This is a genomic window from Clostridium minihomine (genome assembly GCF_900240385.1).
Lineage (GTDB): Bacteria > Bacillota > Clostridia > Oscillospirales > Acutalibacteraceae > Faecalispora > Faecalispora minihomine.
On the sequence record NZ_OEQH01000006.1, the window covers coordinates 1 to 56,293 of the forward strand.

The 56,293-nt window shown below is 43.9% G+C and carries 53 protein-coding genes, 2 tRNA genes, 1 pseudogene and 1 CRISPR repeat array; of the genes and pseudogenes, 31 read left to right on the forward strand and 25 right to left on the reverse strand.

All coding sequences use genetic code 11. The annotated features are described in order from the left end of the window. Positions 1–390: 390 nt before the first annotated feature. From eutM to C1A02_RS12740, 7 genes are all read left to right on the forward strand, one after another. Entirely contained in the window at positions 391–669 is a 279-nt protein-coding gene (gene eutM, locus C1A02_RS12710; RefSeq protein ID WP_101698622.1) for an ethanolamine utilization microcompartment protein EutM, read from the forward strand. Between the two features lie 56 nt (positions 670–725). Then, positions 726–995, forward strand: coding sequence for a EutN/CcmL family microcompartment protein (locus tag C1A02_RS12715; RefSeq protein WP_101698623.1), 270 nt, complete (start codon positions 726–728; stop codon positions 993–995). A 49-nt stretch (positions 996–1,044) separates the two neighbouring features. Continuing rightward, the gene (locus tag C1A02_RS12720) at positions 1,045–2,148 is read left to right on the forward strand and encodes an ethanolamine utilization protein EutH (RefSeq protein WP_101698624.1); all 1,104 of its coding nucleotides are present in this window, start codon (positions 1,045–1,047) and stop codon (positions 2,146–2,148) included. Positions 2,149–2,169: 21 nt separating this feature from the next. Continuing rightward, entirely contained in the window at positions 2,170–2,613 is a 444-nt protein-coding gene (locus tag C1A02_RS12725) for a EutQ-related cupin domain-containing protein (protein ID WP_101698625.1), read from the forward strand. Between the two features lie 31 nt (positions 2,614–2,644). Further along, positions 2,645–3,802, forward strand: a complete 1,158-nt coding sequence (locus tag C1A02_RS12730) for a 1-propanol dehydrogenase PduQ (RefSeq protein ID WP_164997222.1) — start codon at positions 2,645–2,647, stop codon at positions 3,800–3,802. Positions 3,803–3,882: 80 nt separating this feature from the next. Continuing rightward, positions 3,883–4,164, forward strand: coding sequence for a BMC domain-containing protein (locus C1A02_RS12735; protein ID WP_101698627.1), 282 nt, complete (start codon positions 3,883–3,885; stop codon positions 4,162–4,164). Between the two features lie 83 nt (positions 4,165–4,247). Next, positions 4,248–5,033: a hypothetical protein gene (locus C1A02_RS12740; protein ID WP_101698628.1), complete on the forward strand. Its 786-nt coding sequence runs from the start codon at positions 4,248–4,250 to the stop codon at positions 5,031–5,033. Between the two features lie 173 nt (positions 5,034–5,206). On the opposite strand, the gene C1A02_RS12745 is transcribed toward C1A02_RS12740, so the two are convergent. From C1A02_RS12745 to C1A02_RS12800, 13 genes are all read right to left on the reverse strand, one after another. Beyond that, positions 5,207–5,644: a metal-dependent transcriptional regulator gene (locus C1A02_RS12745; RefSeq protein ID WP_164997223.1), complete on the reverse strand. Its 438-nt coding sequence runs from the start codon at positions 5,642–5,644 to the stop codon at positions 5,207–5,209. 208 nt (positions 5,645–5,852) lie between these two features. Continuing rightward, entirely contained in the window at positions 5,853–7,586 is a 1,734-nt protein-coding gene (locus C1A02_RS12750; RefSeq protein WP_101698630.1) for an ABC transporter ATP-binding protein, read from the reverse strand. A 15-nt stretch (positions 7,587–7,601) separates the two neighbouring features. Next, complete coding sequence (locus C1A02_RS12755) at positions 7,602–9,353, reverse strand: ABC transporter ATP-binding protein (RefSeq protein ID WP_101698631.1); 1,752 nt, start codon at positions 9,351–9,353, stop codon at positions 7,602–7,604. A gap of 346 nt (positions 9,354–9,699) precedes the next feature. Continuing rightward, positions 9,700–10,677 carry a helix-turn-helix domain-containing protein gene (locus tag C1A02_RS12760; RefSeq protein WP_243578016.1) on the reverse strand — a complete coding sequence of 326 codons (978 nt, stop codon included), beginning with the start codon at positions 10,675–10,677 and terminating at the stop codon, positions 9,700–9,702. Between the two features lie 240 nt (positions 10,678–10,917). After that, positions 10,918–11,073 carry a hypothetical protein gene (locus C1A02_RS13580; RefSeq protein ID WP_164997224.1) on the reverse strand — a complete coding sequence of 52 codons (156 nt, stop codon included), beginning with the start codon at positions 11,071–11,073 and terminating at the stop codon, positions 10,918–10,920. Between the two features lie 215 nt (positions 11,074–11,288). Continuing rightward, positions 11,289–13,520: direct repeats of the CRISPR family, unit length 33 nt; unit sequence ATTTCAATCCACGTCCCTCGTGTGAGGGACGAC. 158 nt (positions 13,521–13,678) lie between these two features. Next, positions 13,679–13,969 (reverse strand): CRISPR-associated endonuclease Cas2, encoded by a 291-nt coding sequence (cas2, locus tag C1A02_RS12765; RefSeq protein WP_101698632.1) that lies wholly within the window; start codon positions 13,967–13,969, stop codon positions 13,679–13,681. A 3-nt stretch (positions 13,970–13,972) separates the two neighbouring features. Next, positions 13,973–15,004: a type I-C CRISPR-associated endonuclease Cas1c gene (gene cas1c, locus C1A02_RS12770; protein ID WP_101698633.1), complete on the reverse strand. Its 1,032-nt coding sequence runs from the start codon at positions 15,002–15,004 to the stop codon at positions 13,973–13,975. After that, positions 15,001–15,672: a CRISPR-associated protein Cas4 gene (gene cas4, locus C1A02_RS12775; protein WP_101698634.1), complete on the reverse strand. Its 672-nt coding sequence runs from the start codon at positions 15,670–15,672 to the stop codon at positions 15,001–15,003. The genes cas1c and cas4 overlap by 4 nt, the downstream gene beginning before the upstream one ends. Beyond that, a complete protein-coding gene (gene cas7c, locus C1A02_RS12780) occupies positions 15,662–16,522 on the reverse strand; it encodes a type I-C CRISPR-associated protein Cas7/Csd2 (RefSeq protein ID WP_101698635.1) in 861 nt (286 codons plus the stop codon). Before cas7c ends, cas4 begins: the two co-directional genes overlap by 11 nt. Further along, the gene (gene cas8c, locus C1A02_RS12785; protein ID WP_101698636.1) at positions 16,509–18,389 is read right to left on the reverse strand and encodes a type I-C CRISPR-associated protein Cas8c/Csd1; all 1,881 of its coding nucleotides are present in this window, start codon (positions 18,387–18,389) and stop codon (positions 16,509–16,511) included. Before cas8c ends, cas7c begins: the two co-directional genes overlap by 14 nt. Continuing rightward, positions 18,355–19,122 (reverse strand): type I-C CRISPR-associated protein Cas5c, encoded by a 768-nt coding sequence (gene cas5c / locus C1A02_RS12790; RefSeq protein WP_101698637.1) that lies wholly within the window; start codon positions 19,120–19,122, stop codon positions 18,355–18,357. Before cas5c ends, cas8c begins: the two co-directional genes overlap by 35 nt. 14 nt (positions 19,123–19,136) lie before the next feature. Then, positions 19,137–21,548, reverse strand: coding sequence for a CRISPR-associated helicase/endonuclease Cas3 (locus tag C1A02_RS12795; protein ID WP_101698638.1), 2,412 nt, complete (start codon positions 21,546–21,548; stop codon positions 19,137–19,139). Between the two features lie 497 nt (positions 21,549–22,045). After that, complete coding sequence (locus tag C1A02_RS12800; RefSeq protein ID WP_101698639.1) at positions 22,046–23,791, reverse strand: leucine-rich repeat domain-containing protein; 1,746 nt, start codon at positions 23,789–23,791, stop codon at positions 22,046–22,048. A gap of 440 nt (positions 23,792–24,231) precedes the next feature. Here C1A02_RS12800 and uppS point away from each other — a divergent pair, with 440 nt between their 5' ends. The 5 genes from uppS (at position 24,232) to C1A02_RS13350 (ending at position 28,553) form a co-directional block, all read left to right on the forward strand. After that, complete coding sequence (uppS, locus tag C1A02_RS12805; RefSeq protein ID WP_101698640.1) at positions 24,232–24,888, forward strand: polyprenyl diphosphate synthase; 657 nt, start codon at positions 24,232–24,234, stop codon at positions 24,886–24,888. Between the two features lie 622 nt (positions 24,889–25,510). Continuing rightward, a complete protein-coding gene (locus tag C1A02_RS12810) occupies positions 25,511–26,269 on the forward strand; it encodes an ABC transporter ATP-binding protein (protein WP_101698641.1) in 759 nt (252 codons plus the stop codon). Beyond that, on the forward strand, positions 26,262–27,077 hold the full coding sequence (locus C1A02_RS12815) for an ABC transporter permease (protein WP_101698642.1): 816 nt from the start codon (positions 26,262–26,264) through the stop codon (positions 27,075–27,077). The genes C1A02_RS12810 and C1A02_RS12815 overlap by 8 nt, the downstream gene beginning before the upstream one ends. Then, complete coding sequence (locus C1A02_RS12820) at positions 27,074–28,063, forward strand: ABC transporter substrate-binding protein (RefSeq protein WP_101698643.1); 990 nt, start codon at positions 27,074–27,076, stop codon at positions 28,061–28,063. Before C1A02_RS12815 ends, C1A02_RS12820 begins: the two co-directional genes overlap by 4 nt. Before the next feature lie 208 nt (positions 28,064–28,271). After that, entirely contained in the window at positions 28,272–28,553 is a 282-nt protein-coding gene (locus tag C1A02_RS13350; protein ID WP_129588173.1) for a hypothetical protein, read from the forward strand. 106 nt (positions 28,554–28,659) lie between these two features. Here C1A02_RS13350 and C1A02_RS12825 read toward each other — a convergent pair whose 3' ends face one another. Next, positions 28,660–30,117, reverse strand: coding sequence for a leucine-rich repeat domain-containing protein (locus C1A02_RS12825; protein ID WP_164997225.1), 1,458 nt, complete (start codon positions 30,115–30,117; stop codon positions 28,660–28,662). Between the two features lie 860 nt (positions 30,118–30,977). Here C1A02_RS12825 and C1A02_RS13585 point away from each other — a divergent pair. Beyond that, positions 30,978–31,154 carry a hypothetical protein gene (locus C1A02_RS13585; protein ID WP_164997226.1) on the forward strand — a complete coding sequence of 59 codons (177 nt, stop codon included), beginning with the start codon at positions 30,978–30,980 and terminating at the stop codon, positions 31,152–31,154. Between the two features lie 550 nt (positions 31,155–31,704). Here C1A02_RS13585 and C1A02_RS12830 read toward each other — a convergent pair. Beyond that, positions 31,705–32,280, reverse strand: a complete 576-nt coding sequence (locus C1A02_RS12830; protein WP_101698645.1) for a TetR/AcrR family transcriptional regulator — start codon at positions 32,278–32,280, stop codon at positions 31,705–31,707. A 167-nt stretch (positions 32,281–32,447) separates the two neighbouring features. Between C1A02_RS12830 and C1A02_RS12835 the strand changes: the two genes are divergently transcribed. From C1A02_RS12835 to C1A02_RS12855, 5 genes are all read left to right on the forward strand, one after another. Next, positions 32,448–33,149 (forward strand): ABC transporter ATP-binding protein, encoded by a 702-nt coding sequence (locus tag C1A02_RS12835; RefSeq protein WP_101698646.1) that lies wholly within the window; start codon positions 32,448–32,450, stop codon positions 33,147–33,149. Continuing rightward, positions 33,143–35,455 (forward strand): ABC transporter permease, encoded by a 2,313-nt coding sequence (locus C1A02_RS12840; RefSeq protein WP_101698647.1) that lies wholly within the window; start codon positions 33,143–33,145, stop codon positions 35,453–35,455. Before C1A02_RS12835 ends, C1A02_RS12840 begins: the two co-directional genes overlap by 7 nt. Positions 35,456–35,471: 16 nt before the next feature. Then, positions 35,472–36,620 carry an HlyD family secretion protein gene (locus C1A02_RS12845; RefSeq protein WP_101698648.1) on the forward strand — a complete coding sequence of 383 codons (1,149 nt, stop codon included), beginning with the start codon at positions 35,472–35,474 and terminating at the stop codon, positions 36,618–36,620. A gap of 16 nt (positions 36,621–36,636) precedes the next feature. Next, positions 36,637–37,797 (forward strand): hypothetical protein, encoded by a 1,161-nt coding sequence (locus C1A02_RS12850; RefSeq protein WP_101698649.1) that lies wholly within the window; start codon positions 36,637–36,639, stop codon positions 37,795–37,797. Positions 37,798–37,974: 177 nt separating this feature from the next. Beyond that, a complete protein-coding gene (locus C1A02_RS12855) occupies positions 37,975–38,364 on the forward strand; it encodes a hypothetical protein (RefSeq protein ID WP_129588174.1) in 390 nt (129 codons plus the stop codon). A 54-nt stretch (positions 38,365–38,418) separates the two neighbouring features. On the opposite strand, the gene C1A02_RS12860 is transcribed toward C1A02_RS12855, so the two are convergent. Both C1A02_RS12860 and pyk read right to left on the reverse strand, forming a co-directional pair. Beyond that, positions 38,419–38,505 (reverse strand) — tRNA-Leu (locus C1A02_RS12860). A gap of 131 nt (positions 38,506–38,636) precedes the next feature. Next, on the reverse strand, positions 38,637–40,394 hold the full coding sequence (gene pyk / locus C1A02_RS12865) for a pyruvate kinase (protein ID WP_101698651.1): 1,758 nt from the start codon (positions 40,392–40,394) through the stop codon (positions 38,637–38,639). 256 nt (positions 40,395–40,650) lie between these two features. On the opposite strand from pyk, the gene C1A02_RS12870 reads away from it, so the two are divergent. The 7 genes from C1A02_RS12870 to C1A02_RS12900 all read left to right on the forward strand — a co-directional run bounded on the left by C1A02_RS12870 (position 40,651) and on the right by C1A02_RS12900 (position 46,907). Next, complete coding sequence (locus C1A02_RS12870) at positions 40,651–41,460, forward strand: M15 family metallopeptidase (RefSeq protein ID WP_370737807.1); 810 nt, start codon at positions 40,651–40,653, stop codon at positions 41,458–41,460. A 104-nt stretch (positions 41,461–41,564) separates the two neighbouring features. Further along, on the forward strand, positions 41,565–41,771 hold the full coding sequence (gene rpmE, locus C1A02_RS12875) for a 50S ribosomal protein L31 (protein ID WP_101698652.1): 207 nt from the start codon (positions 41,565–41,567) through the stop codon (positions 41,769–41,771). Between the two features lie 98 nt (positions 41,772–41,869). After that, positions 41,870–42,502: a YigZ family protein gene (locus C1A02_RS12880; RefSeq protein ID WP_101698670.1), complete on the forward strand. Its 633-nt coding sequence runs from the start codon at positions 41,870–41,872 to the stop codon at positions 42,500–42,502. Positions 42,503–42,547: 45 nt separating this feature from the next. Continuing rightward, entirely contained in the window at positions 42,548–43,543 is a 996-nt protein-coding gene (locus C1A02_RS12885) for a deoxyguanosinetriphosphate triphosphohydrolase (protein WP_101698671.1), read from the forward strand. Between the two features lie 26 nt (positions 43,544–43,569). After that, a complete protein-coding gene (dnaG, locus tag C1A02_RS12890) occupies positions 43,570–45,336 on the forward strand; it encodes a DNA primase (RefSeq protein WP_101698653.1) in 1,767 nt (588 codons plus the stop codon). Positions 45,337–45,351: 15 nt separating this feature from the next. After that, entirely contained in the window at positions 45,352–46,440 is a 1,089-nt protein-coding gene (gene rpoD / locus C1A02_RS12895; protein ID WP_101698672.1) for an RNA polymerase sigma factor RpoD, read from the forward strand. A gap of 23 nt (positions 46,441–46,463) precedes the next feature. Beyond that, the gene (locus tag C1A02_RS12900) at positions 46,464–46,907 is read left to right on the forward strand and encodes an RrF2 family transcriptional regulator (protein WP_243578018.1); all 444 of its coding nucleotides are present in this window, start codon (positions 46,464–46,466) and stop codon (positions 46,905–46,907) included. Positions 46,908–47,020: 113 nt separating this feature from the next. On the opposite strand, the gene C1A02_RS12905 is transcribed toward C1A02_RS12900, so the two are convergent. Next, a complete protein-coding gene (locus C1A02_RS12905) occupies positions 47,021–47,506 on the reverse strand; it encodes a GNAT family N-acetyltransferase (protein ID WP_101698655.1) in 486 nt (161 codons plus the stop codon). A gap of 191 nt (positions 47,507–47,697) precedes the next feature. Here C1A02_RS12905 and C1A02_RS12910 point away from each other — a divergent pair. Continuing rightward, a tRNA-Met gene (locus C1A02_RS12910) sits at positions 47,698–47,774 on the forward strand. Positions 47,775–48,095: 321 nt separating this feature from the next. Next, positions 48,096–48,341, forward strand: a complete 246-nt coding sequence (locus C1A02_RS12915) for a hypothetical protein (RefSeq protein ID WP_101698656.1) — start codon at positions 48,096–48,098, stop codon at positions 48,339–48,341. A gap of 668 nt (positions 48,342–49,009) precedes the next feature. Here C1A02_RS12915 and C1A02_RS13935 read toward each other — a convergent pair. Both C1A02_RS13935 and C1A02_RS13940 read right to left on the reverse strand, forming a co-directional pair. Further along, positions 49,010–49,324: a tyrosine-type recombinase/integrase gene (locus C1A02_RS13935; protein WP_164997227.1), complete on the reverse strand. Its 315-nt coding sequence runs from the start codon at positions 49,322–49,324 to the stop codon at positions 49,010–49,012. Between the two features lie 128 nt (positions 49,325–49,452). Beyond that, positions 49,453–49,680 (reverse strand): annotated as a pseudogene (locus tag C1A02_RS13940) (tyrosine-type recombinase/integrase); the annotation flags it as partial. A gap of 518 nt (positions 49,681–50,198) precedes the next feature. Between C1A02_RS13940 and C1A02_RS12930 the strand changes: the two are divergent. Next, the gene (locus tag C1A02_RS12930; protein WP_101698659.1) at positions 50,199–50,966 is read left to right on the forward strand and encodes an RNA polymerase sigma factor; all 768 of its coding nucleotides are present in this window, start codon (positions 50,199–50,201) and stop codon (positions 50,964–50,966) included. Positions 50,967–51,265: 299 nt separating this feature from the next. Here the strand turns inward: C1A02_RS12930 and C1A02_RS12935 are convergent, their stop codons facing one another. The 3 genes from C1A02_RS12935 to C1A02_RS12945 are packed head-to-tail and all read right to left on the reverse strand — an operon-like array spanning position 51,266 to position 52,507. Beyond that, positions 51,266–52,000 (reverse strand): Fic family protein, encoded by a 735-nt coding sequence (locus C1A02_RS12935; RefSeq protein WP_101698660.1) that lies wholly within the window; start codon positions 51,998–52,000, stop codon positions 51,266–51,268. A 2-nt stretch (positions 52,001–52,002) separates the two neighbouring features. After that, positions 52,003–52,296: a hypothetical protein gene (locus C1A02_RS12940; RefSeq protein WP_101698661.1), complete on the reverse strand. Its 294-nt coding sequence runs from the start codon at positions 52,294–52,296 to the stop codon at positions 52,003–52,005. After that, a complete protein-coding gene (locus tag C1A02_RS12945; RefSeq protein ID WP_306437209.1) occupies positions 52,289–52,507 on the reverse strand; it encodes a helix-turn-helix domain-containing protein in 219 nt (72 codons plus the stop codon). Before C1A02_RS12945 ends, C1A02_RS12940 begins: the two co-directional genes overlap by 8 nt. Before the next feature lie 157 nt (positions 52,508–52,664). Here C1A02_RS12945 and C1A02_RS12950 point away from each other — a divergent pair, with 157 nt between their 5' ends. The 3 genes from C1A02_RS12950 (at position 52,665) to C1A02_RS12960 (ending at position 54,097) form a co-directional block, all read left to right on the forward strand. After that, a complete protein-coding gene (locus C1A02_RS12950; RefSeq protein ID WP_243578019.1) occupies positions 52,665–53,084 on the forward strand; it encodes an HIRAN domain-containing protein in 420 nt (139 codons plus the stop codon). Positions 53,085–53,201: 117 nt separating this feature from the next. Continuing rightward, positions 53,202–53,567 (forward strand): hypothetical protein, encoded by a 366-nt coding sequence (locus tag C1A02_RS12955; protein ID WP_101698663.1) that lies wholly within the window; start codon positions 53,202–53,204, stop codon positions 53,565–53,567. 77 nt (positions 53,568–53,644) lie between these two features. Continuing rightward, on the forward strand, positions 53,645–54,097 hold the full coding sequence (locus tag C1A02_RS12960; RefSeq protein ID WP_101698664.1) for a hypothetical protein: 453 nt from the start codon (positions 53,645–53,647) through the stop codon (positions 54,095–54,097). A 197-nt stretch (positions 54,098–54,294) separates the two neighbouring features. Here C1A02_RS12960 and C1A02_RS12965 read toward each other — a convergent pair whose 3' ends face one another. Together C1A02_RS12965 and C1A02_RS12970 are read right to left on the reverse strand one after the other, a co-directional pair. Further along, positions 54,295–54,540, reverse strand: a complete 246-nt coding sequence (locus C1A02_RS12965) for a hypothetical protein (RefSeq protein WP_101698665.1) — start codon at positions 54,538–54,540, stop codon at positions 54,295–54,297. A 316-nt stretch (positions 54,541–54,856) separates the two neighbouring features. Then, on the reverse strand, positions 54,857–55,066 hold the full coding sequence (locus C1A02_RS12970; protein ID WP_101698666.1) for a helix-turn-helix domain-containing protein: 210 nt from the start codon (positions 55,064–55,066) through the stop codon (positions 54,857–54,859). Positions 55,067–56,293 lie beyond the last annotated feature (1,227 nt).

The window sequence follows — 56,293 nt, forward strand, 5'->3', positions numbered from 1 at the left end:
TTTTTACATACGATCATCCGGCAAAATAAAAAGTTTGCTATGCAACGGAGCATAACAAATTCTGTTTTTGAGGCAAAGAAGCCCAAAAATTCCTGATTTCAGGGGATTTTTGGGCTTCTTTCTATTTCTCAAAAGAATAAGCACATAGAAGATGCACAAACGGGTGTTCCTGTTTTTTCTGGTGTTTTCAAGGCTTTTGAGAGAGTAAATGACGGCATCGAATCCTTATGAATCGCTCTCTGTTTTAAAACCGGGAACATTCTTTGGTTTTAGAAGAAAATATGCAGACTGGAACAGAGCGTTCAGAGAATTTATTTCAGGCACAGCGAAAGCAATGGATTCTGATGTCAAGTAAAGCAAGAGCCAAAGAAAAGAAGGAGGATTTCAGCAATGAATCAAAACGCTTTAGGTATGATTGAAACAAAAGGTTTGGTAGGGGCAATTGAAGCATCTGACGCGATGGTAAAAGCGGCCAATGTGACTTTAATCGGCAAAGAGCATGTGGGCGGCGGTTTGGTAACCGTTCTGATTCGTGGGGATGTCGGTGCAGTAAAGGCGGCAACAGACGCAGGTGCTGCCGCAGCACAGCGGGTGGGAGAACTGATTTCTGTTCATGTAATTCCCCGTCCCCACAGTGAAGTGGAGGCTATTTTACCCAAGACGAAATAAGCATTTGGCTAATTGAGCGGAGCACGGCTTGGCCGGCGGAATAAGGAGGTTGCACTATGCTGGTAGGAACGGTAATCGGCAATGTTTGGGCAACAAGAAAAAATGATGGCTTAAATGGATGTAAGCTGATGGTGGTAGAGCCGTATGAATACAAGAACCATGCCTCTACCTATCCGGTTGTTGCAGTGGATACAATTGGGGCCGGAATAGGGGAGACGGTTTTGGTTGTGTCGGGCAGTTCGGCCCGGTTGACGATTGGCGATGGCCAAAGTCCGATTGATCATGTCATCGTGGGAATCGTGGACAAAATTGATCTTCCCGAATGAATTGAGCGTGTGTTCCCATAAAACTAAATTGGCAAAGGAAGATTCTTCTATGAGTATTAACACAATCATTCTCTATATTATTTTGCTTTTTATGGTAATCGGTATCGCAGACAAACTGTTATTTAACAATAAATTTGGATACGGCGCCCAGTTTGAAGAGGGCATTATCGCAATGGGCCCGCTGGCGCTGGCCATGCTTGGAATTATGTGTTTTGCGCCGATTCTGGGCAATCTTTTGGCGCCCGTGGTTTCTCCTCTTTACAATTTAATCGGCGGTGACCCGGCCATGATAGCCGGCTCTGTTTTGTCGATTGATATGGGCGGTTATCCGCTGGCGAAAGTGATGACAGACAATGTTCAGATCCAGCACTTGTCCGGCATTTATGTGGGCGCTATGATGGGAACGACCATTGTGTTTTCTATTCCGGTTTCTTTGGGAATTATTCAGGAAGCCGACAAACCTGCCCTTGCGAAAGGTGTTTTGGCCGGCTTTATTGCCATTCCGTTCGGAGCCATGGTTTCTGGTTTGATTGCGGGAATTCCATTTTTGTATATTCTGATTAATTTAATTCCTTCCATTGGCTTGGCCATTCTGTTTGCCATCGGTTTGGCTGTGATTCCCGACGGAATGCTGAAAGGGTTCAATGTATTTGCCAAATTTATTACAGCTTTAATCACCGTTTGCCTGGGGGCTGCGATTGTGGAAGAATTGGCCGGGATCACCGTGATTCCCGGAATGGATCCCATTGCACCGCAGATTGAAACAGTGGGCATCATTGCACTGACTTTGGCCGGTGCTTACCCCATGGTTCACTTTATTACAACCGTGTTTTCCAAGCCTTTGATGGCGCTGGGCAAATTGATTGGAATTAACAACATTGCCGCAGCCGGAATGATAGCCTGCCTTGCCAATGTTCTTCCCATGTTTGGAATGATGAAAGACATGGACGAAAAAGGTAAGGTTCTGTCTGTGGCTTTTGCAGTTTGCGCTTCGTTTACCTTTGGGGATCACCTTGGGTATGCATCTGCTCAGGATCAATCTGTGGTATTCCCGATGATCATTGGAAAACTGCTGGGCGGCATTATTGGCATTATCATTGCAAGTCTTTTGGTGGTTCGCAAAACAGACGATAAAAAGATTGCGGCAGCTTAATTATGTTGAGGAGATAACAAGATGGAATTGGACCAAATATTTATCGAAAAAATGATTCGCCAAATCATTCGAGAGGATATGGGGAAAGGAAACGGTGACTCAAAACAGGTTGACCCTTCCGGGGTGATTTCTGTGGATCCCAAAGCTTATACTCTTGAAAAATTTCCGTTTCCCATTGAAAGTGATCGGGTTTTCTTAAAAGATATTTTTTCTCAGGAAGAAAGCCCCCGTATGGGCTGCGGAATTATGGAGCTGGAAGACACCAGCTTTGAATGGACACTTCAGTACGATGAAATTGACTATATCATGGACGGTACTCTGGAAGTTATCATGGATGGAAGAACGGTTTCTTCCAAAGCCGGAAGCCTTCTTTTGATTCCCAAGGGAACTAAGGTTACATTTTCTGCAAAAGGGAAAGTGCGCTTTTTATATGTGGTCTCTCCCGCCAATTGGACAGAGCAATAAACGAAATAATTCCTGGATAGGAAGTGACACGATGAATCGATTTGATGCATGCCCGAAGATCTTTTTCGGTGAGAATTCTTTGGACTATTTGTTGCGGCTGCCCCAGAAAAAGGCGGTCATCATCACCGATCCTTATATGGTGAGCTCCGGCACCGTAAAAGTTTTGACCGATCGTCTGGAGCAAAATCAGATGGAATATGTTGTTTTTTCTAAAATTGAGCCGGATCCGTCTATTGAAACAGTAGCGGCCGGGCTTCAGGTTATTTTTCGGGAAAAACCTCAGGTAGTGATTGCGCTTGGCGGCGGTTCAGCTATTGACGCCGCCAAGGCAATGCTTTATTTCTGTGTCCGCTTTAAAAGCGGACTGATGGAACAGCAATATATTTATCAGCCCATGTTTATCGCAATCCCGACCACCAGCGGAACCGGGTCTGAAGTTACGTCTTACGCGGTTGTTAGCGATCGGCAGCAGGGTGTAAAAGTTCCCTTGAGTCACCGCAGCATGATTCCGGCAGTCGCCATTTTGGATCCGGAGTTCACCAAAACATTGCCGGCAAACATGATAGCCTATACCGGAATGGATGTGCTGACGCACGCCATAGAGGCCTATGTTTCGCCCCAGCGCAATGATTTTACCAATATGTTTGCGCTGGAAGCGGCCAGCCTGACCATTCAGTGCCTGCCCCCTTTTTATCGGGATGTAAACCAGACCCGGATGCGCGAAAAAATGTACAGCGCTTCTACCATGGCGGGGCTGGCCTTTACCAATTCCGGTTTGGGGCTGTGCCATGGAATTGCCCACACGATGGGCGCGCAGTATCATGTTCCCCATGGCAAGGCAAATGCCGTTATATTGCCCTATGTCATACGCTTTAACGCGGGCATTGGCAAGTACAAAAGGCCGGGGGTAAAGCATCACTATGCGGAATTGGCCAAAAAGTTGGGTCTGACCGCAAACAGCGAAGAAGAGTTGTGCTGGCAGCTGGCAATGACCGCCAAGGTTTTGTGCGAGCAATTTGAAATTCCCACTTCGCTGTCCGGCTGCGGCATTTCAGAACAGGACTTCTTCGGGAATATGGATCAAAACATCACAAAGATTTTAGAAGATGCCTGCACAAAGGCTAATCCGGTGAATGTGAGTCGAGAAGAGCTGTACTCTTTACTCAGTGACATCTATCGGGGAGAATAAAAGGTGCTTTTCGGCAAATGAGTTGCTGAAATAATCAAGTGAAAAAACAAATATCAGGGAAGGAATCGGAGGTTATTCAAATGACAAACAGCAATGCGCTTGGAATGATTGAAACAAAGGGATTAGTAGGATCAGTAGAAGCCGCAGATGCAATGGTGAAAGCGGCCAATGTTACCCTGATTGGCAAAGAACACGTTGGAGGCGGTCTGGTGACTGTTATGGTTCGCGGCGATGTGGGGGCCGTGAAAGCAGCCACCGATGCCGGGGCTGCCGCTGCCGCAAATGTGGGGGAATTGGTGTCTGTTCATGTAATCCCCCGCCCCCATGGCGAAGTGGAGCAGATTCTTCCCAGACTGAAATAATTGATTTATTGCATCGACGTATGAAGCCGAATGACAAAGTTCGGTTTCACACCGGAATGAAATGAGAAGGGATGTGATAAACAATGAGTCTTCTCACAGAATCGCAGCTTCGTTTTGAATTAAAAAGTACAGATTTGGATGCGATGAAGGAATTTTGGGTTGAAAACGGCACAGTTGTTACTCCGGCTGCCCGGGATTTTCTTCGGGAGCACAGAATTGCTTTGCGTTACGGCGAAGTTCCGGCGTATAAGACAGAGCACTCAAGCATTTCTCGTCAGGATTTTTTTTGTAACGTGGACCACAGGGAAGAAAAAGACGCTGGTGCTGATTTGCAAATGTCTGTGCCAGCCCAAAGGGAGAAAGCAATCGCCGAAATTAATGGGGAACCGGAACAGGAAAACAAGACTCTTTCTATGCTGCGGCTTCATTCCAAACTGGAAAGTCTGGAAGCGCGCATACTGGAAGTGCAGCTGATTTTCCAAAAGCGGGGGATGCATCAGGCGGTGGAGCAATTGGGAAGCACTTTGGAATATACCCGGGAAATTGTGCGGTGCTTGGTGCAAAGCAAAGAACTGGAAGAACCGGCCATTTTGGGGATGAGCAGTGAGGAAATTTCTCAGCGTTCTCAAAATCCGCAACAGTATTATGGCATCCCTCACTTTTCTGTTCGTCTGGAGCACGGGGAAGGGGTCATTTTGCTCAACACACTGCGGGCACAGGCACGCGAAACGGCGCTGGATGCATACAAGATTTTTCAAGATGACTGCGGCGCGGCACAGCAAGAGGATATTTTGCGGGGACTGAACCGGCTGGCATCCTTTTTCTATGTTATGATGTTTCAAATGCTGACTCGAAAGGATCTGGAATAAACGGAATCAGGAAAAAATATAATAACCCTTAACCGTAATTTTTGCTTATGACTCCCTGTTTTAAAATAGATATCGAAGAACCCCCGTCTCAGCTGTGCAGTGAAATGCATGGCTGGGGCGGGGGTTCTTTGTGAGTAAAATATGCCGGTCTATCTTTTAAATTCCATCTTTTCTCAGTGCCTTTTGCTGACATCTTTTTTTGGAATCCGGCAATGGCTGGCACAGGATGTTTTATGGTCTGATGATTTGTGATAACGGCACAAAGCGCAAAGTGTGTCTGTACTGACAATATGTTCCATGGCACAGGCGTCTGCTGCGGCAGTTTGTTGGTCTACTTTTAAAACCTCGGTTAAAAAATCCCGGATCACCATACATTTGTCCAACAAAGAGATGGCGTGCCGTTCCCCGGCAGGGGTGAGATGAACTTGCCGATGCTGATCTTTTCGCACCAGCTTTTCTTTTTCCAGTTTGCTCATGCCGACGCTGACACTGGCTTTGCTGAGCCCGAGATTTTCGGCAATGTCACTGATGCGCACACCCTCATTTGTTCCGAAGGAAAGCTCATAAAGGGCTTTGATATAGTGCGCCTGAGAAGGGGTAAGAGAATGCATGAGGCTGTTCCTCCTTTTCAAACGGTTGTTCATCCTTTTAAAAAGCCGGGGTTTCAGATGCGTTTTTTTAAAGAATTCTCGTGCAGCGATACTCAGATTCTTTAAAAAATGAAGAAGAATAAGAGGAAGCCTTTGATGGGTTTGTACCCTGTTATCGCTCCAATAAATTAGTACCCGGCGGCCACTCAAAATAAAATATTTCTAAAAATCATTCATGAAGCTTCCAACCGATGGCTTTTTTGCGCACCCCCACAAAATCGGAGTAAATTCCTGGCTGCTGAATCAGTTCTTCGTGGGTGCCGCGCTGAGCAATGCCGCCGTCTGCCACCACAATAATCTGATCGGCATGGCGAACCGTTTTCAGGCGATGGGCAATCATGAGAATCGTTTTATCTTTTGTCAGCTCTTCAATTGCCTTTTGAAGCTGGCTCTCATTTTCCGGATCTACACTGGAAGTGGCTTCATCCAAAATGATGATGGGGGCATCCTTTAAAATAGCCCGGGCAATGGAAATTCGCTGTTTTTCTCCGCCAGAAAGGGTAGCTCCGTTTTCACCGATCACCGTGTGATAGCCGTTGGGCAAAGCCGAAATAAAATCATGGCAGCAGGCTTTTTTTGCCGCTGCAATCACTTCTTCCCGTGTTGCATCGGGGTTTCCGAATTTAATGTTATTTTCAATGGTATCTGCAAACAAATAAACATTCTGGAATACAATGCTGATGTTCGAAAGAAGGCTGTCCAGCTTATACTCCCGCACGTCATAGCCGCCGATTCGGATGCTGCCTGTATCCACATCCCAAAAGCGGGCGATCAGGCTGCACAGGGTGCTTTTTCCGCTGCCCGACGGGCCGACAATGGCCGTGGTGCTTTTTTCGGGAATGAAAAGATTGATATCAGACAAAATTTTGCGCTGGGCAAAAGAAAAATCAACATGATAAAATTCAATATCAAAATATTCTGGATGCAGTTCTTTTCCCTCGCTATCCATTACCGGAACTTCATCAATTTCATTTACGTTGTCCATAGAGGAATCCAGAATTTGCAGCGCAAAGGATTTTTCTCCGGCTTTTTCCAGCTGGTTGTAAATCAGGAAGGATGCAACGATCATCAGCAAACAGACCACAAGGGTCATCGTGCCGGACAGATAAAAATAGATAGAAGAAAGAATCACAACAATGCTCATCATCCGCAGAATGACAGACTGCAAAATTCCATAAGGGAGAAACACGTGTTCCAGATTTAAATTTTTCTCTTTGCTGTCCCGGATGGTGCTCTTGATTTTCTGGTTGGATTGGCTGTCCAGATTATAGGCTTTGACCACCAGAAGCCCCTGAATGTATTCCAGCACGGCGCCCACCAGATTTTCTTGCGCTTGTTGCCGGAGCGGCGAAATTTCTTTGGATTTTTTTTGCATCTGGGCGTTGCACCACAGAAACAGAACTGCCCCTAGCAGCACCAAAAGCCCAATCCGCCAGTCCACAAACAGCAAAACAATCGAAAGAATAAACGTGTAAAGAAAGCCGTTGAGCAATTCGGACAAAACAGAAGAAGCGTTGTTTTCAATTTCACCCATGGTGGTGGTTACCGTAGAAGTCAAAGCGCCAAGGCTATGATCATTAAAATATCCCATCGGCATATATTTGATGCGATCACCCACATGAATTCTTTTTTCTGCACACATAAAATAGCCGGTTTTTACCTGTCCGAAATCAGATGCATAGCTGCACAGAATGCGCCCGAGAATGCTGAAGATCATCATGCCCAGTGCCGCCCACACCGTGGTTTGACTCAAACCGTTGATGATTCCGGTAAACACCAGCGCCAGTGCGCCCATTTGAAACATATCAAAAATAGAATGAAGCACGCCGAACAGTACGCAGCGTTTTAGCGTATCGCGCATGCTGCCGGAAAAATCAAATATCTTCTTTAATGTTTGTATCATTGTGTGCTGCCCCCTTTACAAATCATCTTTTGCGCCCACATGCGCTTCCCACATATCGCGGTAGAGCCCACAGATGTTTAAAAGCCGGCTGTGGGTGCCAACCGCTTCGATCTGCCCTTGCTTGACCACAACCAGTTGATCTGCATCGGTTACGGTGGAAAGGCGGTGGGCAATCAGCAAAACGGTTTTCCCTGCAATTAATTTTGCCAAAGATTCTTGAATGACCGCTTCACTTTCCGGATCCGTATAGGCGGTGGCCTCATCCAAAATCACAATGGGGGCGTCTTTCAGCATGGCACGGGTAATGGCAATGCGCTGCCGCTCTCCGCCGGAAAGATGCCCGCCGGCACCCCCGACCACCGTATCATACCCATTTTCCAAATTCTGAATAAAATCGTGACAGCCGCAGGCTTTGGCGGCAGCTTCCACCTCATCATCTGTGGCAGTTGGTTTTCCCATGCGGATATTTTCCCGCACGGTTTCATCAAACAGATAATTATCCTGAGCCACATAGGCAATTGTGTCCATGAGCTGTTTTTGCGGGATTTGGCGAATGTCTGCCCCGCCGATGGAAACAGAACCCTGTGTCACATCCCAAAACCCGGCGATTAGCTTGGTAATGGTGGATTTGCCGCCGCCGGAAGGCCCGACAAAAGCGGTAATTGTGTGGGGAGGAAGGGTTAAATTTATATTTTTCAGGATTTGTGTTTCTTCCGCTGCGTCCTCTTGATAAGAGAAGCAAATATTTTCTAACCGGATGGTTCGATCTTTCAGGTCCTTTTTTTCTGTGGGTCTTAGAAGCTCCGGCGCATCCAGAACTTCACATACCTCACCCACGATGGTTCCCACCTGGGCGATGCTGTCTGTATAGTTCATCGCTGCCAAAATCGGGCTGACGATGCCCAAAGAAAGAACGATGACCGTGATAAAATTCGGCACAGAAAGGGAACCGTTCATGCGTAATATACAGCCGATGGGGAGCACCCCCACCAGAACACTGGGCCAAATGGTGAACATGGCAGATTTATACCACTGAACACTTTTCATCCAGTTGACGGCGTAATCGGCATTTTCGTTGACTGCTTTTGCGTACTTGCCATAAGAATTGGCAGATTGGTTAAAGGCTTTAATCACTTCAATGCCGTTGATATATTCCACAACCGTATTATTCATGGTGCGCATGCGCTGCACCAGCCCCTGAAATTTTTCGGCATATCCTTTCCCCATGCCTTTGTAGCATAAAAATCCGATGGGAAGGGTGAGAAGCGAAGCCAGCGCCAGCCGCCAGTCCAGCACAAATAGATAAATTAAGATGAAAACCGGAACCAAAAGATTCGAGGTTAAATCGGGAATCAAGTGGGCCAGAATCGGCTCCATACTCTCGACTCGATCCACAATGGTGCTCTTTAGTTTGCCGGATGGAGTTTCGAGCACATACCCCATGGGAACCTTTGTCAGCTTGTTGACCAAAGACAGTCGAATTTCTTCCAAAACAGAGTAAGTGGCATTGTGAGAAACTGCTGTTGCCCAGTTGGAAAAAAGGATCTTTGCCAAAAATCCTGCGGCGGCAACGGCACACCAGCCCAAATAAACAGAAAAGGCGGTTTCACCAGCCATCAAATTCGTAACGATTCCGGCGACGACAAAGTATGGAATCATTCCAGCAGCAACACTGACACAAGACAGCAGGCTGGAAAGAACGTAGCCTTTTGTGTGGGGCCCAGCGAGCTCCATCAAGCGGGAGAAGGGTTTCTTTTGTTCTCGCATTACAAATATAGCTCCTTTCAAAAAAAGAATGGAGATGGGTTCTCCATCCCAATCTCCATTATAAGAATATTTAAGTGTTGTCTGCCACTCCCCGGGGGCAGCTTGTCCCCCTTTCCGACAGGAAGATGTTTGGCTCGTTTCCATTTGCTTTATGAGCGGGGTTTATCATGTTGTGTTTGGTTTAAGCAATGGATCTATAGGGGATAGCAGTGTCGGCAAAAAATGCAGAAAAAACAAATCCTCCTATTTTATGAGTAGAGGAAACCAATTTTCTTTTTTGTCATTGCATCTTTTGATAAATGAGCAGAATGTTTTTTGTTGCTGCTCTAAATAGATGGAACTACCGTTATTCCAAAGGAAAATTTCGATATTCTGAGGGAAGAACACCGATTTCTTTTTTAAATGCTTCTGAAAATTTGCTGGGATTGTCATACCCCATTTGAGAAGCAATTTCGGTAATGCTTTTTCCAGATTCCCGCAGAAGTGCGGCGGCTGCCTGAATTCGATAAGATTTCATATAGGCGTAAATCGAGCTTCCGTAAACCGCCTTAAAACAGGTTTTCATAGAGGTCATGGGGATTGAAAATTGCTGAGATAACTCCTCCAGAGTTAGATGTTGCCCCAAATTTTGAATCATATAAGCATGAATTTCTTTGATGGTTTGCACCTGATTTTTATAGAAGTATCGGCGCTCCCGTTTGTATTCAGAGGGATTGGTCGAGTGCAGGAAAAACAAAAGCTCTAAAACCTTAATTTTAAAATAATAAGGCATTAGTTCAGTGGGTGTTTTGTAAAGTTCAGAAAAAATGTGTTGAATGGTATCTTTGGTGCGCATCACAAGGCAGGTGTCACTTTGGCACATCTTGTCTCGAATCTGGAATAAATCAATGGGCATTCCGCCAAAAGCTGCCCCCACTGCTGCAAGGGATTTTGCGGCTTGCGGAAGATAAAAAGTCAACGAAATCCCATGATACTGAGAAAGGGGAAAACGGGTTTCACGTGTGGTATTGGTCAGCATACTAATTGACAAATCGCCTTCGCCCAAATAAATGCAGTCCCCGTTGGACAATTCACATTCAAACCGCCCCACACGGCAATGATTAATTTCCATTACATCCGGTTTGGGCAGTTTGTTTTCGTTGTAGCCATTTTTCATGTGGAAATTATTGTAGAACAGCTCAATACCCGGAACAACCTGATAGTGTGTAATGACGCCTTTTCCGGTATCATTGCTCATCTGATAAACGGTACAACCATTTTTCTGCGCAATTTTTTGAGTGGTGGGGTTAAAAAAATCAAGTGTATCTTGAAATTTCATATTCATTTCAACTTTATCCTTCTTGTTTTTTTGAACAGTTAGGTTCTGCTAACTAAAAATCATCATAGCATGATTGCGGTCGTTTGTCTATGCGGCTTATTTTCACTACAACACAAATTAAGATGTTATCATTTTTAGGGCTGAATTTTTCTGACCACTGATTTTTATTCGGGACACGGTCTTTTCTTGAGGTTCTGTTTGCAAATAAAAAAACAGCGGCTCCCGCTGTTTTGCAGGAGTCGCTGCTTAGTCGACCAACAAAGAGATTTCGTTATGCAGGTCGTTGATGATGGTTCCCAGAAGCACCATGCGTTTCAGGTCTTTGGTTTTCTTCGCTTCTTGGTAACAAACAGAATATACAATCAATTTGCTTTGCAAGACTGCCTTTGCATTGTTGCCCATATTCTCACTCCCATCATTCTGTTTGTTTACATAATACATGACAAATGTGTCTCAGGTGTGAATGAATCAGCTGCCCGGGGAAAGAAGTCCGACGAGAAGTGAGAACAATCGTCAAAACGAACAAGCTCCGGTTTGGAATTGTATCATTAACTCACGCATCTATTTTTGGGGTAAGGGATGACGTCGTGCAACATAGGGGAAAGGCGGTCTTTGCTATTTCAATCCACGTCCCTCATGGGAGGGACGACCAGTTGGGCATCAGGTTCTGCTTCCTCCTGCTGGATATTTCAATCCGCGTCCCTCGTGTGAGGGACGACTGCGCCCGCTGCTGCCGTAATAGGTGGTTATCTCTATTTCAATCCACGTCCCTCGTGTGAGGGACGACACTGCGTGGTTAATGTAGTGGTGCTGTTGGACGATTTCAATCCACGTCCCTCATGTGAGGGACGACTCCGTTCGGGTTGATGATTCCCTTACTTTTAATATTTCAATCCACGTCCCTCGTGTGAGGGACGACGGTCGCAATTTTAGGAGCACTTGGGCTTAGCACAATTTCAATCCACGTCCCTCGTGTGAGGGACGACTATTTTGACTTTATTATAACCATAGGGCGGCACAATTTCAATCCACGTCCCTCGTGTGAGGGACGACAAAATTAAATAAGTATCCTAAGATTCAAACGCCAATTTCAATCCACGTCCCTCGTGTGAGGGACGACACATCAGCCAAAAACTTCACATAAAACCCAGCAATTTCAATCCACGTCCCTCGTGTGAGGGACGACCCGGCAGTTGCGCCTTTTCCAAGCAATGCTTGTATTTCAATCCACGTCCCTCGTGTGAGGGACGACAAATCAGACCAGTGGTATCAAATTCCGAATCGTATTTCAATCCACGTCCCTCGTGTGAGGGACGACCGTATTGCCGCGGGGCTGTATTATTGCCACGGCCATTTCAATCCACGTCCCTCGTGTGAGGGACGACGACCTCATAGAGTTTTACAGATTTGATTGTCCAGTATTTCAATCCACGTCCCTCGTGTGAGGGACGACAAATCCTTAAAATGTTCATATGCACAAACAAGCTATTTCAATCCACGTCCCTCATGTGAGGGACGACTATCTCGGTATCCACTCCATAGTCCGCTATGGGATTTCAATCCACGTCCCTCATGTGAGGGACGACATTGTTTGGGACGGCGATTGGGAGCGCATCGGAATTTCAATCCACGTCCCTCATGTGAGGGACGACGGTGATAGCTTCACCTAAAGTGTCTCCCACTGTTCATTTCAATCCACGTCCCTCATGTGAGGGACGACCGCATATTGCCAAAAACCTTAGATTCGGACAAATAATTTCAATCCACGTCCCTCATGTGAGGGACGACCTCCCAAGCAATACAATATCATCAAAGAGGCCATATTTCAATCCACGTCCCTCGTGTGAGGGACGACATGCGGTAGAAGAATATAAGCGTACTGGTAGTTTATTTCAATCCACGTCCCTCGTGTGAGGGACGACAATGAGATCACACACATCGTGTAGGGATGCTTGCATTTCAATCCACGTCCCTCGTGTGAGGGACGACAAAAATATCAACACACAATATGTGGGGGCTTTTATTTCAATCCACGTCCCTCGTGTGAGGGACGACACGGTCGGGGATATGCCTGTTGTGCAGCAGTGGATTTCAATCCACGTCCCTCGTGTGAGGGACGACCTGTTACATGAGGATGATAGACGGTATCTGCGGATTTCAATCCACGTCCCTCGTGTGAGGGACGACGTTTATCAATATCAACCGAATCCATCCAATTCTATTTCAATCCACGTCCCTCGTGTGAGGGACGACCGTAATGGTGGACAAGCCCCATAACGACCTGATATTTCAATCCACGTCCCTCGTGTGAGGGACGACTAATCTTGAATACGATTTATGACAGGCTTAAAATTTCAATCCACGTCCCTCGTGTGAGGGACGACTGCAGTCTTTCAGCTTGCGGGCCTTGATCTTGCATTTCAATCCACGTCCCTCGTGTGAGGGACGACTCTTGCCATGTTAAGGCTCCTTTCGTGTTCGTTATTTCAATCCACGTCCCTCGTGTGAGGGACGACAGTCCTTGCCGTTGTCAATGTGCAGGATTTTTGATTTCAATCCACGTCCCTCGTGTGAGGGACGACCAAAGAGCATCTCGATCGTCCCGAGGTTTCCGGCATTTCAATCCACGTCCCTCGTGTGAGGGACGACAGGGGCTCAAGGGCATCGCGGCCCGGCAGAAGAAATTTCAATCCACGTCCCTCGTGTGAGGGACGACTCGGAGCCGGGAAGCCTACGATCATTCTTCTTGAATTTCAATCCACGTCCCTCGTGTGAGGGACGACTCCCGCATGTGCTTCTCAAGGGCAACTTGCGAAATTTCAATCCACGTCCCTCGTGTGAGGGACGACTGCGAAACAAACAAATCTAGGGGAATTTAAGGTTAATATTTAGAAGTATTTCAACATAGAAGAAAATATAATGTATACTAATAGTATATTTTTTAAAATAAATTACAAATTTACGTGTGCGAATCCCCCAAGGATTCTCTGTGCGCTTATGATTCGCGTTAAAAAATCATCGGCTCTTCCGGGGAATATGTTTGTTTGGCACCATAATGCTCAATACGCGTTTTATAGCTGTTTCCAAGATTATAAATCCGCAAACTGTCTTTGGTGTCATCCATAGCACTGAGCAGTTGATTTTTTACAATACAAAGTTCGGCAGGGGTCAAAAGACACTCAAACACAGAATTTTGCACCCTTTGTCCATAATTAACACAAATTTTTGCCACCTTGCGCAATCGCTTGCTGCCCTTGGCGTCTTCGGTATTCACATCATAGGTGATGAGAACCAGCATAGTTTACCTCCAGATAAATGGTGGATATTCGTCAATATCTCCGCGAATCTGTTTTGCCAGCAACATGGCTTGTACATACGGTAAAAGCCCCCATTCCACTTTTTCCTGCAAAAAAGGGTGCATGATTTCTTCTTTCTTTTTCTGCTGCCATAGGGATAAAAACTTTTTTCGTCCCTCTTCGGTCAGCAGAATTGCGCCGTTTTCTTTTTTCAAAAAGTCTTTGCCGCAAATACTCTTTTTATTGATGATTGTCAGCACAAAGCGATCGGCGAATGGTGCACGGAATTCTTCCAGCATATCCAGTGCCAAAGAACATCTGCCCGGCCTTTCTGTGTGATAGACACCGGCATACGCATCAAGCCCGACTGCTTCCAGTGCACTGACACACATAGAAGTAAGCAGGCTGTATGAAAATGAAAGCAGCGCATTGACATTGTCCATAGGAGGGCGGCGTGACCGCCCATGATAAAAGAAGTCATCTTTTTGCTGCAAAATCATAGCATCAAATACTGAAAAATAAAGGCTGGCACATTCTCCCTCCAGCCCGCGCAGGCTATCGGCACTTGAGGCATGATAGGCTTTCACTTTTCCACTTTGAAGCGCAGAACCCACCTGAGTGAATTTTTCGGTGTCAATCCGCATTGCATGGTCGCGAACTGCGCGGCTGAGAACGGCATTGCTGTTGGCGAGCTTGGCAGAAATTATATTTTTCGCGATTGCCAGCGATTGTTCCGGATGATCGCAAATGCGGTATTGCTGGCGGCGAAGCAGAATATTTCCATAAGATTTTCCCGTAACTTTGGCCAGAAATCGTCCGCTGGGCTTAAAAAACACCAGAGACTTATTCATTTCAGCACATTTTCCCATCAGTGCAGGGCTTGCGCCAATGTAGCCAAAAGCCATGATTCCGTCAATCATATGCAAGGGCAGCCGCCCCAGTGTATTGCCGTCACTTTGAATCACCACATTTTCTCCATCCAGAGCAAGGTAGGTATTTTCTGTGGTGACATAAAGTGTGTTTAGAAGTTTTTTCACGTTTGTGCCTCCTCAGTACCCAAGTTCTGCTCCAGATAAGTCCGGACAGATTTTACCTTGCACAGTTTTGGCAGGCAAAGGTTTTTCAGCGAACAGGCATTGCAGCTTTTGCTGGGTTTGACCTTTGGGACATATCCACGATGATAATAGCCGTGCATCTCATCAAACAGGCACCTGACGCGTTCTTTTAATTCTGCAGTCAGTTCCACCTTTTGCCGCCGTTTTATTTTGCCATAGAAGATTGCTCCAGAAGGAATTTCACAGCTTAACATTTCTTCCAGACAAATTGCCTGTGCCGCCAATTGAAGAATATCGATATCGTTATCTTTGGGTTCCCCGTGCTTATATTCTACCGGATAAACTGTATAAAGGCCATTGCGGCCATGAAGCGCAATGCCGTCGGCAGATGTTCGGAATTCAACAATGTCACATTCGCCGCTGGCACCCAGACTGCGGGAAAAAACAGGCATGCCGCGAGAAAGGAATACTTCTTTTCGGCTTTCAGAGGAATAGCCATCATGACAGTTTTCGTGCAGCAAATTCCCTTCAACCGTGCGCAGATTTTCTTCCCAAAGCTGTTCGATATGAATTAGTGCCCACTGTCGGCGGCAAAATGCAAAGTGCTGTATTCCCGAAAGCATGAGAAAATCATCTTCGTTATATGCCATCGATAATTTCCGGCTCAAGACCATCCAGTGTTGTGATTGTAATGTTATAGTCCTCTACGGATTTTGGATAGGCCACTTCGTCTTTGGGTGTGATTTGAATAGAGTTATGTACTTTGGCGGAAGAGTACTGGCCGATTTTATTATTGTGATTCCACCAGTAAAGGCGGATCACCTCCATGCTTCCGTCCGGTCTTGCTGCAGAACTGTCGTTGATGAACAGGGTACGCAGGCATTCTTTTATTGTTTCGGCATCCTGCTCGGTAAAACCGGTTTTTTCTGCCAACTGAACGTTGATGGCACCTTTGAGTTTATATAATCCGAATTCAACCATATGCTTTGAACCCATGGTGTCAGAGCTCTTTTTGCCGTCGTCGGTTGGTTCGCTGTTTACGCTCTTGGTGATCTGCATACTGTTGATGTCCACCGGAGAAATGCTGATTGCTTGATGGATGGATACCGGCCCGCGAACCCCCACTGAAACGCTGTCTTTTTCTTTATCCTTGCTTTTTTTGTAAGCAAAAACCTGTCCGAACGCTCTGACGTCAAACCATTTACTGCAAGCCTGATCAGCATAGTCATCCTTTGAGGTGTAAGAGATGATGTTTTTTCCGGCGCGATCGCTCAGGCTGTTGCACCCGTCATCACAGCGATCGTCAGACTGGACAAAAATATTTTCGCCCATATCCTGAAGCCGATTGCGCAGCTTCCGTTTGATGCAGACATCTGATATTTCTCCGTTGCCGGTATAAGTTGTGCGCGGACGGTTTCCGTTGAGCGGATCGCCGTTGGGGTTAGCATTGGTCACCGAAACGAGTACGACAAAATCAATCTTATTTTCAAGCGTTTTCATTTTCTTGTTCCTCCCTGTTGTTATTCTTATCGTTTTTGTATGCATTCAGCTCTGTCCGCTGCAGATAATATCCAATGAGATACAATTCTTCCAGGGGGCGATTGAGCTGTTCTGGATCGTTCATAGATGCGGTTAGCTTTTCTGCGATTTCTGAAATAATATCTTTATAATATTTTCTGGAGCCCGGGTTCATCCTCTGAAAATAAGGATTTAATTTTTCCTCCAGCAATTTCCAGGTGCTCATGGGATGATTGACATAGGCACTTTGCAGGCGAATGGCGTTTGGCTCTCGTGTTTCCCCGGGGGAGAATGCGGCGCGTTCTGTTTTTTCAAGCACGGCGAGAAGCCGCCCGAACAGATAGCTTCTGTCGGTATTTTTATCATCAAGTGACATTTGGATGTTCGCTCCTTTTCCTCTGTAATATTTCGCAATCAGCGCACAGGCTGTTGAAAGAATCCGCTCATGGTTGCCGTAAGAAAAAGCCTGCGGCGAAGAAGCGCGGTGAGCCAATGCCTGAATGATGTCCCGGGGAATTGGCTTTTGATCCAGCATACAGTGGATGATTCGCTGCCATTGTTCCTTCATAAGCTTGTCGCTGGTTTCCAGAAAATTGCCTTGTTCCGTTCCGAATGCACAAAGAACAATCTGCTTTGTCAACGGAGTCAGCACAGTGGTATAGGGCTTTTTTTCAGGCGTAAAGCGTGTAAAGTACCAAAAACAGGTGGTTCCCCAATGGGTTAGACGATCGTAGAAATCAGAGGCTTTGAGCTCGTTGTAATAGATTACGGAAAGACGCCCGGTTGTGGCGGCATCCAGACCGATGATAACAATATCATCGTTATTTTCCAGTTCGTCGCGGTGGCCGTTCAGGGTTCGAATCAAGCGCGTTTTGTATTCCTCTTCGGTATAGGCTCGCGGTTCGCCGTCATCCTCCAGCCCCAGGGGATCTTCCAAGTCAACCACTTTTTTTCCGTTTGGGTTCCAGCAGATATAGGTGCGTTTCTCCTGTTTCCCAATGGTTACGCCTTGTCTGGCTGCAAGCCATGTCAGCGCATTGTGTACCTTTTGGGTTGCCTCATAGCTGATGGCGCACGCTTGCTCAGAAGAAGCGAACCGCCCGCGAAAGGTGAAATTCACCTTGTCGTTGGATGAAATGAGTTTTGCTCCGTAGTTAGCGGCAACGATGCCTTTCGGGTGATTTGTGGATAGGGTGCCGGGGCTGCCGGTCAGGTAACAAATATCCTCTTCGCTGTTTTGAGAGGAAATATAATATTGGGTATAGCAGTGAAACAGGGATTCATCCTGCCAAACGGCATCTGGTTGGCAGTCGATGAACCGAAAACGCACCAGTGCTTTTTCATAGATGGTTCCGTTGATTTTTTTATCCAGAAACACTCCGTCGGCAGTTTCTAAAATTTTCGATAAAATCAAGTCGTGAGCCATTTGTTTTTTTGCGGCATAAAGGTAGACCGCCTGCACTTTTGGGTGAGAGAAAGGGGAGTCTGCCCAGCTTTTTAGTGCGGAAATATATTTCTCGAATTTTTCAGAAGCTTTTTCTGCGGCCTTTTGATTAGAAAGATATTCTCCGAAATCCCCGGCAACATAAGACAGGGTATCGCACAGTGCATGCGGTGCGACGCCGCTGGAGCGGGAAGCAGAGGTTTCTGTAACCGGAATAATGGTTTTTGCTTTTTCTTTCTCTACCGGATATGCACCGCAAAACTCCCCATTCAGATTGATAAGAATTTCAATCTGGGCGTTAGCTGTCATATGGGCTACCAGAGAAAGCGGCACACCTTCTGCCGATTTTCCGGCCATATGGGCATTTGCTTCATAGGTTTGATAGAGCGTGTTCGTCCATGCCATAAAAATCCCCTCCTGATGCAATCGGCGTAAAATTGTTCAGCTCTTCCCCAAACGGTTTTACCTCCATCTCTCGAACCGGGCGGTGAATACATTCTTGTGGCGGAATAAAATCAATCACACCTTTTTTCATTACTGCCCGCCACAGCCGCACGGTCATTTTGCCTTTGGTTTCATCGGAATAAGCCTCGTCGGCATAGGTGATTCCATGGTACATCATTCCGAAATCCAACTGGGGTGTTTCGTCGTAAAAGCTGGTTCCGTTGCCGAAGATGCAAGGTTCCACATAGGCTTGGCATTCCCGTGTTCCAAGAAAAACATCTCTTCGTCCGCCGCGTGCAATCATCCGTTTGGCAATGTTGTGGTGTTTGTTTTCATTGCGGTCGCCGGCTAATTCGGGGCGGTTTTCGTTCCAGATAAAATGGGCCCTCACCTGATAACAGCAGTCTTTTAAATAGGTGTAATAAGAAAGATCGTTGCTCGTTTCATTGGCGCCGTGTTGGTATTTAATCGGGCGGATTCCTTTGGTTTCGGTTTGTATCTGGTTCATGACACGCACAGAGTCAATGATCCAAATCAGACTGGGTTTCCAATATACACTTTGCAAAATGCCTTTTACCGCTTCGTAAGTTGGCACTTGATAGGTAAACTTCTCGCCCCCCACACGAGTGATGGGATCAGAAAACAATGCATAATCCCCATGAACTTCAAACTCTACGATGTTTTTATGCTGCACCCGAATACCTCCTTTCAAAAAATAAAATTTTCAATGACCAATCCGGTTTCCGGATGGTAACACTGTTCATTTAAAACAGTGAAACGCCCTTCGTCCGGTGACGATAACATCCCGTATTCCCGCAGCTTTTTGTTTTGGTATTCAAAAATCTGTATGGTAAAGGGTTTTGCTTTTTCTATGCATGTTTTTACAAAAGCAGAATCATGGGCAGCTTTTTGCGAAAAGAGATCTGCGATTACTTTTTCTGCTTCTGCGTTATATGGCACTATGACCTCGGTTGTGTTTTCATCAAAGACCTGAAAATAGGATCCGGCTGTTTTAAACGCCTGGTTCAGAAAGTATTTTCCTGTAAATTCCGGACGCTTTGTATGCAACGGGTTCTCTGCAAGCAAATCAAACAGGTTTTCGATTTTGCCGTACGGCAGTTTTTGCGGGTAGCTGAATTTTCCTTTGATATCCATATCGTGAAACAGAAGCTGATAATAGTTTAAAATACTTTTATCGCTGAGCAGGTCACCGTCATAGGGGATGGGGTCTTGCGCAAACTGATACAGCAGCTGTTTGGCACACCGCTGAGCCGCCTTAATTTCTTGCAGCATCCCCAGTCTTTCCACATCCTGACTTAAATTGACCACATAGACGGCGCAGATACCGCCAAAATCGTTGCTGCGGTTACAGCGTCCGGCCGCTTGGGCAATATTATCAATCCCTGCCGCCATACGGATAACGCTTTCAAAAGAAAAATCAACTCCAGCTTCCACCAACTGGGTGGAGATACACAATATTTTTTCTTTGTTTTTTAAGGCGGAGTTGATGCGAGCCAGGGTGTCGGTTCTGTGTGCCATACACATTGCGGCGGAAAGATGAAATATCTTGTAGTCACTGTGGCGCTGGCAAAATTCTCTGTACAGTCTGAATGCACTTTCTTTGGTGTTGCAAATGATTAAAAGGGAAGAGATCTGTTCGAATAAATCCAGAGAAAAGTCGGCCAAATCTTCTACAGACATTCCATACGGTGTGGTTTTATCGATAATTTTGGTTCGCTGAAATACGTCAAAGACCACTTTTTCATACGGTACAATATCAGCGGGTACGGAATATTGCAGCGGCATAGTGGTTTCGTCAAAGCAGGGTGAGGTCGCAGAGGATAATACGATGGTTGCACCACAGCCATAAGCAAGAAAATTCAGCGCCATGGTGAATAAGTTCATCGTTTTTTTCGGCAGGGACTGCACTTCGTCAATGACAATGACGGCTTCTGACAATGCGCTCATGCGGCGCACGGCAGTTGTTTTATCTGAAAACAGAGTGTTTAAAAGCTGCACCAGTGTGGTGATGATGATGGGGGATTCCCAAGTTTCAGTACACAGCTCGTATGTGTCCAGTTTTTCTAGATTTTCAAAGGTTTTCACCACATTGGAATGATGTTCAGTCAAAATAGTTTGATCTTGTATGTAATTTTGGATTACGGCGCTGTTCTGATCTAAAATACTCAGAAGAGGAATCACAAATAAAATTCGCTTTTTGCGATGTTCTTTTGCGTGATAAAGGGAATAGCGAAGCGCTGAAAGCGTTTTGCCGGCGCCGGTAGGCAGCGTTAGCCGGTAAATTCCGCCGCTTTGCTTTTGCGCAAATTCCCGGCATTGGTCTGAAAAATAGCTTCTTGCCCGGTTAATGGGGGTCACCGCATCAAAATCTTTGATTTTTTGCTCTAAATAGGCAATTTGTTCTGACCAAAGCGCATTAGAACCGTCGCGGTAATTCAGATGAGAATCGTTCATAAATTCCGCCGTATCCCGTCGGTCACCGTCTATAACTGCCGATAATACCATTCGGGCAGTCAGCCCCATTAAAAAGCTGATTTGAGATCTGGATTTTTTGAAACGTGTTTTAAACAGTTCAAACAATGCAGTAATTTCTTTTTGTGCGAACGAAAACAGGCGGTCGATTTCTTCTGTTGAGGCACAGTTTTCGTGAAAGGTTTCTACCGCTTTGTCATAGTCTATTTCTTTCGCATCTTTTTTCAGCCGGTGTTCAAATCCACTGGTGTTATTGAGCGTGACACAGTCAAACTGCCCATGATGTGCCCCAATGGCATACACAAGAATTTCGCAGGTGATTGTATCAAGGCCAAGTGGCCTTTCGGTATGATACTTTTGAAGCAGGTAGATGCACCCGCAAAAGGTATGGTTTACACTGCCGCGACTTACCTCTTCTCCGCTTGCGGCGCGTTCTAAATAATCTTGATATTTAGCAGTGTATTTTCCCATGTCGTGCAGCAGCCCGGCCAGATAGGCCGTGTAATATAAATTCATTCCTCTTAGCTTTTGAGCGGCGTAGTCCGCGACATGAAACAAGTGACTTGATAATGGCTGCTCTGTTCTTTTGCCGTTGACTTGAGTAATGTGCGCCAGATATTTCGCCATGCAGTTCCCTTCTTTTCCTTATCCTCAGTGAACAAGATCACTGGCCAAATCGAATCCGATATTATTTGTATCATGATATCGTTTTTCTCTTGTGGTCTTTCAGAATGATGAAGCTTGTGGGTGCTCCAAAAGCTTCTGTTGTATCTATTATACTGACAAATTTACCCATTTTCAATTTGAAATTGACAAAATGATTTATATTTATGAAATTAACGGAATGTAATTTGTGAATAAAGAATAAAGTGCAGATCTTCAAAGAAACACACATTCGGATGATTATGGCCTTTTCATTTCAAGCTATCTATCGAAAAGCCACTGCAACAAAAAAGCCTCACGAAGCGAATTTGCTTCGTGAGGCTTTTTTTGTGGGTCATTCCGTTTTGTTAGGCTTTAAAAGGGGTAACAGTTTTTAAGAACGAATTGTGTTTCCCATAGCAAATCGAATGGCGCATGAATATTCCTGAAAACCAGAAAGGTTTATTTTCTATAATGAAACACTAATTAAAATAGCTGGTGTTTCTGGTGGCGGTTCCGTGCGCTTTAACCCCTTGTTCTACTGTCACTTTGACCGATGCGTGGGTGATTTCTTTCTCACCCTCATATACCGTAATCATAATAAAAGTGGTTCCCGGGTTTACTCCGGTTACCCGGTAATTTCCGTTGGGCAGTTTATTTACGGTAGCAATTCCGCTGCGGGAAGATACCACTTTAATGGTTCGCATATGGCCAAAGCCTGCCGGTTTGACTCCAATATCGTAAATGTCTTTTGGCTTCATTTCATAGGTTTTGGTGTCTACCATAACCGAACCTTGATAATCAATACCGTTATATGTTATTTTGCCGGGGGATGCACCAAGAGAACGAAAGTTAATACTTCTCGCTATACAAGAAAATCTTTGAATTTCGCTGTTTTCATACCCGCTAATGGTAAGTTTGCTTAGATCCTGAAGAGGAGAGGGGGCCCCAATATTTACAACACTGTCCGGAACAAACAGACTTTGTAAATTTTTCAAATTTCCCAAAAGATCACAATCAATATTGGTAACGCTATTGGGAATTTCCAGACTCACAATCTTTTTGCAATTATACAAAGCACGTTTTTCAATTTTTTTTACGCTGCCAGGCAGTGATAGGTTGGTTAACCCGATGCAATCTTCAAAGGCAGAATAACCAATTTCGGTGACGCTATTTGGAATCACAACATTTTTCAAACGGTCACATTTCATAAAGGCATAGTTATCAATGCGGGTGACCCCTTGCGGTATGGTGATGCTTTCCAAACTGTCACAATTAACAAATGTGTTTCTGCCAAGAGAGGTTAATGTTTTGGGCAGCCTGACAGATTTCAAATTAATACATTCACTAAACAATGAATTGCCCAACTGGGTAATGCTGTCTGGAATCACAACGCTTTCTAATTGACTGCAGCTTGCAAAAATGGTATCTCCTATGCTTTTTACACTGTCTGGAATCGTAACGCTTTTTAGCTTCTGACAAGAGATAAAGATACTATACTCCATGCTTGTAATATGATTTGGAACAGTAAAAGAGGTAAACGCAGTTTCAGCAAATGTGCCGCCCTTCAGTGTGGTGATATTCTTTGAGAGCGTAATATCATTTAAACTGCGGCAGTTGGAAAAAGCGGCGTTGCCCAGGCTGGTAACACTGTTGGGGATGACCACATGATTCAATTGCGCGCAGGCATAAAATGCGAGGTCTTTGATTTCAACCAAACTATTTGGAAGAGTGATTTCTGCCAAACTGGAACATTCCCAAAAGGCACTCTTTCCAATGGTTTGAATCGTGTTGGGAAGAACAATGTTTTTCAGGCCCGTGCAATAATAAAACAGGCTGTCTGAAATCTCGGTAATGCCGTGGGGAATCACAATGCTGGATAAGGATCGGCACTGGGTAAATGCCCCACTTTCTATTGTTTTCACACTGCTGGGAATTGAAATTTCAGACAGGCTTCCACAATAGCGAAAAGCGTTTTTCCCAATGGTGGTTACCGTGTCGGGAATGATAATTTTTTTTAATTGAGACTGAGAGAGAAAAGCTTCATCGCCTATCTTTTTTACACCGTCAGGAATCGTTACCTCTGTATCGTTTCCCGTGTACTTTACCAAAACTCCGTTTTCAATTTGAAACGGGTTTATTTGGTCAGCATAGATTTCTAATCCGCTGACGGTGCCCATGATGACCAATATCAACAGACATGAGATCATCCTTACCACGTTTTTCATAAAATACGCCCTCGCTTGTCATTTTTAACAAAAGAGCTCGATATGTATCCGCAAAATGGAGCCTTTTGCTCAAACTATTATAGCTCAGTACGCTGCAAAATTTCAAATCCATTATCTACTAATAAATCATACGGATATTTCCTGTTGTATAAAAATCATTGATCCGATTTCAATTAAATATGGTATTTGAATGGCATACCGGAACAGAATGGGCAAAACAGCTGATATTAGTATGAGTCTGTGTTTCTTTACTTATAAGGCGTGTAAAAAGTTGAAAAAGCCCAGCCGAAAACAAATGCGAAGTGGCTTTGTCTTTGAAAAGTGAAAAATGGAATAAAAAATGAAAATTTATCAACCAATATTATCTAAAATAGGAATAGTTTGTTTGGTTTTGCTTCATGATAATACTATATTTTAGTATGCGAAAGGGAACTGCAACAATGCAAATGTTTCAAAGGCTGCCCCAACATATTGGGATTATTCCAGACGGAAACAGACGATGGGCACAAAGCAAGGGACTTCAAAAAGAAGATGGATATTCCCATGGAATTAAACCTGGATTTGAGCTTTATCATCAATGCGTGGCACTGGGAATCAAAGAAATTACTTTTTATGGATTTACACAAGACAATACCAAACGTCCATCCGAACAAACAAATGCATTTCGGCAAGCCTGTGTAGACTCGGTTTTAGAACTTTCAAAGTATGATGCAAATCTTTTGGTCGTCGGAAACACCAATTCTTCATTATTTCCCGAGGAACTGCTTCCTTATACCAAACGGGTAACAATCGGCAGAGGCCTTATCAATGTTAATTTCTTAGTAAATTATGGGTGGGAATGGGATCTGAATCATTCCGCACCGAATCACTCGGCCAAACCAGAGAAGCTAAGCCAAAGAATCGCGTCTTCAGACATTGCAAGAATTGATTTAATCATTCGCTGGGGGGATCGAAGACGACTGAGCGGTTTTTTGCCAATTCAATCAATTTATGCTGACTTTTATGTTGTGGACAAAATGTGGCCGGACTTTTCCCCGAATGATCTGCATCAGGCATTGGAGTGGTATCAAAAACAGGATATAACACTGGGCGGATAAGCTTTTATAGACAAATGTGTAAATATGATGGTGAATCTAATAAAGATGTTGCAAAACAAAAAGCCCCTTAACCGGAAAAATCTGGATAAGGGGCTTTTGTCAGTACTTGAGCAAAGAATTCATCGAAAAATCCAATTGTATTTTTGCAATTGGATTCTTTCCATAAATTTTTCTGGTGTACCCGAAAGGATTTACCGGTAGTTTAGTTACTTTAAGATTCATAGAAAAACAAAACTTATTTTAGAGAGAAAAAAGGCGAGTGCGGGGAAGAGTTCTCCACATCAAAAAGAACCCGGTTTCGGCTGGAATGTTTCGTTAAATCATTTTTGCCATTCAAACAGATATGCACTGGGTTAATTTTTGGGGGATTCGTGGATTTAGATTTTTCTTTCGGCTGGTTTATTTTACATGGATAGTTACCGATTCACAGAAGCACATCCGATTGTTCAGCCGCTATTCGAGCTAAAGTCGACTGGTTGCAGATTGAGTCAGCAATTGGCTCTTCGCAAAGTGCGCTGTGTGCAATTTAAAACCCACACATTTTGGGGCAAATTTCCGTATTATAAGCAAGATAGCTATTTGTATTCCCCCACCACTATGTACGGAAGGAGCACCCGGAGCGATGATTGTACAACTAAATAACGTCGACCTAACATACCAAGCGCCGGATGGAGAAATAGATGCGCTACGCGGGATTGATTTCGGAATTTTTGACGGAGAATTTGTCAGTATTGTGGGACCGTCAGGATGCGGCAAATCCACCTTACTGTCTGTTATTGCCGGGCTCGAGCCAACCTCGGCAGGCTCGGTATATGTAGATGGTGATGCAGTTACAGCTCCATCACCCAAGATTGGTTATATGCCTCAAAAAGACCAGTTGTTTCCATGGCGAACCATTTGGTCCAATGTTATTCTGGGGCTGGAATTACAGCATCAAAATACAGCCGAACGCCAAAAGTATGTCCATGCACTCTTGGAGCGCTATGGTCTGAGCGAATTTGTTCACAAAATACCAGCTCAACTGTCTGGGGGCATGCGTCAACGGTGTGCATTAATTCGCACACTGGCCACAGACCCCAAGATATTATTGCTGGATGAACCCTTTTCGGCTTTAGATTACCAAACAAGGTTGTCTGTATCCACCGATATCTATACCATCATTCGCCAAGAACGCAAAACCGCTTTGCTGGTTACCCATGATATTTCTGAAAGCATCAGTCTTTCAGATCGGATTATTGTTTTAAGCAAAAGGCCGGCTTTTGTAAAAGCCATTCATGACCTTGAAGATTTAACGGGAATTTCGCCTATGCAACGGCGGGATCATCCTGCATTTCGAAAGTACTTTAATACCATCTGGAAGGAGTTGGATATCAATGTCTGAGCCTGCCATCTCCCTACAGCGGAAAGCATATTTAAAAAAGAGAAAACAGACGAAAGCAGCCATTACCACACTGCGCATCGGCATATTAGTCGTTCTGTTTGCCAGCTGGGAAATTGCTGCACGGCTGGGTGCTATTGATGCGTTTATTGTCAGCAGCCCGTCCAGAATGTGGAATACCTTTATGAGCCTATACCAATCCGGTGATCTGTGGCTTCATGTGGGAACTTCGGTTATGGAGACCGTGATCGGTTTTTTGCTTGGTACGCTGGCTGGCACGGTGATTGCCGTTTTTCTTTGGTGGAGTAGCTTTTTATCCCGCGTACTGGACCCTTATCTGGTTGTGCTGAATGCCCTGCCCAAAACGGCACTGGGGCCTATCTTTATTGTTTGGATTGGCGCCGGCCCATCCTCTATTATTGCCATGACACTGGCCATTTCATTAATTGTTACTATTCTTGATATGCACAACGGCTTTTTGGATACAGATCCGGAAAAAATCCGTTTAATGCGCACGTTAGGCGCGAATCGAATGCAGATTTTATTGAAGCTGGTATTGCCGGCAAACTTTACTACGATGATCAATGCCTTAAAGGTAAACGTTGGTTTATCGTGGGTTGGCGTAATTATGGGCGAGTTTTTAGTTTCGAAGGCTGGCCTCGGTTACCTTATCGTCTATGGTTCTCAGGTCTTTAAGATGGACTTGGTTATGACAACGGTTCTGATTTTAGCGATAGCGGCTGCACTTATGTATCAGTGCATTCTATGGATCGAAAAAATAATGAAAAAACATATGGGAGTGACAGTATGAAAAAGTTAATTACGCTGGGATTCAGTATTGTGCTGCTGGTAACCCTGATTTCAGGATGCAGCCCCAAAAAAGAAGAAGTAACGAATATACGGCTGAATGAAGTAACCCATTCCGTGTTTTATGCCCCTTTGTATGCAGCGCTGGAGCTTGGCCTTTTTGCTGAGGAGGGCCTGAATGTTGAGTTAGTCAATGGCGGCGGAGCCGATAAGGTGATGACCGCAGTTTTGGCAGGGCAGGCCGACATTGGCTTAGCCGGCCCGGAAGCTTGCCTTTATGTTATGAATGAAGGCCGTGAAAACTATGCGGTCATATTTTCTCAGCTTACCAAGCGTGACGGTTCCTTTTTGGTTGGCCGCACTGACGAAGACTTTGCATGGGAAAATCTAAAAGGAAAAACCATTATTGGCGGCCGCAAGGGCGGTGTTCCTGAAATGACTCTGGAATACGTCATGCGTCAAAACGGTGTTATTCCCCATCAGGATGCCATAGTGGATACCTCTGTTCAATTTAATATGATGGCGGGCGCCTTTACAGGCGGCAGCAGTGACTATGTTACCCTGTTTGAACCCACTGCCACTGAGATAGAGCTGGAGGGCAAAGGCTATGTGCTTACCTCTATTGGTCAGGAAAGCGGGGAAATTCCCTATACAGCCTTCTTTGCTTCTCAAAGTTATATTAAGAATAACCCTGCCGTTGTGCAAAGCTTTACAAATGCCGTTGCAAAAGGTCAAAAATGGGTCCAGGAACATACCGCACGTGAGATTGCTGAAGCTTTAATGAATCAGTTCCCCGGCACCGAAATTGACGTATTAACTTTGGTTGCTCAGCGGTATAAAGACATCGATGCCTGGAACGAAACCCCCATTATGAAACAGGAATCTTTAGAGCGCCTGGAAACCGTTATGGAAACTGCCGGTGAACTGGATCAGCGCGTTGACTTTCATCAACTGGTAGATAACAGCTTTGCTGAAAAAGCTATCAAATAATCTTAGCTTATGGATGGAAGCAAAAAAGGTACTGTTATCAAAGTTTCGCACAGTTAGAAAGCAGAGGAGTGTCAGACGTTGCAAAACTTATTCCAAAACCAGTTGTACCGGCACCTGTCAAGATGCTTTCCGAACCTTATTGACTGCGCCTAACCCATAGCCGTAACAAAAAAGACTCACAAAGCTTTATTGCTTTGTGAGTCTTTTGGTGCCGGTGGTGGAAGCAGCTTTAGGGGTAGACTTTGAGTATAGCCAAACAATAAATGAATCAAATACTCTTTCCGCAAATAAAAACAGAATGGCCCGCGTAAGTATGTTTCAATATTACGACCGTTATAAGGCAGACGTCTATAAATCAGTTTATAGTAACGACAGCCCTAATGCTCCGATACAAACAACAAAAGCAGGTTCAACAACTTATAATCAACCTACCGACATTTTTATTGCGATAGAGTATCGAGATAATCCGAAACAGCCGGCTTTTGATTAGAATCACAGCATCAAATTGCCCCCTACTGGATAACTCCGGCAGGGGGGATACGTGCTTTTGTTTAGTTTTCTATTTCGGCAGGACATTCGGAATGTAAATGCGGCACCTAATTAAAGTAAGTAGTTTGGCGGCAGGCAACTCCATGTTGTTTTACACCTGTTTTTACTTCAAATTTAATGGAAGCATGGGTAATCTCTTTATAGCTTTCGGCATCATAAATCGTGTAAGTGATATAAGTCGTTCCCGGACGCAGACCGGTAACCCGGTAATTCCCATTTGGCAGCTGCTGTACGGACGCAATGCCATCACGTGAAGATGTCATCCTGCGAATTTTGATTGGAGCGTTACCTGATAGTTTTACACCAATATCATAAATATTCCCAGGTGCCATTGTGTACGTTCTAGTATCCATAGTCACTGCACCGCGATAGCCTCTTCCGTTGTAGAGAAACGAGCCGCTTGGCAGACGAATCAGATTTTCTCCGATTACACAGAAACTATAATTCTGACTATTTGCATATGAGTCTGCGAAAGAACCCTTTTTACCAAAAATGACAAGCTCGGGATAAATGGGGCGGCCGGTAAAATCATCTCTTTTGGGATTTGATGTTTTGTAAAACTCATCACTAATCAGCATGTTTTTATCGGGAAAAACAATACTTTTCAGGCTATAGCAATCATCAAATGCCCCATCTATTGAGATTAGAGTATTCGGCAGCTTCACCTCAGATAACGAGCTGCACTCATTGAAAACATAACTTTTAATCTGTGTGACCCCTTCGGGGATAACAATTTTTTGCAGAGAAGTGCACCTGTAAAATAATCTATAATCCAGAACTGGGGCATTCTTAGACAGTGTGATGTTGACTAGGCTACGGCATCCCTGAAACACTTCTAGACCAATGTATGTAACACTGTCGGGAATGACCAGATTTTTTATACCGGATCCTGAAAATGCCCCTTCTTCAATTCTCGTAACCGTATTGGGGATGCTAATAGAGGTTAGATTATGCAAATCGCTCATAGCGGTGATATTGATTGTTTTTAAGCCGGCCGGGAGAGCCACCGAAACAGCATCGTTATTCTTATATTTTACAAGCATATTGTTTATAATTACCATGTCGTTGGGATATTGCTCTAACCAAGCGCTTCTGGTAAAGGTATCCCTTCCGATTTTGGTAACACTTTTGGGAATCTGCACCTTGACAAGCTGCGCACAGTCTTGAAAAGCAGAATTCCCGATGCTGGTTACTCCCTCCGGAATGATAATCTCAGTTAAGGTGCTTTTTTCAAATGCCGAACTCCCAATTTTTTTAACCCCTTTAGGAATTTCCACTTTTGTTACTTGATTCATACGAAAAGCCGAAGATCCAATTTCTAAAACGCCTTCTGGGATTTTTACTTCTTGGCTTTCTCCTCGATAATCAACAAGAATCCCGTATTCATCAATCCAAAAGCCATCGGAATTATAGGTAGTCGCCCATACCGGCAAAGAAAAAGATATCATGCCGAATATAAGAAATAGTGCTAGCAAGAAAGACGTTGTTTTTTGAAATATTTTCATAATTCCCATCCTCAAATATGTAATGTTCTTGTAAAACCATAATTGAAAATGTCAATATTTGCAATGTATAAAATTTTCCAGTATTAGAGTAACATTATAACAAAAAAACCTGTCCTGCATTTTATACAGAGCGGGTTCAAAATTCTTGGGAACGCCGAATGTGCCGATCTTTAGTATTCTGCTGCAAGGCTTATTTGACATGAGAAAATGAAGATGCATTGCGTTTTTGCTGTCCAGATGTTTCATCCATTCCTCAGAAAACCAGTGTTGAGGGTTAGCCGGATTGCAGTTAAACCAAAACTAGACGCTTTCTTTTGATATATACACCACGGCAGCATACAATACCAGCTTCCGGCACGCTTGTAGTCATTATACCAATAATCTTTGCATAGCATCGCTGCTACCTTCAAACAAAAAGGACGGCCACAAAAGGTCTCCCAATATCCTTTTATGACATTCTTCTACAGTATTCTAATATCAAACATTGACAAGCCTGCCAAGAGCGACATAGTATGTACTAATTCTCTTGAAAAAGGAGGTTAGAAAATGTTTTGTAACTCTTGTTGGTGCAGGTGTAGGTGCAGGCGAAATTGCTACAGATGCTGTCGCTGTCGTTTTTGGTGCTAATGCTTTTAAGTGGGACGCTTGCGAATAAAAGCAAGCGTCCCAGCTTTTTATGGATTGCCCTGCGGTGTTCTGCCACAGGGTAATTTCAGAATGGTAGCAGCTGCGGCCAGACACGAATTTGATGCAGTAGTGATTTATCATATATCCCGTGGTTCCCGTAATGTGGGGAACTGATTTCCGTCGGTCTTGGGGAGCATTAGGTACTTGTTACCCGGCAAAAGTCAATTGCCCGTATGGCAGAACGTGCAAAGAAAGGAATCTTCTGCGGTGGGGTTCCGCCTTTGGGGTATGATATTGTAGACGGCAACGATGTAATCAATGAGCAAAAGGCCGAAATGCTTTGCGTTGTTTTCGATGCCTATGCGGATGGCGCTAGTTATCACGCTATTTCGGTATTCAGCTTGCTCTAGGAGTACCATGACAAGTAAGTGGATTCGAATATTGATCTGACACATCAATATTCGAATCCACTTACTTGACTTTACGCTTGAGATATAAAATTCCGATTGGTTTGACTCTAACGTAGCAGAACCAGAACAGCAGCCTCCGTAGGCTTCTATAGTTTGTGCATAAGAATGCTAAACAAAAACGCCTAAAAAGAAAGTCTGCACCCTCAACGCTCAATAAGGGTACAGACCTTAACATTATCCATTAAGTGCGTTAAAATAGCAGCGCACAAACGGTATTCACAAGTCATAAGCGGTTCTTTAACCCTTATGGCGCATGGTAGCTAACTGTTGGTTGCAGTTGGCTGCTTGTGGATGCTTTTTTTATTCACATAGTAATTATATATCAACATTCGGAAACTTGTAAACGTAATTTGTTTTAACTAATATTGTTACTATGAAATAGAAAAGTCTATTGAGTGTTTCCACTCCGTAGACTTGTCTTTATTAATATAAAGACAATCAGTTATATAAGGTTTTAAACTGAACAAGAATATTTCTAAATGAAGTGCATTCATTGAATGACGCTAATTCCTTTCATGATCATGTGTTCTGCCAATTCAGCCATATATTCGGGTGATTCTTTAAAATCATTTTCGATCCAGTTTTGAATCAGGCCAATGCACCCGGCCACGATGAACGAATAAAAATACTCAAAGTCCTGTGATTTTCCGGTGTTGAAAATTTGCACCCAGTCATTCAGACATCGGTATTTGATCAAATCCTTCAAACGGGTTACGAAAGCCAAATCCCCGTTTTTACTTAGAAGCGCCCGGCACATATCTCTGTTTTCTTCAATCAAATGAAAAATATCCAGAATCATCGGAAGCGGATTGCCATTTAACGCTTTTGCAGGGTGCTTGTCCAGAACATCGTGAAAGCTTTCAAATAATTCTTTTTCAATTTGTTCCACCATATCAAAGACGTCTTTATAGTGCAGATAAAAAGTTCCTCTGTTGATATCCACCAAGTCAGAAAGCTCACGTACAGTAATATCCTTCACACTTTTTTCTTCCATCAGTTTCGTCAATCCTTGGCGAAGCTGCTTTTTTGTTTTCCGAATACGCCGGTCAATTTTGTCAGTTCCCATAAATTTTCCCTCCTAATCAACATAATAATAGAAATCTGTTGATTATATAACTAAAGAGTTAAAATTGATTATTGTTCATTAACTTGCTTTTTATTATAATGAACTCGTGTTAATAAATCAATCTATTTTTATAAATTATTTTATTTAATTGAGGGTTGGGATGACAAATGAGCTTTATCGAATTTACGAACGTGGAACGTGAATATGTTGTTGGCGGCAGTGTGATCAAAGCAGTCAACGGCGTTTCGTTTCAGATTGAAAAAAATACCTTCAATGTGGTTCTGGGGCAAAGTGGGGCTGGCAAAACAACCGTTCTGAATATGCTGGGCGGTATGGATACCCCGACCAAAGGGTCTATCTGTGTTGGGGAAGAAGATGTTGCGAAAATGAATGAAAAAGAATTGACAGTTTACCGAAGAAATAAAATCGGATTCGTTTTTCAATTTTATAATCTGGTTCCAAATCTGACCGCTCTTGAAAATGTTCAATTGGCAAAAGAGATTTGCAGACAGCCGCTTGACCCAAAAGAAATGCTGGAACGGGTCGGACTGGGAGAGCGAATGAACAACTTCCCAAGTCAGATGTCAGGTGGAGAGCAGCAAAGAGTATCTATCGCACGCGCTTTGGCCAAAAACCCTGAAATAGTATTGTGCGATGAGCCGACCGGTGCTTTGGATTCTGAGACGGGCCGAAAGGTATTAAAGCTGATTCGTGATGTTGCTCAGGATATGGGGAAAACCGTGATCGTGGTAACCCACAATGCTCCCATTGCAGATATGGCTCAAATGGTAATTCACATGCGGGACGGTCGGATTTATGAGACGCGGCTGCAGGAGCATCCCAAAAACGTGGAGGAGATCGTATGGTAAAGGGAGCCTTATTCAAAAAATCGATACAGGATATGAAAAAATCTCTTTCTCAGTTTGTGTCGATTTTGATTATGGCGATGGTTGCGGTCAGTATTGTTGTGGGGCTTGATAGCATCTGGAAAACGCTGGAAACTCAGTCCTCCCACCTTTATGAGAGTGCTCATCTATCGGATCTCTGGGTCACAGTCAAAAATCCTTCTGAAACAAGAATGTGGAAAGTCGGGCAAATCGACGGAGTGGAAAAAGCGGAAAAAAGGTTGGTAGTCAATGCAACCGCCAAAATAGACGGTGAGCCGACACTCCAGGTGTATGCAATGCCTTCTGAAAATACGCTGGATGTGCCGTATTTGGAATCGGGCATGAGAGTCAGCAAGCAAGGGGCCGTGCTCGATGAATTGTTTGCGAAAGCCAATCACCTTTCTGTTGGGGATCGGATTACCATTAAAGTGAACGATAAAGATATTTATTTCACCATAGAAGCATTGGCGCTGAGCGGAGAGCATGTTTACTCCTTAAAAGACACTACTGCCATGGTGCCGAACCCGAAAAGCTATGGGTTCATTGTGGTTGATATCGATCGTATCGCAAGCGCTTACGGCGGGTACAAGCCATACAACCAAATAGCGGTACGGCTGAACAGCTCCGCTAAGGAACAGTCTATTCAAGAACAGATGGATCAGGTCTTCGGGGATGACCTGATCGGCATCATCACCCGAACAGAAAACAAAAGCATCAACAATGTGGAAAGCAAGGTTTATCTGTTTCGGACGTTATCGACTGTTTTCCCGTTTATGTTCTTTTTGGTAACCGCATTGATCACCCTTAGTACAATGACCCGTATTGTGGAGGATCAGAGAAACCAGATCGGAATTTTGAAAGCCCTGGGGTACAGTAAGCGGAGTATTATGTGGCATTATACCTCTTACGGAGTGTATGTGGGAACGATCGGCTCTCTGCTGGGCATCCTGATCGGACCGAATGTCATTGGTAGAATTCTAATTGATAAACTGAAATTTCTTTATACTTTTCCAAGCTATCAGTTAAGTCTGAATATTCCAAACATCGTCATCAGTTCCATTCTGATCATTCTTTGTACCGGAGGAATTTCGTGCTATGCCTGCACCAAGCTGCTGGGTGATATGCCGGCCGTGCTGCTGCGGGACAAACCGCCGAAAAAGGGAAGCCATATTTTTCTGGAGCGTATCCCTGAGCTGTGGAACAGGATGAAATTCAGCCAAAAGCTGATTGCCAGAAATACGTTAAAGAATAAGAGCAGAATGATTATGAGTATTCTGGGCGTTATGGGATGTACCGGTCTGATCATTGGAGCCTTCACTCTGTATGACATGGTAACGGGCATTTCAAAAACGACCTACGAAAAAGTCTATGTATATGACCAAAAAGTGATGCTGGAAGATCGCACAACGGAAAGAGACATTCAAAATCTTAATTTGGATGGAGTCGTTCAGGACGTAGAAGAGACGATGGTGCAGATGAATTCTTCCACGCAAAGGCGTATGGCCGGAGTGACGGTTCTTTCTCCTGAAAGCCCTTTGGTTCGTTTGCAGGACGCGGACGGGAACCTGATCACTTTACCGCAGGAGGGCATAGCTATAACCCGTAAGCTGGCAAAAATTATGGGCGTTGAAAAAGGTGATTCGATTCAGCTGAAGAGAAGTGACGACAGCTACATTTCAGTACCGGTCAACCAAATTGTCTATATGGCGGCAGGCCAGGGAGTTTATATTTCCAAGGATTATTGGGAATCAATCGGTCAGGATTACAAGCCTACAGCGGTGCTGGTGCGATGGAATACCAAAAACACCACTTTTTTGAACAGTGACTACGTGAAAAGCTATGTGGACAGAACGACGCTACAGACGGATTTTGAAGGGGGCATTACGGTAGTCTATATTGCTGCGTTCATGTTGATCATATCAGGCAGCATTCTGGCCTTTGTGGTTCTGTATAATATGGGGATTCTGAATTTTTTCGAGCGAGTTCGCGATCTGGCCACTCTGAAAGTTCTGGGATTCTATCCAAAGGAAATTCGGCCGCTTGTGTTGATGGAAAATATTTTTTCCACGCTGATCGGTATCCTCTTCGGTATTCCCATCGGAAAAATCATTTCCCAAATCATTGCAGACGGCTTTGGTGACGATCTGGATTTGATTGGCAGAATTACCTTAGATAAAATCATGCTGGCGGCACTCTTGACGATGGCCTTTGCGGCAATCGTAAATAATATCGTGTCCCGTAAAATCAAGAGCATCGACATGCTACAGGCACTGAAAAGTGTGGAATAATTCAGGAGGCTTTCATATGAAAAAAAAGAAATATTTGTCGGCTGCGTTAGCTGCCGCTGTTATGCTGACTGCCTTGACAGGCTGCAATAACAGCACTCAGGATTCGGGCAGCTCTCAGGCTCCACAGAAAACTGCCCAGAGCGACGACATTGTTGTATGGGGCGAAGTGAAATACAAGGATGAATACCAAATCAATATTGATTTTCCGTCCAAAGTCACAAGCGTTGAAGTGAAAGAAGGCGACCTTGTCAGCAAAGGACAGGTTCTGATCGGGCTTACTACCAGCGATTATCAGGCGGATTTAAAAAAGCTGCAAACTCAGGTGGATTCGAGCAAGGGCACCTTAAATCAGGTGGATCAAGAGGCGTTGAAATCGGAGATCAGTGTTCTGAAAAAGCAGATTGGCTATAAAACAACTGAGCTGCAGAACGGAACCAAGCCGGAACTACAGCTGCTGCAAAGCTCGCTGACCCGTGCAACGAAAGAAGTAAACGATGCGCAGAAGGATGTGGATAAATACCAGGGTCTGTATGACAGTGGGGTGATCTCTCAGGCGGAACTGGAGAAATATCAGGATGTGCTGAATGTGAAGCAAAAGGCAAAGTCCGATGTTCAGGAGAATATCGCGAAAACAAAACGCATGCTTCAGGAAGAGCTGGATACCCTGAATTCCACCTTAAAATATAAGCAAACCGAACTGAACCAGCAGCAGAATACAACCGATTCGGCGCAGATCGATTTGAAGGTACTTACCGATAAAATGAAAAAGCCCTACTTATCCGAAAATAATATTGTTTCGAATTTGGACAGCGGAATCGTCAAAGAGATCAATGTAGTAACGGGAGCTTCCGTTGGAATACAGTATGCACCGCAAAAGGTCATCAGCCTAATTGACCGCGGCAGCATCTATGTGAGCGCAGAGGTCCCGGAAGAGTTCATATCCCGGATTTCTGTGAACAGCAAGGTCACAATTATCCCTACAGCCAATCAAGAGATTAAAATCAAAGGAACGATTACACAGATTTCGAACACCGCGGTGGAAAAGGATGGAGCTCGTATTGTAAAGGTTCAGGTGAAGCCGGATGACAGCGGCAATGTTTTAAAGCCCGGGTTTACGGCTGATGTTAAGATCAGCAGGACATCAGAATCAGCCAGCTCAAAATAAGACAGGGGGAAAGGATATGAATTCGATCAAGAGGATTACGGCTTTTTCAGTCGCGGTATTGCTTTTTGCGGCACCGGGCCTTTCGGCTTATGCGGAAGAGGCTAAGCCGGCCGATACTTACGTAGTTCAGTATTCTCAAGTGGAAGGGATGGTGCTGAATGACAATTTACAGGTAGCAAATAACGAGCTTGCAATGGATATTTTGGATCAGGAAGACGAACTGAAAGAAAAGTATGAGAAAATTTCTGATTCAATTGATAAAACATCGGCGTCCCTGACAGCTATTCTCAATAGCCCGGCCACTTCACCCGATTTGAAAATAGTAGCGCAGGGCACCAATGTGGCGCTGGCCACGCTGTCTGAGCTTCTGAATGTACAGGAGGATATCGATGGTGATACTTATGAGCTGAAAGAATTGCAGGCGGAATTTTCGAATCAACAGCTTGTGCGTTCCGCTCAGAGCATGTTTTCTGTCTATTATCAATTGAAATATAACATTGAGCAGCTCAATCATACGCGTTCCGTTTTAAATGATGCATATCAGGCGGCACAGGCACAGTACAGTAATCAGATGGGGACTTTTCTTGCGGTTTCGGATGCCGAGCTGGCGATTCAATCTTTCAATAATTCTCTTGCGGATCTGGATAACCAGCTCAATTCCGTTTGCCAGCAAATGAATGTTATGCTGGGCCGCTCTTACAATGCGCAGGTGATCTTTGGAAAATTGCCTGCGCCGGATCTTTCATATGTTGAGAAGATTGATTTATCCAATGATATCAGTACTGCGCAAACAGCCAGCTATAAGGTCAGGATCATCAAAAAACAGCGTTCTATTCTGAATAATGATACTTCTCAGAATAGAAAACAAAGGGAAATAAAGTCTAACGAAGCCGATTTGGAAATGGAGAATGTGGCAGCTTCGCTAAAAATTCAACTTGGTAAAATCAAACAGCAGCAGGCAGTATTGTCAGCTGAGCAGGCAAAAGCGGCAAATACGAAACTGAAAATGGAACAGGGGAAAATGAAGTATGAGCTTGGCTTTCTTTCGCAAATGGAATATAACAAACTCGTCAGTGATTGCTCCGCACAGGAAACAACGGTAAAAACGGCATCTGCCACATTATTTTGGCAAATAGAAAATTATAAATGGATCCTCAAAGGACTCACTGTGTCTTGAGAATAGAAAGAATTCGTCGGTGACGAATGGCTCAGACTAAATCGTTTCTTGTATTGGTACAGACCAAAGGTGATTGGCTACAAGACCAGGCAGGACAAACCCTTTTCAAAGAACAGTATTTATTTAGTCTTGGACAATGAGAAGTACAAAGGTACTTATGGGTTCAGCCAGATTGCTATGAAGACCAGCAGAGGAGAAGAACTGGAGGATGCCGAAAGCCAGATTCAGAATTGTGACGTGCTCTTAGAAGAATATCGCCGCAGGAATCAAATTCCCACTATTTCAGCAGAAGTCAGTAGAGCCATAGAAAATGTAAAAAGAAACTGTAAGCAGAAGGATCGAAATAAGCTGCAAAACTTCATTCGCAAGTACGTGGAGCGGGTTACAGTCACAGAAACCACAGTAGAGGTCGCCTTTCAAGCGGCCTTTTTCTATTGTGATGGAGAAAAGAGGGTTACTTATCACTACTATGTAACGGAATCTGTCAGCACCATAAAATATCCGGCGCAAAACCAGTGGTACCGGCACCTGTCAAGATGCTTTCCGAATCTGATTGACTGCGCCTAAAACATAGCCATAACAAAAAAAGACTCACGAAGCAATGAAGCTTCGTGAGTCTTTTGGTGCCGGTGATCGGACTTGAACCGATACCCTGTCGCCAGGACTGGATTTTGAGTCCAGCGCGTCTGCCAATTTCACCACACCGGCATGAACAACGTGCTTTATTATAAACTATATTTTACAAAAAATCAAGTATTCTGTCTAAAAAATATTTTATTTTTTTCACAGAAAAGCGCTGTGGCTCCAAATGGGCATCACAGCGCTTTTTTAGGGAATGGTTATTTGTCTTGCTTTTGGATCCCGCTGTATACAATTCCCCGCACGGCGTCCACGGTAACGGTAGTTCCGCTTTTTAATAGTTTTGTTGCGTGTTCGGCGTTGACAATCACCGGCTTATCCAATGCCATGCCGACAATCGCCGCGTGAGAGTTCAGCCCGTCCTGTTCTGTTACGATGGCAGAGCTGATTCGCATTAAATCTACCATACTGTTGGTGGTTTGGGGAACGACCAGAACATCACCGGGTTTAAAATGTTTGCGGGCCTCTTCTTCGGTTTGGCAGACACAAAGATTGCCACAAACAAAACCACGGGTTGCGCCTCGTCCGGAAACTAACACATCCCCAACCAGCTGAACCTTTAACAGATTGGTTGTGCCTGAAAAACCCACAGGAACACCGGCAGTGATGACCACTACATCGCCGTTTTCCACCAATCCGTGAGATTTTGACACATTGACCACATGATCAAACAGTTTATCTGTGTTCACCTGTTCTTCCACCATAACCGGGATGACGCCCCAAGAAAGATTCATCTGACGGCGAACCGTTTCGCTGGTGGTGCCGGAAATAATGGGACAGGCAGGGCGATACCTTGAAATCATGCGGGCGGTGCGGCCGGATTTAGAAACGGTGATGATAGCTACGGCGCCTAAATCATGAGCGGTGGTGCAGGTGGCATGAGAAATGGCAGAGGTGACGTTCAACGCTTCCATGTTGATACGCTGGGCAAATCGTGCCTTATAGTTGATGTCTTCTTCTGTGCGCTGGGCAATGGTAGACATGGTTTTCAACGCTTCGATGGCATATTTGCCGGCTGCGGTTTCTCCCGAAAGCATAATGGCGCTGGTTCCGTCATAAATGGCATTGGCTACGTCAGTCGCTTCTGCTCTGGTTGGGCGGGGATTCTTCATCATGGAATCCAGCATTTGTGTGGCGGTAATCACTTGTTTTCCAGCGTTATATCCTTTTTTAATCAGGCGCTTTTGAATCACAGGGATTTCTTCCAGGGGAATTTCAACCCCTAAGTCTCCCCGTGCTATCATAATTCCGTCTGTCACCCGGATGATTTCGTCGATATTGTCTACGCCTTCCCGATTTTCAATCTTTGCGATGATTCGAATGCTGTGACAGTTTTGTTTTTCCAATTCGCTTCTCAATTCCAGAATATCATGGGCGTTGCGGGTGAAAGAAGCGGCGATAAAGTCAAAATCCTCTTTTACGGCAAATGCAATGTCCCGTTTGTCTTGTTCGCCGATGAAAGGCAGCGATAACTGAATGCCGGGAACGTTGATTCCTTTGTTGGAAGAAAGGGTTCCCCCGTTAATGACAGTACAGTGAATGTCGGTATCCGTACAAAAATCCACTTTCAGTTCAATTAGTCCGTCGTCGATTAAAATACGGGAACTCGGTGTGACATCCTTTGGAAGATCCGGGAATGTAACGCTCACAATTTGATCCGTGCCGGGCACGTCCCGGGTGGTCAAAATAAACTCTTGCCCTTGCTGCAGGGTTACCTGTGGACTTTCAAAGCGCTTGACTCGCACTTCAGGACCTTTTGTATCCAGAAGAAGAGCGATCGGAAGATCCAGTTCCTTGCGCAGCTTTTTTACTGTGTCAGCACGCACTTTCTGCTCTGCGTGGGATTGATGGGAAAAGTTTAGCCGGGCAACATCCATTCCGGACAGCATTAGTTCGCGCAAAATTTCTTCCGTGTCGGTTGAGGGGCCAAGGGTACAAATGATTTTTGTTTTTCTCACAATGAATTGCCTCCATTCAGACGGGCGGGTGCAGTTGAAAAGCCCGATGTTATGAACCTTCAGACATACTTTTTCAAGTTAATACTACATCAGATTATGGAAAAAATCAAATGCCTATTAATTATTTAAAAGAAAAATAGATTACTTTTTCCGATTCCAAAGACATATTGAAAAAAATTGTGATTACATATAGAATAGAAAGAAACGGAGAAAGTGGCATCCGATTTTTGGCCGGAGCCGGGGAAACGGGAGAGGAGTGTGCATTTTGGGTCTGTGGAAAAACGGGAATCAGCGGGAAAAAATTATAAAAACTCAACCCAGCTGGAGAAGTGTGAACCAGATAAAACGACTGCGGATTATGATGACCGTGGTGGCGGTGGTGATTCTGCTGTCGGTGGCGGCAGGGCTTTTTTTAGTTTGGTATCAGCTGCACCCTGTTTTGGGTTTGGGAAAGGATTCCTCATCCCAAACGTATTCGGAGCCATTGGAGCCGCAGGGCGAAAGCACTGCGCCGGATGTGCTGATTCTGGTGAATAATGATAGTCCCCTTCCCAGTGAATTTTCTGTGGATTTAACAGAGCTGGACGGAATTCAGGTGGACAAACGCTTGGCCGAAAGTCTGGAACAGATGCGCCGGGCAGCCGAATCAAACGGAGTAACCCTTTCGCTGACAAAGGGATATGTTTCCGCAGAACAGCAGCAAGAGCAATATCAGCAGAAGGTTCAAGAGCTGGTTCGGGCCGGATATACTCAGGTTCGGGCTGAGGATGCGGCGGCCACCATTGTGGAGCGGGGCGGAAGAAGCGAATATCAAACCGGGCTTGCGGTGGACTTTTCACTGACAGGCAGCGGACAGAATAGCCCGGAATACCAGTGGTTGACGGCAAATGGGGCTGATTATGGGTTCGTTTTGCGGTATCCGCCCAAGAAAAAAAGCGTAACCCAAAAGGAAGAAGAGCCCCAACATTTTCGTTATGTGGGGAAAGAAAATGCCCAGCGGATGCGCCAATTGGGGTTTTGTTTGGAGGAATATAGTGCTTATCTTTCCAAACAATTGAAAAAATAATATTTTTCGCAAAGAAATACTTGATTTTTAAATTGTTTTGTGCTAGAATCCATTTGTTATACTTGTATAGAAAAGTTGTACTTTCGTTGAAAGAGGTGACAGGAATGAAGGAAGCAATCCATCCGAAGTACCAGAACACGACCATTAAATGCGCTTGCGGAAATGAGATCGAGACACGGTCTACCAAAGACAACATCCGCGTTGAAATATGCTCTAAGTGCCATCCGTTCTTTACCGGTAAGCAGAAGCTGATTGATACAAGCGGTCGCGTAGATACATTTAAGAAGCGTTACGGTATTCAGGAGAAATAATCACCTGAATCGGCAGGCGGAAGTTTTAGTCTGAAATTATGGAGGCGGCGCAGTGCGCCGCCTGTCTTTTTATCAAACCTTTTTATGGGGGCAGGCTTATGACAGAATATAAAACCGTCAGCCAAACCGCATCTGCGGAATTTGTCGAGCGTCGTTCACGGTTCATCGGTTATGCAAAGCCGGTGTCAACCGAGGAGGACGCGATTTCTTTCGTTAACGAAATTCGCCAAAAGCATTGGGATGCCACCCATAATGTATATGCTTATTCCCTTAGGGGCGGGCAGCTGCGCCGGTATTCTGATGACGGCGAGCCGCAGGGAACGGCCGGCATTCCGGTGCTGGAGGTTCTTCAAAAATCTGGAATTGTGGATACCGTCATTGTGGTGACCCGCTATTTCGGCGGGGTGATGCTGGGGGCTGGGGGACTGGTTCGTGCCTATTCCCATGGGGCATCCATTGGGGTGCAGGCAGCAAAGCCGGTGACGATGCGCCTGTGTAAGCTGATGAGCCTGACTTGTGACTATTCCCAATATGGGCTGTTGGCGGCGTTGATTCCGGAATGCGGCGGTGTAACCGATAATACGGATTTTTCGGAAATGGTATCCATTTCCTTCCATATGGCAGAGGACGATGTTCCTTTGTTTTTTAAAAGGTTGGCAGATGCCACCAGCGGCACGGTTGAGGCCGACATAACGGGAGAAAATTTTTTTCTTTGGAAGCAGGAGAATTAGGCTGTCTGTGCGTATATCCTTATGAGAGGATATCAGGTGATTGCAATGACGGTAAGAGAAAGAACTCAACTGATAGAAGAGCAAATTTTGTCACCTTCTGCGACTTTGTCCAAAAACACCAAAGGACGTGTGAGGCCGGAAGAAGAATGTGAAATGCGTACGGCCTTCCAGCGTGACCGGGATCGGATTATTCACTGCAAGGCGTTCCGGCGTTTAAAACATAAGACTCAGGTGTTTCTGTCGCCAGAGGGGGACCACTACCGCACCCGCCTGACCCATACACTAGAGGTTTCGCAGATTGCGAGAACCATTGCCCGGGGGCTTCAGCTCAACGAAGATTTGACAGAAGCGATTTCTCTTGGGCACGATTTGGGGCATACGCCCTTTGGGCACGCAGGCGAACGGGTGTTGGATGCACTTTGTGAAAACGGCTTTCGTCACAATGAGCAAAGTGTCCGCGTGGTGGAAAAGCTGGAAAACGAGGGCAGGGGTCTGAACCTGACCGAAGAGGTGCGGGACGGAATCCTTTGTCATTCCGGCGATAAGATGGCACAAACCCCAGAAGGCCGGGTTGTGCGTTGGGCAGACAAAATTGCCTATATTAATCATGATATTGATGATGCGGTGCGCGCGGGTGTTTTGTCAGAAGATGAAATTCCAGAGCATATTACCCAGGTGATGGGCAAGCGCCGTTCCATGCGGATTGACACTATGGTGAAATCGGTAATCCGTGCCAGCCACGGTGAGAATATCACCATGGAAGAACCCATTTATCCGTTGTTTTTGGAACTGCGGAAATTTATGTTTGACACGGTTTATTTTAATCCGTATGCCAAAAAAGAAGAGGCCAAGGTTCCTTTTCTATTAAAGACTCTGTTTGAATACGCCAGAAATCCGAAGAATTTGCCGGAGGATCTGCGTCTTACGGCAGAGCAGGAAGGGATTGAGCAGGCTGCCGCAGATTATATTGCCGGCATGACAGACCGGTATGCGGTGGAACTGTTTCGGGAAATCAGCGTCCCAAAATCCTGGGATCATTGAACAGTTGTGGATAAGGGGGAAAATCATTGGCTCTGCCGGAAGAATTTTTACAGGAGCTAAAAAGCCGCAGTGATATTGCCGATGTGGTTTCTTCCTATTTGAATCTTCGGCACAGCGGCAGAACCCTTTCGGGGCTTTGCCCTTTTCACAGCGAGAAATCGCCGTCTTTTCATGTGTATCCGGAAAACGGTTCTTTTTACTGCTTTGGCTGCGGTGCCGGCGGGGATGTAATAACCTTCGTGCGCCGCATAGAAAATCTGGATTATATGGAAGCCATCCGTTTTTTAGCACAACGAGCGGGGATTTCCGTACCGGAAAACGAAGCAGATCAGGGGCTGTCTCGGGCAAAAGGACGGATTTTGGAAATTAACCGGGAAGCTGCCCGCTTTTACCATTACCAGCTGATGCAGCAAGAGGGAACATCCGGGCGGGAGTATCTGCTTGAGCGTGGACTGACGCTTCAGACCATTCGGCGGTTTGGGTTAGGGTATGCTTTGAATTCCCGATTTGCTTTGGTGAATCAACTGAGCAAAAAAGGATATACACCGGAAGAGCTTCTTCAGGCGAATGTGGCCTCTCGGGCTTCTACCGGCCGGGTGGTAGATCGCTTTTTTGCCAGGGTAATGTTCCCCATTATTGATTTGCGGGGGAACGTGATTGCTTTTGGGGGAAGAAGCTTGGGGGATGGAAAACCCAAATATCTGAATACTTCGGACACTTTGGTATTCCATAAAAGCAGCGGATTGTTCGCCATGAATTTTGCCAAGAATCATTCCAAAGACGGGTTGATTTTGGCGGAAGGCTATATGGACGTTATCGCGCTGCATCAGGCGGGCTTTCCCAATACCATTGCCACTTTAGGCACGGCATTGACCGTGGAGCAGTCCAGGCTTCTGGCTCGTTACACCGGTGAAGTGTTTTTGTGTTATGACTCGGATGAGGCAGGGCAAAAGGCATCATCCCGGGCGATTCCGCTTTTGCGGGATGCGGGTCTAACGGTGCGGGTGCTAAACCTGAGCGCCGGCAAAGATCCGGACGAGTTTATCCGCTCCCATGGGGAGCAAGGGCCGGCTCGATTCCGTCAGCTGATGGAAAGCAGCGGAAACGACGTGGAATATCGTCTGCAAAAGCTGCGGGGACGTTTTAATTTGCAAACCTCTGACGGAAAAGTGGCGTATTTGATCGGTGCGGCAGAACTTTTGGCCACCTTAGACAGCCGCATGGAGCAAGAAATTTATGCAGGCCGCCTGGCGGAGGAAATCGGGGTGGAACGAAGCTCGATTTTGATGCAGGTGGAGAAAAATACAAAAAAAAGAAAAAAAGAAAAAGATCGAAAAGAGTTTCGCGCCTTCCAGCAGCAGACTGCCGGAATACGGGATACGGTCAACCCGGAAAAAAGCCGTCACCTGAGAGCGGCGAACGCCGAAGAAGCGTTGATTGTCTATCTTTTTCAGCATCCGGATGCGGTACAAGCTCTCTCAGAGCTGATTCCGCCTGAAAAATTCATCACATCATTCAATCGTCGTGTATATACAGTCATTCTGGGGAAGATTAAGGATGGCAAGGCGTGCGGCCTTACAGACCTTGCGGCGGATTTTTCTGTGGAAGAAATTTCTGCCATAGCGAAAATGCTGGCAGATTACCATCAGGTGAACGTGACTGCTCAGGACGCGAAAGAGTACCGGAATGTGATTTTACAGGAAAACGGCAAGCTGGATCCACAGGACGCAAGTTCTGCGGAGCCACAGGACATTCGGGACTATCTGCGAAAACTTAGGGAGCAGAAAAAATAGGGGGATACAATGGTTATGGAAATGCCTGATAAGAAAACGGTTATCAGAGATCTGATTGAGTTAGGAAAGAGCAAAGGACAGCTTTCCACAAAGGAAATTCTGGACGCTCTTGGCGAATTGGACTTTGAGCCGGAACAAATCGAAAAATTCTATGACACTCTGGAAACTCAGGGTGTTGAAATTATAGAGGATTTTGCCAATTTGCCGCTGGAAGGACTGGAAATTCCGACAGGGGAAAGCGAAGAGGTGGACGTCTCCCTTGCCACAGAAGGCATTGCCATAGACGACCCCGTAAAAGTGTACCTGAAAGAAATCGGCCGGGTTCCACTTTTGTCCCCAGAGGAAGAAATCGATTTGGCGATTCGTATCTCTAACGGTGACGAGGCTGCCAAGAAAAGACTGTCAGAAGCCAACCTGCGTTTGGTTGTCAGTATTGCAAAGCGGTATTTGGGCCGCGGAATGCAGTTTTTGGATTTGATTCAGGAAGGAAATCTGGGTCTGATCAAAGCCGTTGAAAAGTTCGACTATACCAAGGGATTTAAGTTTTCCACTTATGCTACCTGGTGGATTCGTCAGGCCATTACCCGTGCCATTGCGGATCAGGCTCGTACCATTCGTATTCCAGTTCATATGGTGGAAACAATTAATAAAGTAAAAAAGGTGTCCAGTCAGCTGCTGCACACCAATGGCCACGAACCCACAGCCGACGAAGTGTCTTTGGAGCTGGATATGCCCGTGGATAAGGTGCGTGAAATCATGCGGGTGGCTCAGGAGCCGGTATCTTTGGAAACGCCTATCGGTGAAGAAGAAGACAGCCACTTGGGGGATTTTATTCCCGATGATGAAGCGCCCGCCCCTGCCGATGCGGCTTCTCACACCTTGCTGCGGGAACAGCTGGGCGAGGTTCTGGATACTTTGACACCGCGGGAAGAAAAGGTTTTGCGCCTTCGCTTTGGGCTGGAGGACGGCCGTTCCCGCACCTTAGAGGAAGTGGGAAAAGAATTTAACGTAACCCGTGAGCGAATCCGTCAGATTGAAGCCAAAGCGCTTCGCAAGCTGCGTCACCCCAGCCGCAGCAAAAAGCTGAAGGATTTCTTGGACTAAATAAAAGGAGCGGCGCCATGCATATGACATTAGAAACGGACTATGCTGTCAGAATCGTGGATTTGCTGGCGGCGTCCAATCAAAAGGTGGATGCGCGCGGCATTGCAGAAAGCACCCATGTGCCACTTCGGTTTGCGCTGAAAATTTTGCGCAAGCTGGTTTCTGACGGCTTGGTAAAGTCTTACAAAGGGGCTCACGGCGGCTATGTACTGGCCCGCCCGGGCAGTGAGATTACCCTGCGGGAAGTGATCGAGTCGGTGGAAGGGCCATACATGATCAGCCGGTGCCAGCAGGATGAATATGCCTGCACCCACCAGGCTTGCCGGTATCACCGCATTTATGCTCAAATTTCAGAGTCGGTGCGGCAGCAGCTGGATTCTTATACGTTTTCTTATGAGCCAACTTGCAGTCAGCATTGTGCTTGTGGGGAGAACGAGAAGCAGGAAACTACCGGAATTCATAAATAATCTGACAGAAAAAGAAGAACGCCGGCTTGATTGGCTTTTGCCAAACCTGACCGGCGTTCTATTATTTATAGTGTGTTGCTGTGAATCATTTATTTTCTCTTTTTTAGTGCATTTTATAAAGAATAATAAAACAAGATGATATCCTGATAGGTGTTATCTTTGCTTAAAAATCCCTGGGGAACGGTGCCGATTTCAATAAACCCCAGTTTTCGGTATAGCTGAATGGCATAGGTATTGGTTTTTACAACTGCATTAAATTGCAGCAGGCGAAATCCCATCAATCGGGCCTGCTGTATAGAATGTTTTACTAAATACTCCCCGATTCCCTTGCCCCGGCTTTCCGGAGGAATCATATATCCTGCATTGGCCTGATGCCCGCATCGGCCCACATTATTGGGGTGCAGTATGTATAACCCGGCTACCTTGCCGTCCAATTCCGCCACGGCAGTGAATGTTTGCTCCCCAAAAAAGAATTCTGCCTGTTTCGGCGTTAAAAATTCGGTTTGTGGGAACGAGGTTCCTTCTTCAATGACGGTATTCCAAATATCTGTTAATGCCGGAAGATCTTGTTTTTGATATTCCCGAATCAATAGGTTCATGCTGCACTTCCTGTCTTTGTTTCGCCTATTTTTTAAGCAAAGTATAGCATAAGCCCAATTACATGACAAGAAATTTTAAAGTTCTTTACTCTTTTCTGAAATAAAAGTAAAAAACGCTTGACATTTTAACAGGAGAATGGTATTATATTTAAGCACTCTTGAGAGAGGCACTGAGAAAAAATAGTTTATATCGCGGAGTGGAGCAGTCCGGTAGCTCGTCGGGCTCATAACCCGAAGGTCGTCAGTTCAAATCTGGCCTCCGCAACCAAACAAACCTAGTAACCATCCGGTTGCTGGGTTTTCTTTTTGTCTTCATTTAATTTTAATTTTTAGATTTGGTCGTTATTGCTTTTGAAATGGTCATTTTTTATGACTTTTTTATTTTAAAGAGAGCTGGAAAGAAAATGACAAAGCAAGTAAAGAGATGCCATAAATTCACTGCAAGTGTATTATATAAATAAATACTTGATTATTTCGATTTTAGGTCGATGTATTAATAAGATTGTAATACTGTCATTCGGGAAGAGACAAAGATTCAGTTTCAGAAAATCTATATAAATAAATTTTAATGAATTAAGGATGATTGATCATGGCAATGTGGTTATGGATAATTCTCTTAATTATTGATGTTCTGTATCTTGGAGTTTCTGCTTATTTCACAGCATATTATATAATAGGATTCCTGCCTGATTATAAAGCTAGAGCTTTGAGTAATCAAGAAATAATTAAAATTAAACAAGATGGTATAATTCATATAACAGAAGAAAAATATGCTAAATTGATTAAGTCAGAAAGGTATATAAAGAGTAGTTCTAAAAGAAAGTCGTATTCTTAACCATTTTAAAAGATCAACCTATTTCTTTATAGCTCAATTCTTAAACGATAGAGATATAGTTTTTAATATTTCACTTAAGAAAAAGAAATTATATACGAAAATACATATTAAACAGTTGTCAGATGAACAAATATCATATCTCTATATTCGTAGACATGATAATGCAATAATGTATATTGGTGATTTTACATTTAAGGATTTTAACCAAATACTAATTACACCTATAATGTTTAGCGATGAGAATCGCAATATTAAACATTATCTTAATATAAGAAATTTAAAATTTATTGGAGTATGTTTTATTCTAGTTATTGCACTTATAGTTATATATCAAATACTATTTATAATAATAGTATTTGCAATTATGAATTTAGTTTATTAATATACAGTTTGTTGATATAAGCATATTTTTTGATTAACAGTGCTAATGCAGGCGTTTAGTCACTATTCCTTTCAATACAATTGATCCACTAGTAAAAAAATGTAGCTTTGCAACACATCCGGCTTTTTTTATGACACGATTTACGCGTGTGGATAAAAGTATTCGGAGATTTCGGAGGCCTTAAAAAACATATACAAAATACGCTCTATAAAAGTCAAAGAATATTTAGAGAATGTGGTGTATGTACTCAAAAAGAGACTTATCCAACCGGATAGGCCTCTTATTTTTATGCCTGATTCTTTTTGTAGCCGGGATTCAATAAATCTTGTAGGGTGTCGGCGGCTGCTTCGTTTGCTGACTTAATTGCATGGGCATATATCTTGCCGGTAGTTGTTTCATTGGCATGACCAAGCCGCTCCGCAACAGTTGTGATTGGTACGCCACCAGCAATTTGCAGTGTAGCGTTGGTGTGCCGAAGTGAATGTATTGAAATTGGCGGTAGATCCGTTGTCTTAATGAATTTACGGAACCAATCGCTAACCACGTCTGGATTAATTGCAGAGCCATTCTCGGCAGTGAATATGCGATTGCTATCTGCCATCTATCACCCATTAAAAGACGTTGCTGGGTCTGCCAGAGCCTGTATTCCTTCATCATATCAATTGCTACCATAGGGATTTTAATTACCCGCTGAGAGGTAAAGTTTTTAGTAGTATCCTCGAAGATCCCTTTCTTTGAAAGATAAAGGGAGGAGCGGCTTACGGTAAGTAGTGCATTATCAAAATCAATGTCCTGCCATTCCAATCCGCACAATTCCCCACGACGTAGACCAGTATAAAGTAGCAGCTTAACAATAGTCTTACAATTGCTGTCGGAAACACTGGTAATTGGGTAGAGATTCAAAAAAATCTTAATCCTGCTGCTGTACACGAAACAGATCCGGGAATTTTCCAGCATGAACTGGTGGATGCGGTTATTGAGGGTAACCTCTTGATTATTGCCAATCTTAAAAGAACGGTGAATGTGTGAAAGTGCACATTTCCTATTTACCAAATGAAGAACAAAAGGCTGTTAATGTGTTTGAAGTTGTGCGAAGGTTTATCCCTGGGGCAAGGGTACACAAGCACATAAGTAAGCCACCGTTTGTTCACTTGTATCTAACTACAAAGCCCTCTGCAAACACACAGGATACCGAGAAAGACAGTTTGACATAAACTTCATGTTTTGGTACGATAAAAATACAAATTCAAGCACAGAGTACCGCCAATAGGCAGCCATTTTAAAGGCATGGGAAACAGCTTAACCAGCTGCTATCCTATGCTTTTTTTCTATTTTTATGGTCTCACAAATCTCACTATACTCGCGCGTTACCGTGTCCACTAATTACCTTTGGAGGGGTGAGATTTAAAATCGCACCCTTAACCTTTCTTAGGGTCACATACCAGTATTTATAAGTGTCAAAGGAGTACCTAACCATGGAAACAAACGAAGAACTAGCCCTACGTGTAAAGGCTGACGATAACGAAGCCGTGGCGGCTCTATGGGAACAAACCAAGAAGCTTGCCTATAAGTTTGCATTGCAATTTTATAACCGCAGTTTATCATCCTGTGCATCCGCTGGGATTACCCTTGAAGATGTTCAACAAGAATTATTCTTGGTTGTATTGGATGCTGCCAGAGCATTTGACCAAACCAAGGGTTTCAAGTTTACATCCTTTATGAGTTTTCATGCAAAGAATCGGTTTAATGGTCTTATCGGGCTTCGTACAAGCAAGTCAAAGAATGAGCCACTCCACAACTGTATGAGCCTTGACGAGCCTATAAAGGGCAACACTTACGACATGAAACTATCTGAAATAATTATAGATCAAAACTCAGAAAAGCCTTTTGAAGATGTCCTGGACAATCAGAAAGCCAAAGAATTAAAAGCTACAATTTTATTGGCAATGGAGCGGCTTACCAACGAGCAGCAAAGAGTGATTCAATGCAGGTATTATGAAAAAAAGACATATGATGAAACTGGTGCTGATATTGGAAAGAATAGGTCAATGGCAAGGCAGTTAGAAGCAAATGCACTTAGAGAAATGAGACGGTCACCGTTCTATAAACAGTTGGCCGGATTCTTATATGATGAACTAGAGAGCGCTGCATATAAAGGAACCGGGTTAAAATCTTTTCAACATACATGGACAAGTTCTGTAGAGCGTACAGCAGAACAGATTGAGAGAGTGGAGCGGCTTTAGAAAAGTTCTCTATAACGAAACAACTCCAATATGAGGTAAGTTTTCATTTGAAAAAATCCCTCGCGTGCGTGAAGTTTATTATTGTCATGAACTATTTCGAGTTACAGCTTTGATTTCCCTATAAAAGATCACTGCTTTAACCCCCTACCCTCATATACGCAAGAAGAATATAATTTGTCTAGGACCCTAACGAGTAACGCCCTCAATTTAAAAACACTGTTTTTTCTACCCGGGGGTAGGGCTACCGTCATTCAGAACATAAATAAAGAGGGAGCATAGCCGCTCCCTCAATCTATCTACTATTCTAAAATTCTAATGTGTTTTTCCAGTTCTTCTATCTCGTATCCAGAAATCAACTGTGTAAGAACCTCTGCGGAATGACTTTCTCCATAATAGCTGTCGAAACTGTCATAGTATTTTCTCCGGTCCGCAAACTTAATGTTGATTGGCAGCAGCCCAGCTTTGATTAATTCAAAGTTTAGAATCAGCCTGCCAGTTCTTCCGTTTCCGTCAATGAACGGATGGATTCCTTCAAAGCGCAAATGAAATTCTGCTATGGCTTCAATGATGTGTTTGCTTGCTTTCATATCCTTGTAGTCACTAATAAGCCGCTCCATTTGCACAGGGACAAGATAAGGCTGCGGTGGTTCATGAAGTGCCCCCAAGATAGTAACCGGTAAATTACGGTACACACCACGGTTTGCTGCATCATTCATTAGAACCAACGAATGAATGTCTTTTACAACACGCTCTGTAAGAGGTGTCCCAGCGTCTGCCAGCGATATAACATATTCAAAGGCGTCTTTATGTCCTATAGCCTCTAAATGCTCTCTGAGGGGCTTCTCGGCAATGGTAATGCCTTCCTGCAATATAAGAGCGGTTTCTCTTAGAGTAAGTGTGTTACCCTCAATTGCATTGGAATGATAAGTGTTTTCTATCATGAACTCATCCCGCAGCCGTTTGATCTCTGCTGCATTTAGGGGACGCATAGTTTTTAGCTTGGTCTGTAGCTGGTCTATCTTAGTAAAGTCCATGGTTACACCCCTTGTATATTTAATGAAAACGCAACGCCGTTTGTATACCAAAGATAAAATTTAACTGTTGGAATTTTATAAGCCTTGTTCACAGCTCCCATTTGGTGCCACATCAAACCGAAAGGAGCAATATGGTTATCGAGATAGGCTCGTAAACCTTCTGGGGATACTTTCATGAATCTTGCGGCTACTGGTAAGGGAATCAAATCAGGATATTCCTCTACCAATTGATTAAGCTCACACAGCTTGTCAATGATAGGTTGAGGAACTGTTAAAGCATCCTTCAAACTATTCATTAGAGGTATCCTCAACGTATTCCATAATGTCACCTGGTTGACAGTTAAGTAGTTCACAGATAGTAGAAAGATTCTCCCATGATACTGGTTTTCCTTCACGAAAACTTTGAAGTGTAGCTTCTCCAAGTAGTTTTTCTTTTCTAATCCGATAAGTTGAATATCCAGCCTCTTTAAGCGCTGCAATGACATCTATTTTATATGTTATAGGCAAATGATTCTCTCCTTTCATAGGCTTAGTATAACACAAATATACACAAGAAACAAGTGTTTGTTCTCACTAAAGCATACACTGATTATTTGTGTATAAAGTTAATTGATATACACAAACTTTAAGTGTATAATAAGATTAATGAAAGGAGTTGTCACCAGTGTTCAATCTTCAATTAATTTGCAAAACAGCTAATGCCCTAACCAAAGTTGGTCATAGCCGCTCCCAAGCATTTGTATTGGCATGGGTTATGGCAAAAGGAATGAACTCTAAGGTTACTGGCGTTACCCATGGAAAAAGGCAAACTGCCCTGCAAAGGCTTTTGCGATATGACCCGGCAGAGGTATCGGTCCATCTACACCGAGAGCCAGAAAATTTATATGATACCAATGCAGTTGCTGTTATTGTGTCTGTGCATGGTCGTGGAGCCTATAAGATGGGCTACTTGCCCTCACCTATAGCTGCGGTAATTGCCCCTTTGATAGACACAGGAAAGGCAATCCAGAGTATGTACCAAACTGTGAAAGGGGGGTATCTGCCAGGTATGAATTATGGCCTTGCAATCCAAATAAGAATATAGGCGCTCTACACACCTACCACAGCTGCAGAACGCCTATCAACCACCGGAGCGGTTCTATAAAAATTACACTTTTATTATAGCTTAGCCGCTCCACAATTTCAAGAAGGAGAATGAAGAATGACCGTTAATGATTTATCCCCCAGAGATATAGAACTACTAGAATATATGAATTTAGCGCGAGATAACCATTATGAAATTGGCCTAGCAGGGGAGGTGCTAAAGCAATTCCCAAACTTTACTATTAATAGTACACCAGAAGAAATATCAGAAATGATAGATCAAGAAATCAATAGTGCAGCTTCAAAAACGGGATATGATCCTGCGGATCCACATCTTCTTCAATATAAAGAATTTTTGTTGATAATTTATAAGCATGTACTTTCGGGTTATTTCAAAGGTTTATTACACTATCATTTTACTCAAGACGAACTTGATGAAATGCGTATGCTATGCAAACAGGATACAGAGCAAATCGGTGCTTAATAAATTGGGGAGTGTAGTGTTAATTTATACAAGTAATGCTATCACAAAAAACTATTTAAAAAGGAGATATAACTATTATGATTGAGAAAAAAAGCAATTTTTCAAATGATGTCTGGAGTTGCTTTAATTGGATTGATCCTATGATTTATAATGCTGAAAGATTATTGCAGGGATTTAATGAACATCACTTTGATAAAAGACCGGAGCTGTTTGAGAGAGATGCACAAGCTAAGATTGATTTTATTTATAATTATGAATATATGCAGGTTCAACTTCTGACTATCAGTGATTTGTTATTTGAAATCAGATTAAAATGTGAATTTTTGAGTGGAAGAAAAGATAATCCAATAATTGCGGCACGAATTCGTAATGAGGCAGAAATACAAAGTTGGCTACAGGAACCTGAACCTCCCAAAATAGAAGCCGATAAATTGGAATCTAGAATCAATCTGCTGGGTGAAAAAGAGAGGTCGCTTATAGTTTCTTATTTAGAAAAATTATTAGAGGCGCAAAAAGATGGAGCTGCATAGGGGATCTAGATTCAACAAAAGGAGCGGTTAAAAGCCGCTCCCAATTTTATATTACGGCTTTGCTAAAAGATTTAGATTACTCTCAATGAAGCCCGCGGTACGAATTTCGTATACCGACCCAATTCAAAAGGTTTGATGGTTGTTACCTAATCTGGATACATGATGCTAGTGGAGTCTCTTACGAAATTTAGGCTACATTATTTATTGTAGTTCTTCTGTGAGGTATTGTTGAGTTCACCCCTCATATACTTTAAAAACGCTACTTTGGGGAACTTTATTCTTACCTCCGAAACGATTGTAGGAAACTCGTAAGGCCGTTCTTTTTTAGCTATAGATAAATGAACATGGTCTCTAATATCTTGAGGGTGCATACCTAATACGGCAGCTATTTCAGACGGCACCAAAAATTCTCTTTGCAGAAATTCAATCTCTTTTAGTGTCACTTTATGTTTCTCCTTTTTACGTATGTTAGATGCTAGCCAATTTATATTGCCTTAGCAAACAGATGTTATAATCACCTTTTCCATCACACCAATAAGCGTGTATCATGTCTACAAACTCTGTTTAAAGGTCCTTAAAATCTCAAAATAACTGTCCTACTTTTGTCGTACATTTGTCTTGTTTTTTTGTGCTGCTTTTGTGCTAACTCTGTGCTGTGTTTGCCATGTTTTTTGCTGTCACTTTGCTGTAGGACTTTTGTCCTATAGGTGTCCGGACAATGTCCCGGTTTTGTTGTAACTGTGTGGTGATTTTGTGGTGCTATTTCTTCACTTTATTTTCCTCAATATAAGTTCGTAAATCATCTTTAGTTACACGCCACTCTCCACCATGCTTGAAGGCTGGCAATACCCCATTACGAGAGAGCCTCTTTAAACAATCCACCGATGATCCAAGCAAAACCGATGCATAAGGTAAATCGATAATTACAGGTACATTGTCCCAATCATACACATATTTCGTTCTTGCCATAAGTACCTCCATGATTATATTAATGGTATACCAAATGGCTACCAAACCTCAACCATAGCCACAAGTGATAACGTGCTTCTGTTTTAAGATACTGATGCAAAACTTATGTGCTGTATACTACTCTTCGCAACTAGCTGGGAAGAGCTGTCTCTACATTACGCAAATGCTCTGGCTAATTGTTCTGCTGTTATAAAAGTATTGAGCCCTTTTCTCGCTATACTCCTAGAGCATACTCCCATAATCAAAGAGGCCTCTTTCTGAGTGTAAAGTAGTTTTTGAGGGTAGAGTTCATCTGCACGTTTTCTGATTCTCTCTAAAGTATCGCGATATAGTTTTTTTTCCTTAGGCATTTTTTGCTCCCCATTTCATTCCCACAAGTTGGGAACAACATATTTACTCGTAGGATACCATTTCAAAAGTGCTTTGCTGCCTTTCACACGCATAATACAACTCTATCAAAATTTGATCTAAGGCTTTTTGATCAGCTTCGGTCATTGGCTCTATGACGGTTTTCTTGCCAGTATGTAGATTAATGTCAACAATTATAATACTCACCTCCTTCTTACTTCATCGGGTGGGGATAGATTTTGAGTAATTTTGGTATTTTAGATAAATCTTCAATGTTTTCCACAGTATAGAATCAGATTCTTTTCTACATAATAAAAGGAAATTTGCAAATATTTTATCCCATTTTCTGGTTAAATAAGTTTTTATATTTTAAGTGGAATTCTTGGTCTTTATTTGGACGTTATTTGATCGTTATTATTGTGAAATAGGACTTAATAAGAATTAAGATTAATTTAGAAATGTGTTAAAAAACCTCATTAAACCTAGAGATTTTTAAAACTAGAATAAATGACTATAAGAAAATTCAGGCACTCATAACCCGAAGGTCGTCAGTTCAAATCTGGCCTCCGCAACCAAACAGGAAAAAACCGTTGGAATTTATCCAACGATTTTTCTTTTTTCAGTTCAGCCGTCGGCTATGCCGGTGGCTTTTTTTATTTGTTGCTTTTCAGGTTTCTTTTGTCATCCGTTCCCTTTTATCGATCAAATGATTGATTTCATATGATTTCCCTTCTTAAATTCGTAATCTTACATTTTTTCATTATTGGGGGAATTATACAATGAAGAAAAACGATTGAAACAAGGTGGGGGACTCTGGGCTATGATTATGGCTGTCGGAAAAAACATACAGCGTAAAGATGCGTGGAAAAAAGTAACTGG

Coding starts and splice junctions, on each gene's coding strand:
- C1A02_RS12885 (WP_101698671.1), top strand. CDS start 42,548: ATGACGGTAAGAGAAAGAACTCAACTGATAGAAGAGCAAATTTTGTCA.
- C1A02_RS12755 (WP_101698631.1), bottom strand. CDS start 9,353: ATGCGAGAACAAAAGAAACCCTTCTCCCGCTTGATGGAGCTCGCTGGG.
- C1A02_RS12800 (WP_101698639.1), bottom strand. CDS start 23,791: ATGAAAAACGTGGTAAGGATGATCTCATGTCTGTTGATATTGGTCATC.
- C1A02_RS12750 (WP_101698630.1), bottom strand. CDS start 7,586: ATGATACAAACATTAAAGAAGATATTTGATTTTTCCGGCAGCATGCGC.
- uppS (WP_101698640.1), top strand. CDS start 24,232: ATGCAAATGTTTCAAAGGCTGCCCCAACATATTGGGATTATTCCAGAC.
- C1A02_RS12715 (WP_101698623.1), top strand. CDS start 726: ATGCTGGTAGGAACGGTAATCGGCAATGTTTGGGCAACAAGAAAAAAT.
- C1A02_RS13580 (WP_164997224.1), bottom strand. CDS start 11,073: ATGGGCAACAATGCAAAGGCAGTCTTGCAAAGCAAATTGATTGTATAT.
- C1A02_RS12740 (WP_101698628.1), top strand. CDS start 4,248: ATGAGTCTTCTCACAGAATCGCAGCTTCGTTTTGAATTAAAAAGTACA.
- C1A02_RS12745 (WP_164997223.1), bottom strand. CDS start 5,644: ATGCATTCTCTTACCCCTTCTCAGGCGCACTATATCAAAGCCCTTTAT.
- C1A02_RS12720 (WP_101698624.1), top strand. CDS start 1,045: ATGAGTATTAACACAATCATTCTCTATATTATTTTGCTTTTTATGGTA.
- cas2 (WP_101698632.1), bottom strand. CDS start 13,969: ATGCTGGTTCTCATCACCTATGATGTGAATACCGAAGACGCCAAGGGC.
- C1A02_RS12855 (WP_129588174.1), top strand. CDS start 37,975: ATGAAGACCAGCAGAGGAGAAGAACTGGAGGATGCCGAAAGCCAGATT.
- C1A02_RS12810 (WP_101698641.1), top strand. CDS start 25,511: ATGATTGTACAACTAAATAACGTCGACCTAACATACCAAGCGCCGGAT.
- C1A02_RS12815 (WP_101698642.1), top strand. CDS start 26,262: ATGTCTGAGCCTGCCATCTCCCTACAGCGGAAAGCATATTTAAAAAAG.
- C1A02_RS12845 (WP_101698648.1), top strand. CDS start 35,472: ATGAAAAAAAAGAAATATTTGTCGGCTGCGTTAGCTGCCGCTGTTATG.
- C1A02_RS12820 (WP_101698643.1), top strand. CDS start 27,074: ATGAAAAAGTTAATTACGCTGGGATTCAGTATTGTGCTGCTGGTAACC.
- C1A02_RS12970 (WP_101698666.1), bottom strand. CDS start 55,066: ATGGCAAGAACGAAATATGTGTATGATTGGGACAATGTACCTGTAATT.
- C1A02_RS12880 (WP_101698670.1), top strand. CDS start 41,870: ATGACAGAATATAAAACCGTCAGCCAAACCGCATCTGCGGAATTTGTC.
- eutM (WP_101698622.1), top strand. CDS start 391: ATGAATCAAAACGCTTTAGGTATGATTGAAACAAAAGGTTTGGTAGGG.
- C1A02_RS12730 (WP_164997222.1), top strand. CDS start 2,645: ATGAATCGATTTGATGCATGCCCGAAGATCTTTTTCGGTGAGAATTCT.
- C1A02_RS12825 (WP_164997225.1), bottom strand. CDS start 30,117: ATGAAAATATTTCAAAAAACAACGTCTTTCTTGCTAGCACTATTTCTT.
- rpoD (WP_101698672.1), top strand. CDS start 45,352: ATGGAAATGCCTGATAAGAAAACGGTTATCAGAGATCTGATTGAGTTA.
- cas8c (WP_101698636.1), bottom strand. CDS start 18,389: ATGGCATGGACGAACACGCTCTATCAAACCTATGAAGCAAATGCCCAT.
- C1A02_RS13935 (WP_164997227.1), bottom strand. CDS start 49,324: ATGGCAGATAGCAATCGCATATTCACTGCCGAGAATGGCTCTGCAATT.
- C1A02_RS12905 (WP_101698655.1), bottom strand. CDS start 47,506: ATGAACCTATTGATTCGGGAATATCAAAAACAAGATCTTCCGGCATTA.
- C1A02_RS12930 (WP_101698659.1), top strand. CDS start 50,199: ATGGAAACAAACGAAGAACTAGCCCTACGTGTAAAGGCTGACGATAAC.
- C1A02_RS12960 (WP_101698664.1), top strand. CDS start 53,645: ATGATTGAGAAAAAAAGCAATTTTTCAAATGATGTCTGGAGTTGCTTT.
- C1A02_RS12900 (WP_243578018.1), top strand. CDS start 46,464: ATGACATTAGAAACGGACTATGCTGTCAGAATCGTGGATTTGCTGGCG.
- C1A02_RS12760 (WP_243578016.1), bottom strand. CDS start 10,677: ATGAATATGAAATTTCAAGATACACTTGATTTTTTTAACCCCACCACT.
- C1A02_RS12835 (WP_101698646.1), top strand. CDS start 32,448: ATGAGCTTTATCGAATTTACGAACGTGGAACGTGAATATGTTGTTGGC.
- C1A02_RS12850 (WP_101698649.1), top strand. CDS start 36,637: ATGAATTCGATCAAGAGGATTACGGCTTTTTCAGTCGCGGTATTGCTT.
- C1A02_RS12735 (WP_101698627.1), top strand. CDS start 3,883: ATGACAAACAGCAATGCGCTTGGAATGATTGAAACAAAGGGATTAGTA.
- C1A02_RS12955 (WP_101698663.1), top strand. CDS start 53,202: ATGACCGTTAATGATTTATCCCCCAGAGATATAGAACTACTAGAATAT.
- cas7c (WP_101698635.1), bottom strand. CDS start 16,522: ATGAAAACGCTTGAAAATAAGATTGATTTTGTCGTACTCGTTTCGGTG.
- cas4 (WP_101698634.1), bottom strand. CDS start 15,672: ATGGCATATAACGAAGATGATTTTCTCATGCTTTCGGGAATACAGCAC.
- C1A02_RS12940 (WP_101698661.1), bottom strand. CDS start 52,296: ATGAATAGTTTGAAGGATGCTTTAACAGTTCCTCAACCTATCATTGAC.
- C1A02_RS13585 (WP_164997226.1), top strand. CDS start 30,978: ATGGCAGAACGTGCAAAGAAAGGAATCTTCTGCGGTGGGGTTCCGCCT.
- C1A02_RS12830 (WP_101698645.1), bottom strand. CDS start 32,280: ATGGGAACTGACAAAATTGACCGGCGTATTCGGAAAACAAAAAAGCAG.
- C1A02_RS12725 (WP_101698625.1), top strand. CDS start 2,170: ATGGAATTGGACCAAATATTTATCGAAAAAATGATTCGCCAAATCATT.
- rpmE (WP_101698652.1), top strand. CDS start 41,565: ATGAAGGAAGCAATCCATCCGAAGTACCAGAACACGACCATTAAATGC.
- C1A02_RS12935 (WP_101698660.1), bottom strand. CDS start 52,000: ATGGACTTTACTAAGATAGACCAGCTACAGACCAAGCTAAAAACTATG.
- C1A02_RS12915 (WP_101698656.1), top strand. CDS start 48,096: ATGGCAATGTGGTTATGGATAATTCTCTTAATTATTGATGTTCTGTAT.
- C1A02_RS12795 (WP_101698638.1), bottom strand. CDS start 21,548: ATGGCGAAATATCTGGCGCACATTACTCAAGTCAACGGCAAAAGAACA.
- C1A02_RS12840 (WP_101698647.1), top strand. CDS start 33,143: ATGGTAAAGGGAGCCTTATTCAAAAAATCGATACAGGATATGAAAAAA.